Consider the following 52,699-nt stretch of genomic DNA (forward strand, 5'->3'; position numbering starts at 1 on the left):
ATATCAGGCAGACCATTAAAACGTTGCCGTTTTGTAGTTGCCGACAAGGGATATGATAGCCAGTCCCTGCGTCATTATTGTTCCAGCAAGGGAGTCCGTCCCATTATTCCTTATCGTCGAATGCGCAGGACTCCCCGCCCGGGACTGCCATATCAATTTGACAAGCCCCGGTATCGCCAACGTAATGCTGTAGAAAGGTTATTTGGCTGGCTAAAGGAAAAACGCCGAATCAACTCTCGCTTTGACAAATTGGCCAGTAGCTTCAATGCCATGGTGACACTGGCCTGCATTGGGCGCTGTATGCGAGCAGACTTTTCAGACAGAACCTAACATGGCGGTTATAAATCCGGGAATAATCAGCAAAGTAGTACGTTGACCGTTGAAAATAATGGCCGCCATAATGGTCAGGGTGGGCCACAGATAATTTACCATGCCAACTTCGATTGCTTGATGATTATTACTGGCGAATCCAATCGAAAGGCACAGGCACAACTCGTAAGAGACGAACAGTAACGTCCCCCAAATCAAATAACGGCGCGGAAAGCTATTCAATTTAGGGAATCCGATAGTAAATATTAGCAAAAGAGAAGCGATGGTATATACCATTGCGGCCCCGCTGACAGGTCCGATGCTTTGGCTAACTTCTCTGAGCAAGCCCACCATGGAGCTCCACAGGAATATGGCCAACAGCCCAATGGAGGTTGCTTTTCTGCTTTTCATTATCGACATGACGTGTCCATTAAAAAAAGGCCGTCTAAAATCGGGTCCGGCCATGACAAAACCAATTAACATGGCCGGAATTAGTGGGGCATATAAAGTTAGCGATCCGGGATTAACTCAGGCCACCTATCCAGATGGTTTTCAACTCCGTGTATTGATCGTGTGCCCATGCGGACTTGTCGCGCCCGCCAAAGCCGGATTCCTTGTAGCCACCGAAAGGGGTAGTCACATCACCTTCACCGAAGCAATTAATTGTGACCGTGCCTGCTCTAATAGCTCGCGACAGTTTTATCGCATTCCGTAAATTACTGGTGTATATAGACGCTGCCAGACCATAGTTGGAGTCATTGGCTAGCTCAACGGCCTGCTCCAGGGTGCTGAAGGTTGTCACCGCTAGCACTGGCCCGAAAATCTCCTCTCTGAATAAACGACTGTCGGTGCCGACACCATCTACCACAGTAGGATCGACGAACATCTCTTTACTGGCGTTGCCACCACATACGACATCCAGTTGTTCTTCGCTTGCGCGTTTAATGTAGGTGCGCACTTTGTCGAAGTGGGCTTTGCTTACCATTGAACCGAGGTTGTGATTGGGGTCCAGTGGGTCTCCCAATTTCCATTCTTTCAATTGAATGAGAAGGCGCTTCAGCAGTTCGTCCTTGATATCTTCATGCACGAGTAAGCGTGAAGAGGCCGAGCAATTTTCCCCCATATTCCAGAATGCGCCATTGGCAATATGCTCGGCCACTACGTCCAGGTCCTCGGCATCTGGAAGTACGATGGCCGGATTTTTGCCGCCGCACTCAAGTACGATCTGCTTCAGATTCGATTCGGATGCATATTTGAGGAATAAACGCCCTGTCTCGGTCGATCCGGTGAAGCTGACCATCGCAATATCCTGATGACGCCCAATGGCTTCACCCACCTCACGGCCGCCTCCGGGGACAACATTGAAGATGCCATCAGGTACTCCCGCCTGGTGAGCAAGTTCTGCAACCCGCAGCGCCGTCAGTGTCGTTTCCTTGGCAGGTTTGACTACAATCGAGCAGCCTGCTGCCAGCGCTGGACCAATTTTCCAGGCCAGCATAAGGATCGGGAAGTTCCATGGCAGCACTAGTCCTACAACACCGACCGGCTCGCGCACCACTAATGCCAAACTCTCATTACCGACCGGTGCGGTATGGTCGTAGATCTTGTCGATCAGTTCGGCATGCCAACGAATGGTATGGATTGCTTCGGGAATATCAGTAAGCTGGCATTCTCTGACCGGCTTGCCGCTATCAAGGCTCTCCATGACGGATAGCTCATGTGTGTGCTGTTCCAGCAGATCGGCGAAAGCCAGTAATATTTCCTTGCGCTCTGAAGGTGCTAGATGTTGCCAGCGGCCATCCTCAAAGGCACTTTTGGCCTGGGCAACAGCCAGTTCAACATCGTCGGCGTCACAGGCCGCTATATCGGCCAAATGTTCGCCGGTGGCGGGGTTGATACTTTCAAAGGTGTTGCCTGCCGCCGCAGTCTGGAATTTTCCGCCAATAAAAGGCTGGGTTGGGAACTTCATGTCAGCAGCGAGAGCTACGTACTGCTGAGCATCGAGTAACTCTACTGTCATGCTGTTGCCCCCGTAATGCTAGCCACTTCTTTCTTGAGCGTGGTGATGATTCCTTGCAGCATTTTCTTTTTATCGTCTTCCATGGCTTGCAGAGGAGCGCGCACGCCACCGGGATGTAATCCAATCAGCTCGCAGCCATACTTGATTGACTGCACAAACTTGCCCGATTCCTCGAGAAAATCCATCAAGGGCATCATGGCGGACATAATACGGCGTCCCTTGTCGAAATCCTTCTCGACCACACATGCTTGATAGAGTGCGATGTGCTCGCGTGGCAGGAAGTTGGATCCCGCGCATACCCAGCTGCGAGCCCCCCATGCGAAAAATTCCAGTGCTTGATCATCCCAGCCGCATGAGAGCTGAATGCTGGGGAATTCGCGCTGCAATAGATGAAGCTGAGATGTCTGCCCCGAACTTTCCTTGATGCCGATGATATTGCTGCTGCCTTCGGTTACCTGCTGGAAGTATTCGCGTCCCATTGATACGCCCATTCGCGCTGGGTAGTTGTAAAGAATGATGGGTAAGCCTGCCGCCTTGTCGATGGCAAGTGCATGCGCCGCGTTTTCTTGTTCATTTGGCAACGCATAAGGGGGAGAGGTCACCAGGATGGCATCCGCCCCGATTGCTTTGGCTGCCTTGGCATACTCGATGGCATCAGCGGTTCGCATAGCGCCGGTGCCCACTATAAGAGGAATTCGTGAGCCGATAATCCCCTTGGCTTTCTCGGCCAACATGACACGTTCCTCCGGGGTATGCGCGTAATATTCCCCCGTGGATCCAGCGACGATGATGCCGTGTACTCCTGCCTCTATCAGATGCTCCAGCACCTCTTCAAATGCCTGGATGTCGATCTCACCCTCGGAGGTGAGAGGAGTAATGGCTGGGGTATAAATGCCTTCGAGTTTCATGGAAAACGCCTTGTACTGGTTGATAAAAAGTTATGGACTGTGAGGGTTAGCGTGCCAATGAAGCAGCCTCATGTAGCGTCATGGCACGGGTTTCAGGTGCGAGTAACCACGATGCCAGTAGCCCGACCAATGTGACAGCCGCAGCGGCATACATGGTGTTATCAATGCCGATGGTTTGAAGGGATATTGGTACTAACCAGGTACCTACCGCTGCGCCGATACGTGACATGGATGAACCGAAGCCCACGGCGAGTGTACGAAGTTCAGTAGGAAATATTTCGTTGGGGTAAACAAGCTCAAGAATTTGTGCTCCACCAATGGCAATTGCATAAATGCCAAACAGGATGAGCACCGATATTTCGCCGCTGTCTGACATGGCCCCCAGTCCTAATAGCGCTATGCCAGACCATAAAAAACTATGGATGACCAGAGGGCGCCTACCGAGAACATTGACCAGGCTAGTGCCCAGCACACAGCCGACAACAAACAGCATGGTAATGACGATTGATCCCAACGCTTCCCAATCACCGGTTAAATGAAGTGCCTGCATTACTTTGGGAGCGAAGGCATAGACAGCGAAGACCGGAATAACGGCACATGTCCAGAAGATGGTGATAAATATCAGACGAGGCCCATAGCCAGAGCGCAGCAGGCTGACAAGAGACGCACAGGATTCGCTCTGTTGCTCGGGCAGGTTTTTCAGTGAGAAGCCATTTCCATACACTTTGCGGATTACGTTCTCCGCTTCATTGAACCGGCCCTTGCTAACGAGCCAACGCGGTGATTCCGGTGTGCCTAACCGGACAATCAACAGGAAAACTCCAATCACCAGAGGGCTTGCAAGAATCAAGCGCCATGAGCTTTCACCAGCGTATTGTAAAGTCGTGAGTCCGACCAGATAGGCAAGCGCTGCACCCGCGAAGAACAAAATCGTTAAGGCTGCCAAAAAGGGACCACGGTTCTTTTTGGGTAAAAATTCTGCCAGTAACCCTCCGGCCACCGGGTATTCGACTCCTATCCCTATTCCAATGACGAATCGTAGGATGAACAGCGCCATGCCTGATTCCGCCCACAAAGAGCCGAGAGAACATAGTACGAACACGAGCGGGCCCAGGAAATAGAGTTTCTGACGCCCAATATATGATGGTAACCATCCCCCTAAAAATCCGCCGAAAAACATGCCGAACAAGGTCGAGGCAGCGATCATTCCTTGCCAAAAATCACTGAGTTTAAGCTCATTGGCCAGAGGAATCAGAACCACGCCAATGATGCTGAGCACATAGCCATCGAGTAGCCAGGCGCCGCCGGTGCGTACCATTAGCAGGCGGTGGAAGCCATTTAGCGGTACGTCTTCAATCGAGTGTTGCTGTTCGGTCATGATTCTTCTTCCGTAAAGGTGGGAAGGGGAAGTGGCGTCAGATTTCAGCGCCAGCTTTTAATTGCCCCCACCAGAGGGCGGTGTTTATTCCAAATGAAAGAAGTGGCTCGTGGGGTAGCCTGGGGGGAGGCGTTGATCCCATAAGAAAATCAATCAACGTATCCTGTTTGCCTGCCAGCCAATCTGCCAACAGTGCGCCAGTGGCAGTGCCTCTGACCGTGCCTAGTCCATTACAGCCCAATGCACCGTAGACATTGGGTCCAAGCTGGCCGAAGTAGCCTGAGCCATTGCGCGTCATGCCCAGGCAGCCCCCCCAGGTGTATTCGAAATCGACTGTGGAAAGCTGGGGAAAACGCTGCTCGAAGGATCGTCTGTGAACAGCAAGAAAACGTTCGTTATAACCCGATTTGGCGGCTCCGTTAGGATTAAAACTGAAGCTGTTGCGCACCAGAATGCGATGGTCGGGTGTCAGTCTGAGGGTAGTGCCAAAGGGGTCGGCAGGAATAACTCCCCAACTGCTCAAGGCACCGATTTCGCTCTGTTCCGTGGCGCTAAGCGGACGTGTCAAACTGCCATAGGTGAAGAGCGGTACCAGGGTTTTAGGGAGCAGACCAAAATGGGTGCCAAAGGTATTATTCGCGAGAATTAACTGCTTGGCAGTGATCGTGCCATGGGGGTGATGAAGCGTAATATAGGGGCCATATTCCACAGCGGTAATGGGCGTATTTTCGAATAGCTCAACATTATCGGGCAGTGTATCTGCTAACCCTTTAACGAGTGCGGAAGGCTGTACCAACATGGTACCCGGGGTGTACAGCGCTTTCTGATAGTAGTTTGTGCCCAGCAATTGGCCTAGCTCTGCGCCCTCAATCATCTGGCAAGGCTGGCCCAGTCTTTCAAGCCCTCCCTGATAGGCCTTAAGTACAGCATTGCCTTTGGCGCTCGCTGCTGCCTGATATTTACCTGCATGTTGTAACTGGGCATCGGCTAACTGGTGCTCTTCCACCAGTGCTTTCAACATCATTTGCCCTTTCCTGTTCAGCGCCAGCGTATGAGCGGCAATGCGGTGGTCACCAATATAGTCAGGTGCACTGATATCGTGAGGAACATCAATCAGGAAACCCGCATTTCGGCCTGAAGCACCGAAACCTACTTCTTGCGCATCAATCAAAAGGATGCGGTCATCCGGAAAGTTATGTGCCAATTGACGTGCGGCTGACAGACCGGTGAAGCCTGCTCCTAGCACTACCCAAGGGGCTTTCAGGTCTTGCTCGGGCGTTGGCATCGCAATTCGCGTCCGGCTGGTATAGAACCACCCTGGCGTTTTGTCATCCTGGGGAAGAGCGCTGACCCGATGAGAATGACGAGTCGTTGTGGCGTAGTTCAGTGGACGTCCACGCGCATTTTCTGATGTGGGGTCCGCGAGCTTTTTCTTGTCGATAGAGGAGCGAAAGTGTAATACAGACATCGTTGGTGACCCCACATTAGTATTGGGTTGTCCTGGACACATTTGAAGGTATATAGGGCAATAGTATGGTGATGTGATTAAAAGTAATGATTTAACTGGTGTTGTCTTGGTTATTAAATAGATACATATCTACGCTTCGTCTGGTATCACGTATTCCATTAGATGCTGTCGAGATAATTCCCAATGTTCTCGTACCAATTGTTCAACCTTTTGGCTGTCTCGGTTCTCTATCGCTGTGATGATCTGGTCATGATGAGCTATCGCTTTATCCATATCTTCTTTGTGCCCTAGCGCTGATTGAGCTGAATAAAACGTATGAGCGAGCCGTGCATGATCTATCAATAAGCGCTGCAAACTTGCCAGCAGATAGTCGTTATATGACATGACTCCAATCATGTAGTGGAACTGATTGTTATAATAGACGCGAGCGTTAGTATCATTGGATACCATTGACTGCCGAAGATGTTGTTGGATATTTTTCAGCTCCTGAAGCTGTTCTTTTGTTGCATGAGTAGCAGCTAACAGTGATACGGCGGTATAGATAAGTGGGGCTGCCAAAAAGAAACTGTGCAACGCTTGATAGTTCATCGCTGTCACTCTGGCCGGGCGGTTCTGTTCAAGAACGATGTAACCTTCCACTGCTAACGTTCTCATTATTTCCCTCACAGGCGGGCGAGAGAGGCCAAACTCGTGGCCGAGAGACAGTTCATCCACGACAGAGCCAGGTGCGATTTCCATGCTGATGATGCGGCGTCTTAATGTTGCCTCAAGCGATGACTTGCGGCCGAACTCCGCCCCTGTCATCGGCATGGAAACAGACCGTCCTGAGTTGCGTGAATCTCTTTGTCTTTTCATTGTCTATCTTCTGAATACAATTTTTATTCACGGTAATGTTGTCGGATAGTGTGGACAATTCACCTTTCGTCGTTGCGACCAAAGGGTAAAAATAAGCAGGAGCTCGACATATATGGATTATCGACGCCATGAATCAGGAAGAGATGCATGCTGAAGCATGCATTTTTGACCGTAACCACCATATTTTTCATAAAGCAATACGACATCAGTCACTGATTGCAGTGATGATAGAGTGGGCAATCATGGCTGGTCTGGCGCTATGAGTTACATGCCAGAAGAGGGAGTTATAGGGAGCTGGCAGGTGGATAATAATGTGTGTCGCGGCCCTTATGGCGTTATTACGCTACAGGTCGCATGGTGTCCGAACTGTTTAAGAGGCTTCAAACAGCTCAGACAATAGGATGGCTGTTAATCAGGCTTTCTGGGAGGTAACCGTTTTTCGAGTATAACCACGTTGCGCGAGGGCAGCGTCGATTTGCGCCAATACGGTTTCCAGCGGCAGGGTAGAGTCAATATCTACAATGGGCGCGCCCTGGTATTCAAGCTTTGGCGTGATATCTATTTTTCTTTTTAATGCCGCTCGATCATGGTCAAGCTTTCTCGCATAAGCAGTGTCAATATCGACATTAAGCCGAATAACAAGATCAGGACGATGGCTGGTCATCCACTTGAAAGCATTGAGTTCATAATCCGCAAGTTTTGCCACCAATGGGCTGCCTTCACGTGTAGGGGGCATTTTTATCCCATCATAGGCGCGCGGATAAGCCATTTGCGGGTATCGGTCGGTAACGATCGTATTGCCCTTTTCATGCAGTGACAGCATTCGTTTAAAACGCTTGATCCTGCGATGCACGAAGAAGGCATTGACCAGAGCGGGCAATAGCTCAGGGAGCTTGTTGCTCTCCACACGCTGTTTCGACTTCGAGCCTTTTTTCTTGATCTTCTTGCCCAGGAACTGACCCACCAGCGGCCATTGGATTATTTTCCTGAAGATGGTGCCTGACTGTTTACCCAGGTGTACTGCCTCGGTAGGGCCATACTGCCGCAGCCGGTTGACTACGAATTCGCCTACCGTTGACTTGCCTGAGCCGTCGCAGCCAATAATGGCGATAATAGGGGGTGTTGATTGTTCCATTGCGTATCGTCGTTTCCTGGGTTAGAAGCGTATCGAGTCTTGTTGCTCATGGGCAAAGGAGTAAGCTTTGAATGCAACGCGCTTATTGAAGAGAAGCGTTCGATATATCCCGCCACGCAAGCGTTCGCCCATCCTTCCTGTTGGATATTTGCGCTTGAGTTGCTGGCGCGGCGCACAGTAAGTCGCGGGCGCTAATAGCCGATCAGCGATCATCCATACCGGATGTTAAAGAGACCCTGGCGTGAGACGCCTTGACTGCGGATATGGTCGTTGCATTGTTCGTCTTGCTGCACGGATGGTTGCTCTGACTCGCGCCATCCATGCTCTTTACCGTAGAGACATTGCCTTCAATAGTACCATTTTTCCAATAAATATCGGGCAGAATATTTCCATCAACCATGTATGGGCACGATATTGATCGTGACGGGTATTAGGTGATATTCGACGACATTAAAGGAAGTTTAAGTCGAATGTAGCCACCTGTACGAAGACGTTCTGGCCGGATGGTTATGGCGTTGGAAGGCCATTACGCTCGGTGAGCAGGCGCTAGGAGAAAGCGCTCAGAAGCGGCATAAATAACGCCTGACAAGATTCGCCGCCGCCGTATTCGACAACCAGGCCGATCAGGTAGAGAGTAGGGAGATACCGCTGGCCGCTACATTTAACCGCCAGCTGTTTTCCGATCTATACGCAACGCAGGTAATACGATGTCTTTAGCTCCCTTTATTGTCAGGCCCGGCCCTCAGGAATACGAATGTCGCATTGGTGTCATGGATACGCTGCCCGAGCGTTTGCGGGCGCATGGCATCAAGAAGGCCATTCTGGTGCATGGCAATGAATCATGGGCCAATGCCAAGCCCTTCCTTGACGCGCTTTTTGCTAGCGATGTCGAGCTAACGCTACATGCGTTTGTCGGCGAATCGACCTATGCCGAAGTAGCCAGAATTTCCGAACGGGTTCAGCAAACGTCGGCTCAGGCCATTATTGGTGTCGGTAGCGGCAAATTGGTGGATGTGGTCAAACATGTCGCTGAAGATATCGTGCCGCTCTATTCCGTGGTGATTCCTACTCTGGCAAGCAACTGTGCTCCCTGGGCGCCGCTCAGCGTGATGTACAGCGATGAAGGGGTGTTCGAGGACGTGGACTGGCTGAAGAAGCAGGTAGGATTGCTGCTGGTGGACCCGCGTATTATCGTGACCGCGCCTGAAAAATATCTGGTGGCGGGAATTGGTGACACCATCGCCAAATGGTACGAATCCGAACAGATTCTGGCACGCAAAGAGACCCAGGCCAGCGCCTTCCTTCAGGCTGCCCGTGGTCATGCGTATACCTGCAAGCAGGTGATGGTGGAAGAGGGGGCGCAGGCGGTCGCTGACCGTAATACCCAGCGTGTTAGCGACACCTTCGTCAAGGTCGCTGAAACCATTATCGCCCTCAGCGGGCTGGTGGGCGGCTTTGGGGATGCCTACGCGCGAGCGACCATCGCACACGCCATTCATGATGCGATTACTGCGTTTCCTGAGACTCACCACTATCTGCATGGCACCAAGGTGGCCTATGGCGTCATGGTCAATCTGGCCTACGAGCATAACTGGGACGAAATAGAGCGGTTGGTGCCTTTCTATACCGCGCTTGGATTACCCAAATGTCTGGATGATCTCGATATCGGTTATCTAAACGAAGCGCAGCTTCGCAGTATGGCTGACGATGCCCAGGATGATGCGCTACTCAAGGTTTCCATGTACGAAACAACTCCCGCCCTTATCTATCAGGCGGTGAAGGATCTTGAAGCGCACTTTGCAGGAAAATAGGCAAAAAAACCGCGGCCAGATTGCCCCATGAAGGGCAGCCTGGCCGCGAGTCTTGCGAAAGTGCCGAAGCGACTTATTGGGCTGGAGCAGGCGCGTAGGCACCGCTGCTGGCAGGCGGGGTCGCGGATTGGGTCGGCGCTGCGGCACCCTGTGAATTGGCGGGAGCCATTGTCGATTGGTCGGCATCCGCGGGCTGTTGATCTTCTGAGGGGGAGCTGGAGCAGCCAGCCATGGATGCCAACAGTACGCCCGCTGCGATAGTGCCTACAAACTTCTTCATGGAGATCATCCTTCCATTGCCAAACATCAGTATGTCTATGTGCGCTTGTATTAGTAGCAGCTCGTTGTGAAGTGCCTCAAGTAAAATAATGTTTACTCACGCATGGATTCAGTAATCGCTGTCTATATAGTAAGGCTGATGCGGTATGTTATATCCACGCTCTACAGAAGCAGGAAGCAAACCATATAAAACAATACTGTCGGGTTACATCAGTTAACAGTGAGAAAGCGCTGCCAATATAGCGTGTTTATTCGGATAAAGGATCATCAGTCAGGGCATTAAGACCAGGCTGAGAATTCGTTCATTGAAGTAATAAACGGCAGTAGCAAATGATCGCTTTCCGGGATGATGCCAGCACGCTGGTGGTACTGTTCGTCGATAGCATCACGCGGTGCCCTTCTCTTTGTGCTCGTCTCTGACCCATGGCTGCTCCGCCCAATATCAGTCACACTTGTACGCCTATTCGTTGCAAGGAGTTCTCTGATGAGCGAGGCTGCACGTTAATGCGTCGCTATACCATGGTGGTGACATCGTTGCTGCTGGCGCTGCTGTTGGTCAGCGTAGCGGCGCTCTGCATGGGGCGTTACAGCGTGCATTGGCAACAACTGGTGCAGCTACTGGCGGCCCCGCTGGGAGCGCACGGTGAATCTGACCCAGTGACCACTGCTGTTGTGCTGCAATCGCGCTTGCCGCGCCTCGTCGCGGCGATCCTGATCGGTGCAGCGCTTTCCTGCGCGGGCGCCTCCTATCAGGCGGTGTTCCGTAACCCGCTGGTGTCGCCCGATCTGCTCGGTGTGTTGAGTGGTGCTGCGTGCGGTGCCGCGGTAATGATCATTGCTGGTCTTAATCCGCTGCTGGTGCAAACGGGCGCTTTTACCGGCGGCCTGATTGCGGTGGCGGCGGGTATGAGCATTGCGCGGGTTTTCAAGGCGCAAGGGTTGCTCAGTCTGTTGATGGGTGGCCTGATTGCCAATGCGGTATTCACGGCGTCGCTCTCGCTGCTTAAATACCTGGCAGACCCGCTGGATCAACTGCCGGCCATTGTGGACTGGCTGCTCGGCTCGCTGGCGCAGGCCAACTGGCAGATGCTTGAGTGGATCAGCATTCCGATGCTGGTGCTGATTGCGATCATGATGCGTCTGGCGCCGCTGCTGGATATTCTCTCCCTGCCCGATGAAGAAGCCCAAAGCCTCGGCATTGCAGTGAAGCGCCAGCGACTGCTGTTGATCGGCATTGCGACGCTGGCTTCGGCGATGACCATTTCGATGGCGGGCATTATTGGCTGGGTGGGGCTGCTGATTCCCCATGTGGCCCGCATTCTGGTGGGGGCGTCGCACCGGCAGATGATGCCGGTATGTGCGCTGGCAGGGGCGCTGTGCATGGTGCTGTCGGACACGCTGGCGCGTTCGCTGTCGATCAGTGAAATACCGCTGGGGGTGATTACCGAGCTGACCGGCGCGCTCGCCTTCATTTTGGTGCTGTATCGGGTAGGGCGAGCACTCAATGGAGGCAAGGGTTAAATGCACCAGACATCGACCAGCGCCGCGCCACTGCTGACGCTAGAGCGCATCGGTTTCCACTATCGCCGCAAGCGCGCCATTCTGAACGATCTCTCTGTGACGATTGAAGAAGGGGAGTTCGTCGGCATTCTGGGCAAGAATGGGGCGGGCAAAAGCACTCTGCTCAGAATTCTGGCGGGTATCACGCCGCCCACCGCAGGCACGGCGCGCCTGGCCGGTACGCCGATGGCGCACTATTCGCCACGGGCAATAGCGCGCTGGCTGGCGTATGTGCCGCAGCAGCGGCTCGACAGTTTTGGCTACAGTGTCCGGCAAATGGTCGCCATGGGGCGGGTGCCTCATCGCGGCGTGCTGGCGCGTCTTGATAGCGACGATGAGGCGTATATTGATGAGGCCATGGAGCGTATGGGCATCATGGCGCTGGCGGAGCGCTCGGTGGTGGCGTTATCGGGCGGCGAGCGTCAGCGCGTGACCATTGCCCGCGCTCTGGCGCAACGGGCGCGGGCGATTCTGCTGGATGAACCGATGGCAGGACTCGATCCTGGCAGCCAGGCGAGCCTGCTGATGCTGCTCGCTGATCTGGTCAAGGAAGGGCACACGATCGTGATGAATTCGCACGCGCCCGAGGAGCTGTTTGCCTATGCCTCACGCGTGATTATGCTGGAAGGCGGCACGCTGGCGGCTGATGGTAAGCCTGCGCAGGTGATTAATGTTGAGCGCATGTCGCAGTTGTATGGCTTGCCGTTGAGGCAGGTTGACCAGCACGGGCGACGGTTCTTCTATCCTGCTGCTGAAAAAGGGCTGCTGCCATAATGGTGTGGTGGCTGTCCGGCTTCTAACGATGGGCTGTTGCCGTACATTCATCGACTCTCAAGTATCTATAATGAAACGAATACTCTGCTCTCTACTGGCCGCTGCGCTGCTCGGCTCTCTGCCGGTCGGCTCTGTGAGTGCCGCCCCTGCACGCATCGTCGAAGGATGGTATGCCCACAATGCCACGCTGGTAATGCTGGGGGCGCAGGATGCCATTGTCGGTACAGTGGCAAGGCCGTCGATGCTGCCATGGATGTTCACGCTGGTGCCGCAGTTCGAGCAGGCGCAGCAGTTTCCTTCACCGCGTCTTAATGGCGAAGCCGTACTGGCGCTCAAGCCCGATGTCACTTTCGTGCCGCAAGGCAGCCAGATTGCAGCGCCGCTGCGTCGGCTGGGTCTTGTCGTCAAGGAAGAAGGCTTCGACAGCTTTAGCGGTATGCGCGAGAGCTTGAATGACACCGCTAGTGTGATTGATACACCGCTGGCGCACTCACGCAATCAGGCGTACCAGCAGGCGCTGGAAGAAGCGCTGCGCCAGCCGAGCGAGGCGACTTCCCGACCAGCGGTGGTGCATATCGAATCGACCGCGCCGCTGCGGGTAGACGGCAGCCACACGATCATCAATGAATGGATTCGCGCGGCAGGTGGGAAGAACGCAGCCAGTACCGTTACTGGCAATAAGCAGCCGGTAGCGATGGAGCAGTTGTTAGCGTGGCAGCCCGATATCATCATCGTCGGCGGCACTGCCGGTGATATGAAGGCGTTGCAGCAGAATCCGCTCTGGCAGCAGCTCAAAGCAGTGCAGGCGGGCAAGGTCTATCGTAACCCTGCGGGCATTTTCCCTTGGGATCGCTACGGGCCGGAACTGCTGCTGCAAATCAAATGGGCGAAACAGATTGTGCAGCAGGGTAACGTTGATACAGCACGAATGGTCTCTGCCGTTACCGACTTTTATCAGCGCTTTTATGGCATCTCCCTTGATCGCGAGGATGCGAAACTGATGCTGGCAGGGCGACCTCCGGCCACGCCGCGCTGACCAAACGTCTGATTGAACGATAGGCCATCTGCGCTTTCAGTATGGGAAGAGGGCGCGCGAGTATGCTTCACATATGTCAGGCAGGTTTTCCATCAACGGTTTGGAGCAACATCATGCGTATCTTTTCAGGCAAAACGTGGGTCATTGTGGCGGGCCTCACCATGGGGCTTGGTGCTGCTGGCTCAAGTGCAGCGGCAGATTCTCAGGCAGCAACGGGCAATACGGATGCGCTGCCTTACAGCAGCGTTGAGAACAAACAGATAGAAACCTTCACTCTGGAATGCTCCGACAACGCTCAGCAAAACACCCTCGATATCAATGATTGCTTCAGTACCAAACTAGCGCAGATAGAAGCCGTTAATCAGAAATACGTCAGCGCTATTCGCAAGCATCTGGAAGCTTCATTATCCGATGATGATGCTGATCACAATCGTCGCAAGACATTGGAAGCCTTCGAAGCTGAAGACAAGGCGTGGGATACCTTGATCGACAAGGCGAGTACGGCTTCTTACCAGGATGCGATAGGTGGCTCGATTCGCGGCATGGTGGCTGCTTCACGCAAGCTTGCGCTTCTCGAAACGCGGATACATGACCAGTGGGAAAACTGGCTGCAAACCATGAGTTCCAGCGAGCCACCCTTGCTGCCTGAACCGCGCTTCACCAGCCAGTAACGCGCTCCTTCACACTACGATAAAAGGCACGCTTTCGGGCGTGCCTTTGTGTGTTGCGGAGGTGGAAGCAAGCGCTGTCGCGGGAAGGCAGTGCTTGTGTGATTACAGCAGCGACTCGATCGGCAGGAACGACATGAACCAGGCGGCGGTTCGTTTCAGCGCGCCCGCGTTCGGCTCCTTGTCGTAACGTGTTTCGCTGCCGTCGGCGTTACGTTCGATCCAATAGAGCTTGCCTTGCGAGTCCATTTTGACTTCGTAGGCCACATAAGGAACCTGCTGTTCAAACGAGTCATCTATCTGTTCGGCCAGATGTGGGCTATCGACCAAAAAGCCCATTTCTGTATTGATACGTGCCGAACGTGGGTCGAAGTTGAAGGAACCTACGAAAACGCGCTTGCCATCTGCCGTAAAGGTCTTGGCGTGCAGGCTGGAGGTGGATTTTCCGAACGGCCCGGAAAGGCGCGTCTTGTTGTCCGAACCTCCGGCTGGCTTCAGTTCGAACAGATGGGAACCATCCCTGAGCAGCTCAGGACGCCAGCGCGCATAGCCCGAATGCACCGCAGTGACATCGGTGGCTTGTAGCGAGTTGGTCAGAATGGAGACATCAACACCGTTATCGGTTAACTGCTTAAAGGTATCCACGCCGCTCTGGGTGGGCACAAAGTAGGCGGAAACGAGATTTACCTTGTGCTGGGGCGAGCCCATCAGCTTGGGTAGCTGTCCGATCAACAGTTGGCTGTCATCGGCCTTGTCAACGGTCTTGGCGGGGTCGTCGCTCACCAGCGTCATCGGCGCCCAATGGAACTGTAGCTTACCCTCGGTGAGCCTGGAGACGAGCTGGGAGCGCCGCAGGGAATCGACGTAGGTGCTGGATTCCTTGCTGGCAAGCTGTTTATTTAGCTCTTCCCCTATCTTCTCTTCGCCGGATTCATCAACGTCGCGCAATATCCGTTCAGCGGGGTACGCTGATTCACTGGTCCAGTAGAGCTGGAAACTTTGCGAAACAACATTTACGACGCGGCCAACAACGGCGAGATCCAGGTCGGCATAGATAACACCATGGCCGGTGCCGAAGTATTCATCGCCAATATTCCTGCCGCCGACAATCGACACCTGGTTATCAGCGGTAAACGACTTGTTGTGCATACGGTGGTTGAGGCGCGGGAACGCCACTACGTAATTCAGCCATTTGGGAATGCGGATCACGAAGGGGTTATAGAGACGCACTTCCACATTGGGGTGCTTGTTGAGCGCGGCGAGCTGCTGATCCATGCCGGGAATACCGTTGTCATCCACCAGCAAACGCACCCTGACACCACGCTCGGCGGCGCGGTGAACGGCGTCCAGCAACAGAGTGCCGGTAATATCCTTGCTCCAGATATAGTATTGGATATCAAGCGTGCGCTCTGCCGCATCGGCCAGCTTTACGCGGCTGGCAAAGGCTTCCAGCGGATCGGCCAGCGCCACATAGCCGGCTTCTCCCTGGTGCTGTTGAACCTCTTTGCTGACGGCCTTGCCGAGAGAGGTCTGGCTGGTTTCCTGCTGGGAAAGTACGCGCGTTTCGTTACGGTCCTTTAAGCTTGGCAGAGCACAGCCACTCAATAAAAGAGCGCACACGGCGGCCAGACAGGATGATTTGGTTAATGTCACGTATTCCTGGCGCATTGAATCTCGAACAATTTCTACTGGTGTATCAGATAAGCCACTGGGCTATCGCTTACTATCAGAGGCGGCCACTGTCGCGGGCGGTAACCGACGCATCCATCAAGCGTATCGACGGTGCCTGAATAAAAAACTCGCCACCTTGCAAAAACGGGAGCCATAGCGCCCCCGTTTAAGGTCTCTTGCCGGTTGATGCCGCTACTGGGCAGGCGTCTTGAGCTTTTCTCCCGCGCCCAGTTTTGCACGTAGTTTGCTTACTATGATACATGCTCCATATACTCCTTAATCACAACGGCCTGATTATGCTGTTCGTCCTTGGCGCCATAGAGCAGAGTGACCTTGCCCTGGTCCAGATAGCGGCTCAACTCCTGGATCGCCGTGGGGTTGGCCTCCAGCTCGGCGCGATATTTCGCTTTGAACTCCTGCCAATGTTCGGCTTTATGACCGAACCATTTGCGTAACTCCGTGCTCGGAGCAATCTCCTTGAGCCAGGCGGTTAGCTGCTCCTGTTCCTTCGATTTGCCGCGCGGCCACAGGCGATCGACCAGAATACGCTGTCCGTCGCTCTGCTCAGGGACGGTATAGGCACGTTTCAGTTGAATATGCGTCATGGACACTCCTTGAAAGAACAGTCATCTGCTGCAGTGGCGATGTCTGGACCTCAGCCAGGCTGTGATTCAGAACGTGATTTTCGGGTAGGCAGTGCAAGGCCAAGGCGACCCGCCAGTCTCACCAGATTGGCGCGATCCATTGCCAAGGCCCGCGCCGCTGCGGAGATATTGCCGTTGGCTCGCGTGATGGCAAGGCTGATCTGATGGCGCTGGAAGTCATCAACGGCGTCGCGCAGCCCGAGGGTTTCCTGAGGGGCGCTCTCCCGTGATGCTGGTGAATCCACTTCTGCGGACGATTTCAGCAGGCCAAGATCAGGCGGGGTGATGGTAACAACGCCGCTGTCATCGGCGTGGCTGCGTGCCATAAGTGCGGCCCGCGCGATGCTGTGCTCAAGTTCGCGCACGTTGCCGGGCCACGCATACGCCATCAGCGCCTGTTGAGCCTCGGGCGAAAAGCGCAGGGAGCGTAGTGCCATGCGGGAGCGGTTCTCCTCGGCGAAGGTGCCGGCCAAAGGCAGAATATCATCGCAGCGTTCTCGCAGCGCCGGCACATGTAGCGGGAATACGCTCAGCCGGTGATAGAGATCCATGCGGAAACGGCCTGCTTTGACCTCCTCCTCCAGCTCCCGGTTGGTGGCGGCCAGAATGCGCACATCGACACGATGATCACGATCCGAGCCTACCCGCTGTAGCTCGCCCTCTTGCAGCACGCGCAGTAGCTTGGCCTGGGCGCTGAGCGGCAACTCGCCAATTTCATCAAGCAATAACGTACCGTTATTCGCCATTTGGAACTTGCCGGGGCGATCCTGAGTGGCCCCTGAGAAAGCGCCCCGCACATGGCCGAACAGTTCGCTTTCGATCAGGTTTTCGGAAAGCGCAGCACAATTGAGGCTGACCAGCGGTTGATCGGCACGCGCTGAGCGCGCATGTAGCGCGCGTGCGACCAGCTCCTTGCCGACGCCGGATTCACCGGTAATGAGCACCGGCATTTCGCTGGCAGCCACCAGATCAATTTTCTTCTGTAGCTCCCTGAATGCATGGCTTTGACCGTCCAGTACCGGCCCGGCAGCGTCATAGGCTTGCAGCCGATAGGCTTCTGCGCGGCGCTGTTGATCTTCGGCCCGATGCCGAATGGCGTCGAAATGCAGCGCCGTTGAAATCGAAGCCGCCGCCAGTGAAGCGAAGGCTTCCAGCACAGGAAGATCCGAGGCGGAGAAACTCCCGACCGTGAGGGAATCCATCGTCATGGCGCCCCACAGGGTCTCGTCAATATAGATGGCGCAGCCCATACAGTCATGGACCAGCCCCTGATTCATCTCGATAAGCCCATCGTAAGGGTCAGGCAAGGGGCAGTCCGGCGGAAACAGATAGGCACCGTCAGCGCGAATGATATGCTCAAGCCGCGGGTGATGCGCAATCTCGAAGCGCCGCCCTAGCGTATCCTTGCCCAGCCCATCCACCGCGACGGGTTGCAGGGTGCCGCCGTCCAGTTTCAGTAGCGCTGCCGCTTCGCAGGGAATAACCTGCTTGAGCACGTCGAGCAGACGCTGATAGCGCGTGCGCAATGGCATCTCTCTGCTCAGGTCGGTGAACAGCGGAGTGAGCTGGCGCAGCAACTGCTGATGTTGAGTCCTATTGACTGAGATCATATCGAAACAGGTCTTTTTAACATGTCGCTTTGACACGACAGGATTGTTAACGCATTGATTTAAAGTAATTTTTAAATTGGCACGCAAAATGCCTTATCTAGAGTGAATCCACTCATGGAGACGCAATATGTTGACCGAGCAACAGCGTGACATCGTCAAGTCTACGGTTCCTCTACTGGAGAGCGGTGGCGAAACGCTCGCCAGGCATTTTTACCAAATCATGCTGGAGGGCTACCCCGAAGTACGCCCCTTGTTCAATCAAACCAATCAGGCCACAGGTCGCCAGCCTCGCGCGCTGGCCAACTCGGTACTGCAATACGCCAAGAATATTGATCACCTGGATCAGTTGGACGCGCACCTGGTCGGCACCATTGTGAACAAGCATGTGGCACTTCAGGTGCTTCCGGAACACTACCCCATCGTAGGCACCTGCCTGCTTCAGGCCATTCGCGATGTCCTGGGCGAAGAGGTGGCCACCGATGAAGTGATTGAGGCGTGGAAGGCGGCCTATCAGCAGTTGGCAGATATCCTGATCGGACTTGAAGCACAAAAATATGATGCACTAGAGGCCGCTCCCGGTGGCTGGCGAGGCGATCGCGCCTTCCGCGTGGTGCGCAAGGTGCCTGAAAGCGCTGAAATTACCTCGTTTTATCTGGAGCCGGTGGATGGCAAGCCGGTCATCAATTTCCAGCCGGGGCAGTTTATCGGTCTGCGCATCGTGATCGACGGCAAGGAAACCCGCCGCAACTATTCGATCTCCTCGGCGCCCAACGGTGCCAGCCTGCGCGTGAGCATCAAGCGTGAAGGCGAAGGGGCAGTATCCAATTATCTGCATGACCATATTGATGAAGGCGATACCCTTGATCTGTTCCCGCCGGCGGGCGAGTTTGTGTTGAATGAAGATCAACGCCCACTGGTGCTAATCAGCGGTGGCGTTGGTATCACTCCTACACTCAGCATGGCAGAAGCAGAACTGCAACGCGGGCAGCGCAAGGTGGTGTTCATTCACTATGCACGTAATGCCAACGTCGATGCCTTCCGCAGCACGCTTGAAGAGTGGCGTGAGCGCTATGCCAACTTCCAGCTTCATGTTGTGTATGAAGAGAGCCAGCCCAGTGATCTTCCTCAGCCTGACGCGGTTGGCCGCCCCGACAAGGGACAGCTGGAAGCATGGCTGCCGGAAAACCGCGATGTCGATGTCTATTTCCTCGGCCCAGAGCCTTTTATGGCGTTTATCAAAAAAGCGCTCAAAGAACTTGGCGTGCCTGAAGAGCAGACTCAGTACGAATTCTTCGGCCCCGAAGAAGCGCTGAACTAAGCGTTCAATATCCTCCTGCCTGCTACATGCAGGCAGGGCGGCTGTATCGCACTATGTGCCTCAACACTCGCTCTCTTCTCCTGCCAACGGGGGAGAGAGCGAGTGTTGTCGTTAAAACGATACGGACCCCGTGAGCGTTGCGGTACGCGGTGTGCCCAGAAATGCCGTGTAGTTGGAGCTGCTGTTGCCGTAGATCGAACCAGGGAAAATGCCTGCCCAGTAGTTCTCGTTGGTCAGGTTATCGACCATGAAGTTGACGCTTACGCGATGCCCGAGCACATTGGGATTAACGTAGCGAACTCCGGCATCCATCGTGGTGTAGCTGCCCGCCCAGGTAGTGTTGGCAGGATCTCCTGCGCGCTTGCCCACATAGTGCACATTGCCCACCAGCGTTACCCCGCGTAGCCGAGTCAGGTCATATTCGGCCAGCAGATTGGCCTGGTAGCGCGGTACTCCCACCACTCTTTGGTTCTCTGACGCTTTTTCCGCAGCTTCCTGTAGCTCGGCATTCAGGTAGGTGACTCCTCCCATCAAGCGCAGTTGATCGGTCACGTTACCGTTAGCCCATAGCTCCACTCCGTAGTTACGCTGCTTGCCTTGGTTAGCGTAGGTGCCATCATCGCCGACATAGGCCAATGGACGCGTTACTCTGAAAACAGCGCCGTTAAGATCAATGTCGCCTACGTGGCTTTTAATACCAAATTCGAGCTGATGGCTGCGAATGGGCGCCAGCATCTGAAATTCATTGGTTGCTCCAGAAGGCGCGATACCTCCTATTTCCAGCGATGTGCTGTAAGCACTGTAAGCCGTTAGATAATCAGTCGGCTTGTACATGAAAGCAATAGTGCCGCTGTTGCCTTGATCGCTATCGTTGGCAGTACGGTGCCCCTGCTTGTTCCATGACGTGTAATGGAAGAAGTTGCGGCTGCCGTTAAGCATCAGCGAATAGTGACGCCCGAAATCAAGCGTATCGCCGATCATCAGGTTCTGCTGTCTGGCCGTACTCGATTTATAGTGAGGCAGGCTGGGCGTGTCGGGTTTATCAAAGGCTTTCGGAGAGTTGATCGGCGCTGAACCGATCACTGTATTGGCTTGCTGCCCTTCATACCCTCGATCATCACCGTTGTATGTTTTCCAGGTAAAGCCATTGGTGCCGAATGACAAATGATGCTTGATGGGGCCAGTGTCGACGCTGCCATTGAGATTGATCAGGTTGCTGACAACGTCAAACCGCCATGCCTTTGAATTGATGCGTGTATACTTTTGCTGGTAGTGATCCGGTGACGTTAAAACGTTGGTGACATTATTGGTATCACGATGAACGTCCTGATGAAGCACCCCTGCTGTCAGTTTCCAATCCCCCGGAAGATCCTGAAGCACTTTGAAGCTTTGGGTATTGGTGCGGTTATCCGAGCCCGCGTATTTCTGTCCGTAACCGCGTCGCCGTGCATCCATCGCAGAAGGCAATCCATAGGTGGTGTACCCCTGGAAGCCGCCGGGCATCCCCATCCCTTTCCAGTGATAAACGCTATCGTGGAGCTGGATTACCGTGCCGTCACGCGGATGTATATCCAGATCAATGCTGCCCTGGGCGCGTCGAAGGCGCGAATCCTGCGCCGCCCCCTTGCCATCTTCATAGAGCAAATTAACGCGATAACCTATATAGCGGGAAGGCGTACCACTCAGATCCAGGCTATTCATGACGCGCCCATGCTGGGTGATACCGAAGGAGTAGGTATTCCGGTAATCGCGGGTGGGGCGCTTGGTGTAGTAGTTGAAGTTCCCTGCGGGGTTGGCGGCGCCATACTGAGGGCCGGTCAAGCTATTGATTACTTCCAGACGGTCGTACATTTCGGCAGGAATCGGGGTGGTCGCCACGATGTTAAAGCCATCCTGATGGATGTTCTCGACCACTCCGCCCTCAAAACCGCGTGACTGCGGCCTGCCAATGCCGTCGCCGCTACGAATTTCCATCTGCGTCGAAGGGAAGTACTTCAACGCATCGCCAGTGTCATGAACGCCCAGACGAGTGATCAGACTGCTATCCAGCACGTTGACAGAAAACGGCGTCTCCAGCAGGCGCTGCGTGCCCAGAATCCCAAGATCTGCCTGATCAGGATGAAAGGCGCGGTAAAGCGCCTGTTGCTCCTCGTCCATTGTTTTGGCACTGACCACCTGCGTAGGCAGCCGGTAGGCGTTTTCTGCAGCATTGGTATTCTGCGACAGCGTGCCAACGGTAAGGGCACTCAAGCATGCCGTAATGCGAAGAGGCCGCGCCCTGATGCGTTCATTCATTGCTGATGCTGGCCCCGTAATACGGATCGTCTGCCCCGGATGTGGCGAAAGGGAGATAGGCATGGATAGATGGTCATTGGTGGGCGCCGAGTATAAAGACTCAGGCTTGCTCAAGTAAATGACCATATAAAAAACAAGGGAATTGGTGGTTCGCACCAGAGGAACAACGCGATGATGGCATTACAAGAAAGCGTGAAGAAGCTGATCGGAATGGGCGCGCAGGAGCCAGGCCAGCGCCCAACAGCGGGAAGCAAGGCAATCGACGTTGGGGGAGCAATCCGCCAGGAACAAATAAAGCAACTTCACAGGACAACACAGGCCATACCGGCTCGATTCCCTCGGATGGTACTGGGGGGGGAGTACCCCTACCAGATCCGGGGGTTGTCGCTCGCTCCCATGCTGGTCGAGTAGTTGGTAGAGTAGGCACTTCATCAGGGGGCAATGGAGATGCTGACAAACCTGGACGCAGCGCGGTCGAGAGAACAAGGGATGATGGACAGCGATATTCTGAAGGAAGTAGATATCCCTCTTGGTATAGCGTCAAGCCTGCCATACCGGAATTTGGATCAGTAGTACCGCAATTCTAGCATGTGTCGAGATGGTCTACGGTGCTGAGCTGACCGGATGGTAATCGCCTGAATTCCAAATATAGACAATACAACCAATCATGTATTACCCGACAAAAATCACCGCTATGACGCCTTAACGTGCGGTAGCGGTGATTTTTGAAACTAATGAGCCACGTTATCGGTGATTAGCGGGCTGGTGCATGTTGTTGCCGCTCATGACCTTTCAAGGCTGCCAGAAGTTTGTGCGCTTCATCCTTGGAGCCCACCGCTGGCTGTGATCCCTCAAGCGGTTTTCTGGCGCTCTCCTTCACGCTCCATACCGTAACCAATCCAATCAGGCCGGTGGCAATCATATAGAAGGCGGGCACCATGGAATTACCCGTTGCTTCCACCAGCCATGAGTTGATAAGCGGCGTGGTGCCGCCAAATATCGACACCGAGAGGTTAAAGCCGATAGCCAGTGCGCTATAGCGAATATGGGTCGGGAATAGTGCCGGTAGCGCTGAGGGTGTAGTGCCGCTGAAGCAGCTATGGAATATGCCGAGTATGACCAGTCCCAGAAATACCAGCCACATGGCGTTGCTGCTCAGCAGCAGGAAGGCGGGGTAGGCGAGTACCACCAGTCCTAGTGCACCGAATGCCAGTACCGGTCGCCGACCAATACTGTCGGTCAGACGCCCCCACATGACAGTGAGAGGCAGCATCACGAACATCAGCATAATGATCAGCAACAGACTGGCATGGTTGCCCAGCCCCAGTGTCTCCTCCAGATAGCTGGGCATGTAAGCGGTCAGCATGTAGTTGGAAACGTTGAACAGCAGTACCAGGCCAACACATTGCATTAGTGGCCCAAGCTGCTCCTTCAGCAGTATCAGCATATTGGTGGCGGGTTTTTCCCTTTCCAGCTGTTGCTGCTTTTCCAGATGGGCACGGAAGGCGGGTGTCTCTTCCAGCTTCAGTCGTATATAGAGGCCGAAAATGCCGAGCGGCGCCGACACGAAGAAGGGGATACGCCAGCCCCAATCGTGCATCGCCTGTTCAGAGAGCAAAAAGCTCAGCAGACTGACCACCAGCGCTCCCAGCAAGTACCCGGTAATAGTGCCAAGCTCAAGAAAGCTGCCAGCGTAGCCGCGTTTTTTGTCGGTTGAGTATTCCGCAATAAACGTGGCTGCACCGCCATATTCGCCGCCTGTCGAGAATCCCTGAACCAGGCGCACCAGCAATAGCAGCAATGGGGCCGCGACACCGATGCTGGCATAGGAGGGGATCAGGCCAAGGCAAAAGGTGGCGATCGACATCATTATCATGGTCAGCGATAGCACTTTCTGACGGCCAATAACATCGCCCAGTGGCCCGAATACCATGCCGCCGATGGGGCGGACCAAAAAGGCTGCCGCAAAGGTGCCGAATGCGGCAATCAGTTGCAGTGAATGGCTGGCGCCGGAGAAAAATACCTGCCCGATCGTCGCTGCCAGATAGCTGTATACACCGAAATCAAACCACTCCATCACATTGCCAAGTGCCGCAGCGCGTACCGAGCGCCTATGGGTATCGTGTTCAATGATGGTGATGTCATCAAGCGACTGAACAGGAGAGTGAGAGAGCGGTGTCTCTGACTCATGGGCGAAAGAAACCATCGAAATATCCAATCATTCAGTGAAATAAAAACAGGCTCACATCACGCTATATTCAGTAATAACGAGACTGATTCGTACCGCGAGTGGAGGCGCGACGTGTGAAAGTAGCGTAGCGGCGCGCTCCATCTGCAAACGCGCTGGACAATGGAAAAGCGACTTACCGTGTGGAGGCCATTGTGAGCAACGGATGATATGGGCACTGCTCTGGAAAGTGAGCGAGTCGTGCCGTGAGTAGCGGCGCATGGGCTGTCATGCCGCGGCCAGTGTGGCGCGGACAATGGTGATCATTGGCGGTCGCCATGTACCTATAGTGAGATCCTGTACCGCTACACTCACTTCCCCTGCGGTAGGCGCGTCAGTCAGGAAACGGCTTGTTGAGCAGCTTCGCGTTTGACCAGCACAATAATCAGCGCCGCATAGGCCACGGCTGCCAGAGGAATGGCGTGTAATACGCCGTATGCAATCACATTGCCCATGGTCAATACCTTCTGTTGCTGGCCGCATAACAGCGTTGGTTGATACGTGTCTGCGGCGCTGATTATCAAAAAAGATAGCGATGGACACTCTACAAGCGCGTGGTCTAGCATAAAAACGAAGTTTTATGATTAATCCATTATGATTCGTGATAGCAAATGAAGCCTGTGCAGCGTCCTCTGGATCTTATTCTGTTGAATTCCTATGTATCCGTTATTGATAACGAAGGCTTTAGTGCGGCAGGCAATGCATTGAATCTCGCGCAGTCCACCATGAGTGCGCACATAAAGCGTCTGGAAGAGCAGCTGGGGCACGCGTTGCTGATTCGGGGCACACGCATACCGCGCCCTACCCCTGCGGGAGAGCGGCTACTGATGCATGCGCGGCAAATGCTGAAGCAGAGCGCACTGGCATGGCTGGATATTCAAGAGCAGCGCCTGGATGGTGTGATTCGGCTGGGTATTCCCGATGATTATCTTGTTTATCTGCCACGCGTACTGGCACATTTTGAGGCCCGCTTTCCTGATGTCGAGCTGGAAGTGAAGTGCGCACTCAGCGTTGATCTCGTTCAGAAAATCAGCCGCGGCCATCTTGATTTAGCCATCATTACCCGCCAGCCCTTTACGCCCGGGGGCGAAGTGCTGCTGCGTGAAAAAACCATTTGGGTGGGGGCTCAGGGCTTTGCGATCCAGCTGGATAAACCATTGCCGTTAGCACTTGCAGCAGAAGGAACCTGTATTTTTCGAGAGCGTGCCATCGCAGCGTTGGATGCGGCGGGTATAGCGTGGCGTATTGCCTACGAGAGCAGTAGCTTGATCGGACTGACGCGTGCCGTTGCTGCTGGTTTGGCAGTGACGGTGATGACGCCGACCATGCTGGAGCAGGGGTTGAGAGTCGTGGAGGATAATACTGGTGTTACCGGTGGTTTTCCCGCGCTGCCCGATACGGAAATAGCCTTGTTGCGCGCGGAGCACCGCTTGAATGATGCGTGTCGACAACTTGCCAATGAATTACAGCGCCGACTGCAAGTGCCGTTGGGGGGAGTACCGGCGACTGAACAATACAGGGAAGGATGGGGCGACTAACGCGTAGTCGATCCTTCCTGTAATAAAGGGATTTACCAACCGCCAGTGCATTCTTGAAGAGAAAAGGCTGTGTCACCGGCGGCTGGCAGGAAACTACACCTTAATCAGGGCCTTGCCGCTGAAGCCGCGATTTTTCAGCGCTTCAAGATGAGCGGGCAGGTGGGCAAAGTCATCGACCACCAGCGGTTCGGGTTCGATACGTTGCGCGCTAATGTCATTGAACAGTTGCTGACCCGCATCGCTCAAGCGTTTCCAGTCTGCGTCGCTGCCATAGACATGCAGTGCTCCTAGAGCTACTTCATGCATGGAAATACAGCGTCTGAAGGGGGCGCTGGGCCACTCGGGGAGGCGTCCAAGAATGGTGACGATGTGACCGTTGGCACCGAGTGCGTCGGTGAGCGCGAGGGCGTTCTCCGGCGCAACAGTATCCACGACAGCATAGTAGTCACGCTCGCCTTGCCACTGCTCGTGCTTATGCAGTGACTCCAGAGTGGTAGTGGCGCCCTGTTGCTTGAGGCGCTGCCAGTGGCGCGGGTGGCTCAACGTCGTGACAAGATAGCCGCTGGCAGCCGCCATTTGCACCAGATAGCGGCCAACACCTCCGCCGGCTCCGGATATCAGCAGTTTGGCCCCTGTGCGTTTGGGCACTTTGTCGAGGGCGCTCCACGCGGTCAATGCGGGGCAAGGAAGGCTCGCGGCGACATCCAGACCGAGGGTATCGGGTACGGTTATGGTGGCGCGCGCATCAACGGGCGTTAGCGTGGCGAAACTTCCGATCCTGCTGCCTAAACCGGTGTGGTAGGCCACTCGTTGTCCCATCAGGCGGCTGTCTACCTGCTCGCCCACCGCCACAATCGTGCCAGCGCCATCCAGCCCCGGCACCATACCGGTACTAGCGCCAAGGGCCTCAGGCATTTCCAGCACTTTCCAGTCAACGGGGTTAAGCCCGATATATGCGTTTTCCACCAGCACTTGATGGGGTTCCAGCGTTGGCACGTCCAGGGTTTGTAGCGTTAACTCCGCTGGAGTAGTGCCGTGCTGCCAGAGCCAGGCTCGCGTGTGATAGTGAGATGCCATAAGGTCGCCCTTTCATTCAGTCGGAATTTCAGGGATATTCTGGTTGCATGAATGGAAATTCAAGGCGAGAAAATCATAAGAATGCCATCGCCAGATGCCGACAGTGCCCTGCCCATGGCCCTTGCCTATACAACACCTGCTCTTTTCTGATCGTGTGTTTCTGATCGAATGAAGGCCACGAGCCGCATGCCTGACTGACGCTCAATATCGGTCTGTTCAACTCGAACGGTTTGAAACAACTGTTTCTTGAGTGTATATATTGAAACAAAACCAATCATAACAACGCTGATTATCTTCCAGGCTTTGGAGCCCACATCCTATGACACCCGCTGCTGTTACCCCTCCGCACCGACTACTGATGGGCCCTGGCCCCATCAATGCTGATCCTCGTGTATTGCGTGCCATGTCGGCACCGCTTATCGGTCAATATGATCCGGTCATGACCGGCTACATGAATGAGACCATGGCGCTGTATCGCGGTGTTTTCGATACTCGCAACGATGCCACGCTTTTGATTGATGGAACCTCCCGCGCAGGGATCGAAGCGGCGCTGGTGTCGCTGATACGTCCTGGTGACAAGGTACTGGTGCCGATTTTCGGGCGTTTCGGCCACTTGCTGAAGGAGATCGCCGAACGCTGCCAGGCGACGGTGATTACGCGGGAAGTCGAGTGGGGCAGCGTATTTGCTGCCGAGCAGATTGAGGAAGCGATCAAGGAGTGTGAACCTGCCGTGCTTGCTCTTGTGCACGGCGATACCTCCACCACCCTGTGTCAGCCGCTTGAGGATATCGGTGACATTTGCCGTCGCTATGGCGTGCTGTTTTATACCGATGTTACGGCATCGTTGGCAGGCAACACCTTCCCGATGGACAAGTGGCAGGTGGATGTGGCTACCGCTGGCTTGCAGAAATGTCTGGCGGGGCCTGCTGGCAGTTCGCCTATTTCGCTGTCGCCACGCGCTGTGGAAGTCATTCATCAGCGCTCCAGTGTAGAGGCGGGGCTTGCCGGTGCCGGGGATGAACTCAGTGCTGCCGAGCGCATTCGCTCCAATTACTTCGATCTTGCCATGGTGCTCGACTACTGGAGCGAAAAGCGTCTGAATCATCACACCGAAGCCACCAGCATGCTCTATGCCGCTCATGAATGTGCGCGCATTTTGGTCGCTGAAGGCATGGACAATGCCGTGGCGCGTCACCAGCGCTATGGCGGTGCCATGCTGGCCGGTGTGCAGGCGCTGGGGCTGAAGGTCTTCGGAGATACCGCACACCGCATGAATAACGTGGTGGGGGTCTATATTCCTGACGGAGTGAACGGCGAGGAGGTGCGAGCCGCGCTGCTGAATGACTATGCCATCGAGATCGGCACCTCCTTCGGGCCGCTGCACGGCAAGATCTGGCGCATCGGCACCATGGGCTACAACGCACGCCGCGATACGGTGCTAACAACGCTGTCTGCGCTGGAGCAGGTGCTGCGCCGCGCTGGTGTGAAGGTAACTGGCGGCAGCGGTACTGGCGCCGCGCTGGAATTTCTGGAGGCAGGGCAATGAAGAGTGATGCGGTGACTGTACTCGATCGCTGTGACCAGCTAGCGAAACTCTCTTGTTCAGAAGAAGGCATTGAGCGCGTTTATCTCTCTGCCGAACATCGTGCCTGCAATCAGTTGGTAGCCGAGTGGGCGCAGCAAGCGGAGCTGACCTGCTGGGAAGATGCGGCGGGTAATTTCTGTACGCGCCTGGAAGGTGCTGAGCCTGGGCTGCCCGCCGTGGTGCTGGGATCGCATCTGGATACCGTGCCCAACGCAGGCCGTTACGACGGGATATTGGGCGTGATGGTTGCATTGTGCGTGGTGGAGCGCTTCAAGTGTCGTCAGCAGCCGCTGCCCTTTGCGCTGGAAGTGGTCGGGTTCGGTGACGAAGAGGGCACCCGCTTCGGTACGGCGCTGTTCGGCAGCTTCGCGTTTGCCGGTCACTGGGAACCCCAGTGGTGGGAGCTTGAAGACAGCGCTGGCGTGAGCCTGCGTCAGGCATTTTTGGATTATGGCCTCGACCCTGCTGCCATTCAGACGGCTGCTCGCAAGGCCAGCGATCTGCTTGGCTATCTGGAAGTGCATATTGAACAGGGGCCGGTGCTTGAAGCAGAACAGCGCGCGCTGGGAGTAGTGACGGCGATTGCCGGAGCACGACGTTTTCAGCTTGGCGTTAGCGGCCAGGCGGGACATGCGGGCACCACGCCTTATACCTTGCGCCACGATGCGCTGTGCGCTGCCAGCCAGATGGTGCTGGCGGTGGAGGCGTTGGCGCAGCAGGGTGAATGTGTGGCGACCGTTGGGCAGATGGCGGTACGCCCCGGCGCGGTTAATGTGATCCCCGGCGAGGCAACCTTCAGTATTGATATTCGCAGCGAGCGTGATGCTCAGCGCGATGAAGTGTGGGATAGCATCGTGGCGCGTCTTGAGCACATTGCAACGGAACGCGGCGTTACGCTGTCGATTGAGGAAACCCATCGCGCTTCTGCACAGGCGTGCAGTGAAAGCCTTCAGCAGGCAATTGCGGAAGGCATTCGGCGCAGCGGCGATGAGCAGCCGCGCTTTCTGTTCAGCGGGGCGGGCCACGATGCCATGGCAATTGGCAAGCTGACCGATGTCGGCATGATGTTTGTGCGCTGCGAAAAGGGCATCAGCCATCACCCCGCGGAAGCCGTGACCGAAGAGGATGTCAGCATCGCGATTGATGCACTGGAGCACAGTGTGCTGGTGCTGGCCGAGCGGTACGCCGCGCGGACCTGATGCGTTCAGCGCAGCGATGGGGTAGTGTCAGCGCGCGGGGCCATGGGTGGCCTCAACCGTGACTTCCATAGGGTGAGCGAGGATTTAGCCAATGCCCCATATCGGGCAGCGTATCAACCGCTGTTATAGCGAGCTGACTCAGCAGGAGCAGCGGGTCGCTGACATCATTCTGGATCATTTCGATGATCTCGCGGTGTACAACAGTACCGAGCTGGCGAACCTTGCCAATGTCTCCAAGGCGACCGTAACGCGGCTGTTCAAGCAACTGGGCTTTGCCAACGCTCGGGAAGTAAAGGCTCACGCTCGCGAACTGCGCAGCCAAGGGGTGCCGCTGGCTAACGCGGCGGCAGACCAGGATGCGCCGCACGGTTTTGTCGCGCATCTCGCCCGTGAGCAGAAAAACCTGACGCGCTCGCTGCATTCGCTGGCGGATGGCAAGTTTGATGAAGTGGTGCAACTGCTTGAGAACGCGCGCCATATCAAGGTGATTGGCTTTCGCAATAGCTATGCGGTGGCGCTGCACCTGCGCCAGCAGCTTATTCAGTGCCGCCCCAATGTTACTGCGCTGCCTCAGCCGGGGCAGGTGCTCGGCGAAGAGTTATCTGGCCTGGCGGCCGATGATCTCGTTGTTGTTGTGGGCATTCGGCGGCGCCCGGCGTTCTTCGCGCGCCTTATGGCCCAGCTTGAGCAATCCCCCGCTGAGGTACTGTTGCTGGCTGACGGTACGGCGCGTGGCTATGCCGCACGGGTTTCCTGCTTTGTTGAGCTGGCGGTGGATAGCGTGTCGGCATTCGACTCCTATGCGGCTGCGATGAGTGTGGTCAGTGTGGTCGCCAATGGGGTGCTGCACCGCCAGATGCGTGCCGGGCGAACGCGCATTGCGGATATTAACGATATGTATACGTCGTTGGATGAACTGGAAAACAACCATTAAAACGCCAGGAGATGACATGAGCCAGTGGGATAGCGCCGTATGGGCAGCACCTGCCCTGAATATTGAAGGGGCCGCACAGGGGCCGCTTCATTCGCTGCGGGTGGCGGTCAAGGATCTGTTCGATATCGCCGGTGTGGCGACCGGATGCGGCAATCCGGATTGGCGTCGCACTCACGAGGTGCCTACCGAGAGCGCCGCGGCAGTAAAGGCGCTCTTGGCGGCGGGAGCCACGGTGGCAGGTAAAACGCACACCGATGAATTGGCCTACAGCCTGAACGGTGCCAACGTTCACTACGGCACACCGGTCAATCCGCGTGCTCCGCAACGCTTGCCGGGCGGCTCCAGCTCCGGCTCGGCAGTGGCGGTTGCGATGGGTGAATCTGAGATTGGGTTAGGCACCGATACCGGTGGGTCGATTCGTGTGCCGGCCAGCTATTGTGGGCTTTATGGCCTGCGCCCAACCTGGGGAGCCATTTCTCTGGAAGGTGCGGTGGGGCTGGCACCCGGCTTCGATACGGCAGGGCTATTGTGCCCTTCCTTCGAGCTGTTAAAGCGCGCAGCGCAGGTGCTGTTACCGCCGCAGCCGCAGCATGCTTTCAAGAACGCGATCATACTGCTGCCCGAAGGCGTTGATGTGCCGCAACCGCTATTGGAAGGCAAACTTGAGCAATCAGGTCTCACCTGCACCACGCTAAGCCTGAGTACCGTGACCATGGCGCGAGCCAGCGAAGCCTTTCGTGTATTGCAGGGACGGCAGTTGTGGCGCTTGCATGGTGACTGGATCACTCAGACATCGCCACGTTTCGCGGCGGATATCCAGAAACGTTTAGCGTGGAGTTCAACCCTGGATGCGCAGCAGGAAACTGAAGCGCAGGCGCAGGCTGATGAGGTGGTGGCGTGGCTCAATGAGCTGACCAGCGATGCTGAAACGCTGCTGTGTCTGCCCAGCACGCCGGGAGCCTCGCCACTGCTGGAGCTGGCTCCGGCGGAACTGGCGGAGTACCGCGAGAAGCTGATGGGCATGACCGCCCTGGCAGGATTGTGGGGGGCGCCAGCACTGGCGCTGCCGTGGCTCACCCAGCACGCTGCCCCGTGGGGCGTATCGCTGATCGCCCCACCTGGAAATGATCGCTCATTGCTTGAGCTGGATGCCCAGTATTAGTGCATGATGGGCATATTAGCCGCGTGAGAAGGGGTGGTGTTCGATCCAGTGGCGCGCAATATCGGCGCGTTTGCAGACCCACACTCGGTCATGCGCTTCGATATGGTCGAGAAAGCGCTGTAACGCACGAAAGCGCCCGGGGCGACCAATCAGGCGCGGGTGCAGGCCGATCGACATCATTTTGGGCGCTTCGTCACCTTCGGCGTACAGCACGTCGAAGGCATCGCGCAGGTAGCTGAAGAACTGATCGCCGCAGTTAAAGCCGCCGGGGCTGGCAAACTTCATGTCGTTAACATCCAGCGTGTAAGGCACCACCAGATGCGGCACCGTGCTGCCATCGGCTACCGTTACTTCAGTCCATAGCGGCAGATCGTCGCCGTAGTAGTCGCTGTCGTAAAGAAAACTGCCGTTTTCCACCACCAGCCGCCGTGTGTTGGGGCTATCCCTGCCGGTATACCAGCCGAGCGGCGTGCTGCCGGTGATCTCTTTGAAAATGCGCAGCGCCTGTTCCATATGCTGCTGTTCGATATGCGGTTCAACGTGCTGATAGTGCAGCCAGCGATAGCCGTGGCTGACGATTTCGTCGCCGCGCTCGACCAGCGTTTGGGCGATTTCAGGGCAGCGCTCCAGCGCCATCGCGACGGTGAAGGCTGACAGCGGTAGCTGGCGCTTTTCAAATTCTCGAATAATGCGGAAGAAGCCTGCGCGACTGCCATATTCATAGAGCGACTCCATGCTCATATGACGATCTTTATAGGACTCTGCGCCAATAATGTCGGAGAGAAAGGTTTCACTGCCGGCATCGCCGTGAAGCACGTTGTTTTCGCTGCCTTCCTCGACATTCACCACGAACTGTACCGCGATTTTAGCGTTGTTGGGCCACTGTGCATGGGGCGGATGGCCTGCGTAGCCGCGCATGTCACGGGGATATTGGGTAGTGCTCGACGCCATGTGTTTGTCCTTTTGATGAAGGGTAAGGGAAGGAGTCAGGAAGCCTGATCGTAGTTAATGACGGGCAAGATAAGCGTAAGGGCCGCTTAAGGGCTTGGGCGGAGGCGCGGCGCGGTCTGCGCGTTTGGCGGGTTTCAATCCCAGTGCGGCCAGCCCTTCGAGCTGCTGGATGGCAGCGGCCACGCCGTCAATCACGGGAATACCCAGCTCATGGGAAAGCCGCTGATTCAGATCCGCCATGCCCGCGCAGCCCAGTACCAGCGCATCAATATCATCTTCAGCCACGGCGCGCTGGCACTCTTCAAGCAACTGCTGATAGACGGCAGGTTCCATCTGCTCCAGACGGCTCACCTCTACCTCGCAGGCGCGTAGCCGCGCACAGCTATGGTTCAGACCGGTATGGGCGAGAATGGCTTCGGCCATGGGCAGCGTTCTAGCCAGGGTGGTGACCACCGAAAAGCGGCGAGCCAGTGCGGCAGCGGTGCGCATAGCGGCTTCTGCAATGCCGACCACCGGCACATCGGCCAGCTCGCGCGCCGCAGCGACGCCAGGATCACCAAAGCAGGCGATAACGATGCCACTGCTTTCTCCTGTATGGGTAATTTGATCCACCAGTGACAGCATGCCCGGCACGGCGAGCGCTTCTTCAAAATGACTTTCGAGTGACGCGGCGCCATCACTGTTGGTCAGCATCACGATCTCTGTGCGGGTACTGGCATTGCGGGCCGCATGAGCGATCTTCTCGCTCATGGCGACGCTGGTATTGGGGTTAATAACGTGCAGTTTCATTGATTCTGATCAACCTGTAACAAACCTTCGCCAGAGCCTCGGGCATCACCTTCAATATTTATGGCGTCAGCACTGGCGGCGTAATCACTTTTCATGGAAGAGCGTTGGCTAGCCCTGCGAAGGTGAGCGGGAAACGACACCGCACCGATCCTTAAAGCCTGTTCAACCTCTGCTGCGCGTCGGCTCTATTGCGTTAAAAACAGGCCCGAATTGATTATTTGCAGCGCCTCCTCGTCTGTTTTTGACTTGCATAGCGCTAGGCTCGTAAGACGTTGAACGGGCGCTTATAAAAAAGTGCCGTAACGGGACGCATTGATTTTATTAGGCTTCATTCCTTCCCCCCTGTAAAGCGCCTCTCGTCGCGAGGAGGGCGCGTGCTAAAAGTTTGCTCAGATGAGGCGCAATACGCCCTCTTTTGGTGCATTTCGCAGCGACCAAGCGATCTGGATGCGGCGCGTTAATAGCCTGACGTTTGGGGATTAGCATTTTCTTAATGAAGGAAATATGACAGGAACGCACGCTATATCTTTTTCTTCTCTTATTATCGCGGTGGCGCAGACGTTTATATCTATTCAGGCCAGATTATTTGGCACGGCAATTGTATGAGGATCACTACATAACGGCGCTGTTTTCAATAGCGTCCGGCCTGACAAGGAGTGAATTCATGCAAGATGCCCAGCGCAATGGCCCACAAGCGCCGGTGAGTGAAATGGCGGCCCCCGGTGCGATGGCTGCTGCCACCAGCCCAGTGCCCACAGGCTATAGCCGCCGTCTTTATAACCGTGATCTCGCCCCGACCCAGCAGCGCTGGGGAGCATACAATATCGTCGCCTTCTGGATGTCGGATGTGCATAGCGTGGGTGGCTACGTGGTGGCGGCGAGTCTGTTCTCGCTGGGGCTGGCGGGGTGGCAGGTATTGCTGGCGCTGGTGGTGGGCATTTTTATCGTGCAGTATTTTGCCAACCTGATGGCCGTTCCTTCACAGCAGGCGGCGGTGCCATTTCCGGTGATTTGCCGCATCTCCTTCGGCGTACTGGGGGCCAATATTCCTGCGCTGATTCGCGGCGTAATTGCGCTGGTCTGGTTTGGTATCCAGACCTTTCTTGCATCGAGCGCGCTGACCGTGGTGCTGTTGCGTGCATTTCCTTCCATGCAGGAATTGACGTACAGCAGCTGGCTGGGGCTTTCGGCGCTGGGCTGGCTGAGTTTCCTGCTGTTGTGGTCATTTCAGGCGATGGTGTTCTGGAAGGGTATGGAAGGCATTCGTCGCTTTATTGATTGGAGCGGCCCGCTGGTCTATGTGGCCATGTTTGCGCTGGCAGCGTGGCTGTTTGTGCAGGCGGGGCCGTCGCGTATCAGCTTTACGCTGAATGACCAGTCGTTGTCAGTGGGGCAGCAGTATTGGCAAATCCTGGTCGCCATTGCGCTGGTGGTGGGCTATTTCGCAGCTCCGGCGCTCAGTTTCGGTGACTTCGGGCGCTATTGTCGCAGCAAGGAAGCGCTCAAGCGCGGTAATTTCTGGGGTTTGCCGGTCAATTTCATTGTATTTGCGGTGACTTCGGTGATGATGGTGTCAGCCACCTTACCGGTATTCGGCGAGATGGTCTCGGACCCTATCGAAACGGTTTCACGGCTCGATAACACCTATGTGGCGCTGCTGGGGGCGCTTACCTTTGTAACGACCACGATGGGCATCAATATTGTTGCCAACTTTGTCTCGCCCGCCTTCGATTTTTCCAACGTCGCGCCACGCTTGATCTCGTTCAAGACCGGCGGCTTTATTGCGGCGATTGGGTCGGTTTTCCTGATGCCGTGGAAGCTGTTTTCCTCTCCTGAACTGATTCAGGATACGGTCGGCGTGCTGGCTGCGGTAATTGGCCCGATCTACGGCATCATCTTGAGCGACTTCTATCGCATCAAGCGCGGCAAGATTCATATCGACTCCCTTTATCAAATGGGAGAGAAGGGGCACTACTGGTATCGCAATGGCATCAACCCCTGCGCGCTTATTGCGCTGGTGCCCTCGGCGCTGATCTCTCTGATCTTCACCTTTATGCCTGGCGTGCCGCATCTCAATGACTTCTCTATTTTTGCCGGCGCACTGGTAGCAGCGGGAAGTTATCTATTGCTGAGCCGCACCAGTCTCGCGTCCTGCCGTGGCAGCGATGCGTAAAGGCGAGTTGTTTGGTGAAGGAAAATGCCGAGCGCAATCGACATTGAAGATGCTCTCCGCTTTGCTCTGGCAGTCAGCTCTTCATGCCGCATTTTGATGCAGAGTAAAAAGAGTCGGAGATAGAGAAGACTTTGATAGAGAAGGCTTTGACGAGGGGAGAGAAGGAGCAGAATGGCTGCTCGTATTCGCGGGCCATCACACCCAAAAGCCGCCCCTGGAGGCGGCTTTTGAGCGTTTCGAGACGATCAGAAATCGTAACGAAGGCGGATTTTGTTTACATCAGCCTGGTTGTCTGAGGTGTTGGCGAACTGGCGTTCGATCCACAGACTGAACTGGTACGGGAAGCGTGTCACGACACCAATATAGTTGTAGGTCTGGTCGAAGTCGCGCCAGCGCGTCGAGCTGTGGGCCGCGTAAGGCTGAATGGATTTGGCCCAGTCAGTAGGCAGATCGAAGGTGTAGCCCACGAAACCTTCCCAGCTGCGTGCATTGCCCACGAAGTAGTTGGAAGGATTGATGTCAGGATCTACGTTATTGGGCACGTAATCCTTGTAGTAACCGGCAGATGCCGCGAGATACCACTGCCCCGGTGTCCAGTCAACGGAGGCGCCGACCATGTGCTGGTCGAAGTCATGCTGATTGGATTCGCCGTTGCGGTGAACCTTGACGTCCTGATAGGTATAGGCCGCGCCGAGGGTCAGGTCATCAGTAACACTGTACTGCCCCGCCAGGCCTGCGCCGCCACCGCGACGGTAGATGTAGCTGCCTTTCCATACATCGCGGGTCGGGATCATCACTTCAGCCAGCAGCTTGAAGTCACCAAACGTATTGACGTAGTTGATCAGGCCGTCACTACGCTCGCCGTTGTCATAGTTGGAGTTGAAGCCGAAACCTGCTGGCTGACCCTTTTTATCCTGCACCCACTTGTCGAGGGGTTTACTGATGGTTTGGTAGTAAACGCCTTCCTGCTTGCCGTAGGTCAGCTGCCCGTAGGTCTTGCTGGCGACACCGGCATATAGCTGGCGGCGGTCGGTGCCTTTACCGTTTACGTGGCGGTTATCACCGAACCAGTGGGCGACATCGGTGCCCACCTCGTAGTAGGCCAGCAAGCGCCAATCGTCATTGAGGTAGTAATCGGCACGGAAGCGGAAACGTGTTCCATCGTCAACGCCGCGGTGGTTGCGTGAACCATCGTCCTGACCGCCCATCTCGTTGCTATAGGCACCACGAACGCTGCCGCCTACTTCCAGATTCAGGTTACTAAGGTAAGGCGTATCGTTGCCGCGCTGTAGCAGCGTAATTTCGGCATGAGCAGCGCTGGCATAGCATAGCCCCAGGAACGCGCATCCGGTAAAAGCCTTCATCAATTTCATTATGATCCCTCGGCCGGCGGTTTCGTGACCGAAGCACCGGCGGCAAGCAAATTTTCTTTGAAGTTCGGGAGAGAGGGCGGTATCAACCTCATCTGCGGCGCCAGTGTTGAGGAAAAATGTTACTTATTGGTTAACATTTGATTAAGTTTTCGCGTCTGGGGAACTTTGGGCGAGGTCTTTGGGGCATTCTTCAGTGGGATTACAGGGTGGCGCCATGCAGCGTGAAGGTCTTTTTGTCTTTGGAGAATTGCTCTTGGCGAACTGTCTTTGGCGAATGGCTCTTGGCTAATGATCGCCTCATGTTTCTCAGCAGGTCGCTGAGATGCTGCGCCCAGCGGGTCTGGCTGCGGTTGTCGGGGAGCGTCGCGTCGATGTGAAGACAAGGCAGGCCATGCGTTGACCTCGATATCCCCCTTGCCTATGATCTGGCTGAAGGGATGATAGAAATAAGTGAAAGAGCCATCTGCTCCACGCCCTCATTAGGAACGCTTTCAATACCTGGTCGATGCTCGCGGGTTCACACTGAAGCTCGTGTCGGGCGCTACGTTGTGGCAGCGCTCACCCTGTTTCGCCGGGAGGTTGTGCCTGCTTTTTGGGCAAGAAAAGTTCGAAAGCACACAAGGATAAAGAAAAAGGATGTGTGCAGGATGTCGGTAGGGCGTGCAGGGAAACGAACAATTTCAGCCACGGAAGTCGTGGTGCTGGTCATCGTGTCACTGTTGGTGCATGTGGCGATCATTTGGTTTCTGATGAAGGGGCCAAAGCAGCCCCCCGTTGAACTCACCACCTCGCAGGCAGTACCGCCACCGCCTTCCGTAGAAGTTGATCTAACACCGCCCCCCGAGCCTGAGCCAGAGGTGGAAGTACCGGTGATCGACGAGAATTCGGTCAAACCACCGCCGAAGAAAGTCGAATCCACGCCAGCACCTGTACCGAAGCCAATGCCTGTACCCAAGCCCAGGCCGACGCCTAAGCCAGAGCCTCCCAAGCCTGCGCCCAAACCGGCGCCGGCCCCTAAACCTGCGCCGACGCCTTCGACTCAGCCCTCAACGTCTTCCAGCACGGCATCACCAGCGGCGACCGGCAGGTCGAACGCCGATGGTCGCTCCGACAAGCTAACGCCCGCTACGTCAGGTATGCGCTCACTGGGTAATCCGCCGCCGCAATACCCCCGGCAGGCATTGCAACGCCGTATTGAGGGCACCGTGGGGCTGAGGATTCTGGTCACTCCACAGGGGCGGGCAGGGCAGGTGCAGATAACCCGCTCCAGCGGCTCCAGCCTGCTTGATAATGCGGCGGTCAACGCCGTCAGGAACTGGAAGTTCAAACCGGCGCGTCGGGGCGATACACCGATTTCAGGCTGGGCGTCGCAAAGTATCGCTTTCCAGTTACCGCAATAAACATCACGACATCGCACGCCGCCGCATGGGTGGCGTTGATAACAGAGTTCTTCGAGGCGTCGCCAGTAGCGACGCATAGGGAGTCAATATGGCCGACAACGATAACGTCAACAATGGTTGGAATTCAGGCGCAGCCTCCTATGGAGATGGCGGAACTCAGCAGGCAGCCGCTCACGGCGGGGGGCAACAGGGTGCGGCGCACACCGAACAGCCAGCGCTGCCTCCCATGGTGGGAGACAGTTTGCTGCACAGCCCCTTCAGCCATGCCGTAGTACCGGGCGTGCTGTGGGTACTGATCGCCTTCTCGGTGGTGAGCTGGGCGATGCTGTTGATCAAGGGCACTCAGCTCAGTCGTTTCAAGTCCAGCAACAAGCATTTCAGCCGTGAATTCTGGAAATCGAGTGATTTGAGTGAAAGTGCTGAAATTGCTGCTTCAAGCAGTGCGCCGATGGCGCATTTGGCGCGTACCGGCAACGAGGTGGTTCAAGGCACGGATATTCCGGAGCGCTACCGTAATCTGGGCGACAAGATCAATCGCTCCGACCGGCTGGAGCGCAGCCTTAAACGCCAAATCCAGCGTGAACGTCGCTCGCTGGAGAGCGGTTTGGCTATCCTGGCAAGTATCGGGAGTACCGCACCTTTTATCGGCCTGTTCGGTACAGTATGGGGCATTATGGAAGCACTGGTGCGCATTGGCGCAACGGGGCAGGCGGATCTTGGCAGCGTGGCTGGCCCTATCGGGCACGCCCTGATCGCGACGGGCGTCGGTATCTTCGCGGCAGTACCGGCGGTGCTGATCTATAACTTCTTTATTCGCAAATTGAAGCTGGCGGCGAGCGATCTTGAGCTGTTCGCAGAGGACTATTACTGCCTGGCGCAGCAGAGCGGTTTTCAATCTACCGGGCACGCGGCACCTGAAATGAGCGAACCCACGCCCGGCATTGAAACCAGAGTAGGCTCCTAAGAAGCTGTTCAATGTCTCGCGAGCTTGCGCTATGCAAGGCAAAAACAGGCGAGAACGCGGCGTTTATGTGCTGTAAATGAGCAGTCCGAGCCTGTTGTTAACGCAGTAGAACCGCCGCGCAGCAGACGTTGAACAGGTTCCAAGCGACAAAAGCCCGCTCAGGCGATGCACTTCTCTCGTCTGATGAAGGCTGCCGGGGCGGCGTGGTTGGCCCCTTTCAGGAATTCAGGAGTAGGTGATGGCATTTTCAGATAACTCAGATGACGACGACGTTCTCAGCGAAATGAACGTTACTCCTCTGGTTGACGTGATGCTGGTGCTGTTGGTGATCTTTATCGTGACGGCGCCGCTTTTAACCAAGGCGATTCCGTTGAACCTGCCTAAAACAGATGCGGTGGCGCCCGCCGATCAGCCCGATCCCGTCATTGTGAGTATTGATAAAGAGGGCAAGTACTACATTGATCAGGAAGCGCTGAGTCTTGACGCATTGCAGCAGCGCGTAGCGTCCGCTCACGAAGCGAATGAGCGCACCGGCATTCAGTTACGAGCTGATGAAACCACCGAATATGGCCCGATTGCCAAGGCCATGGCGACCATTCAAAAGGCGGGTGTCACCAGAGTGAATGTGATTACCAGCCCGAACTAGCAAGGCCGGCTGCTTATCAGGCGGCGCGCATAAAGGCGTTATCTGGCGCAGGGATAATCAACGGCAGCGTGAATCGCTTCGTTAACGTGGTCGGATGCGTAAATAAGCGCTGATAATGGCGTGGGTGAACGAACCTTATTATGATGGCACCATTGAACGATAACCACGCTTTTGCAAGGGACATAACATGGTAGCAGGAACACTTGCGCGGCTGATCGGCACGGTTGCCATCAGCACGTCACTGATTACGCTGGCAGGCTGTAACGGCAACGATGACGACACGCAGAACGAGGCCCAGCCGACGCCTTCGGTGGATAATTCCCATCTGGACGGCAACTCATCACAAAGCGATGAAAATGTCGCCTCCACGGTCTATAGCGGGCAGTTGCCGTGCGATGACTGCGATGCCATTGACGCGACACTGACACTGCGCACCACCCATGATAATCAGCCCAGCGGCTATACCCTAAGCGAGAAGCATCTCAAGGATGGCAACACCACCAACGTTGAATCCTCGGTAGGGCAATGGACCAAAACGTCAGGCACCGCCGACGATCAGGACGCTGTGGTCTACCAGATCGGCACCCAGGATAATCCGCACCAGCTCTTTCTTGAGCTGAAAGGAAATACGCTGCGTCTACTGGATGATTCTCTGGCGCTCTACAAGAAAGAAGGCGACTCGCGCAGCTATGAGCTGCAAGCCCAGTAAGCCATGGCTGTAAGCTAGCCCCGCAAGGTCTTCACTATTCCTGATACGTTCTCCCACTTCTTGCAAGTTGGGGGAACGTTTGCAAAGGGCGGTGCCGTTTGAGCTGTACGCCGACATTCCCCCTCTGGCTTCAACAATATTCAACAAGAGCCTCGGCTTCTTGCTTCGCGAAGCTCTACCTTCTCTATGATGTGGGAACAGCGTGAATAATCTGTCACTGCGCTATTGCCGGTTTGGTGCGCCCGCGAAGGTGCTGGAACTGGTCACGCTCCCCACGCCTTCTATCGCACCGGGACATATTCGCGTCAGAATGCAGCTCGCCCCCGTTAATGCCTCCGATTTGATCCCCGTCACCGGCGCTTACCGGCACCGCATTTCACTGCCTGCGATTGCCGGATATGAAGGCGTTGGTATCGTGGTCGAGGCGGAAGGAGAGAGCCGCTGGCTGCTGGGGAAACGTGTGCTGCCGTTACGTTCGGAAGGGGTATGGCAGCACTATGTGGATTGCCCCGCCGAGCTGGCTATTGTGGTGCCGGAAGCGATTGAGATGCCGCTGGCCGCACGCGCTTATATCAATCCCGTGGCCGCTTCACTGATGGTGGCGCATTTTCCTCCGCGCGGAAAAACGGTACTCATTACGGCAGCAGGATCGGATTGTGCGCTGCTCCTCGCGCAATGGGCACGCGCTGCCGGCGCTCATCAGGTCGCTGGCATATACCGCTCACCAGCGAGCGCTCAGGTGCTCGAAACACTGGGAATTACTGCCATCCATCACCGCGATACCCAGGCCATTCAGCGCTGGGCTGGCGCGGCTGATATCGTATATGACGCGGTTGGCGGCACGCTGGCAGACTTCATGCTGGACAATATGAGGTCAGGAAGCCGCTTTATTTCCTACGGCCTGCTTTCAGGAAAGGCGTTCAACATGCGGCGCTCTAATCCTGACATCCACTGGTTTCTGATTCGCGACTACCTGCGCCATATGTCAGTAGCAGACTGGCAGGCCATGTTCATTGAACTGTGGCCGAAGCTTCAGCGCAGTTACCTGAATGATAGTGAAGCCTATCCATTGCAACAGTGGCGCGCCGCACTTGCTGCGTATCAGTCAGGGGAGAGCGGCAAAAAGCCCCTGCTCGCGCTGAGTGCAGGAGCCATGTAGCAGACTTCATGCGTAATGAATATGTCGCATCCTCACCTACGCCCAACGCTTGAAAGAGCGGGGCGTGGTGTTTGTGATCCGGCGGGTAGTGTCAGGCGTCCAGGGTAGGGTAGTCGGTGTAGCCTTTGCTACCACCGTCGTAGAAAGTACCGGTATCAGGAGTATTGTAGGGGCCGTGGTGGTGGAGTCGTTCAACCAGATCGGGGTTGGCGATAAACAGCTCACCGAAGGATACAGCGTCAGCTTCGCCACGCTCCAGCAGGGCTTCGGCGTTCTCGCGATCCAACTGTTCGTTGGCAATCAGAGGGCCGTTAAATTTTTGCCTGATTAACGGGGTGACGCTGTCTTTGCCGACAAATTCACGCGTAAAAATAAAGGCGATCTGGCGCTTATCCAACTGCTCAGCCACATAGCCGAAGGTCTGCTCAGGCGTGTCATCCTCAATCGTGTTGAGATCGCCGCGCGGTGCCAGATGCACGCCAACACGGTCTGCGCCCCACACCTCGATACAGGCGTCGGTGACTTCCAGCAGCAGACGAGCACGGTTCTCCACGGAGCCGCCGTAGCGGTCATCGCGCTGATTGGCCGAAGATTGCAGGAACTGGTCGAGCAAATACCCGTTGGCCCCGTGGACTTCCACGCCGTCGAAACCAGCGCGTTTGGCATTTTCAGCGCCCTTGCGATAGTCGGCAATAACACCTGGCAGCTCATCCAGCGCGAGCGCACGTGGGGTAGGGTGTGGCGTCTCAGGGCGTACCCGACGCACGTGCCCGGGGGCAGCGATAGCGCTCGGGGCGACAGGCGTTTCACCATTCAGGAAACTGGAGTGCGAAACACGGCCCACATGCCATAGCTGCATTACGATGCGCCCGCCAGCCGCGTGCACGCTATCGGTAATTCGCTTCCACGCGGCGACCTGCTCATCTGACCAGATACCGGGAGTATTGGCATAACCTACGCCCATCGGCGTTACTGAGGTTGCCTCGCTCAGGATCAGACCTGCACTAGCACGCTGGCGATAATACTCTTCCATCAGGGCACTGGGCACACGGTCATCGTTAGCACGCGAGCGCGTCAGTGGTGCCATGACGATGCGATTGGGAAGTTCAAGCGCTCCGAGCTTTAGTGGATCAAACAGGGTTGTCATGCAGTACCTCAACAAACAAGAAATTTTTGTCAGGGTAGAGTACTGCCACTTCAGTTGCCAGCCATGCAAATGAGGAAGACTCATAGTCATTGGCAATCGCTGCAATTAGTGGCTTTGAAAATAACCATCCGCCCCCATCTTGGTCTTCATCCATGTAGCACTGTCAGATGCAGTGATGCTACTGAGCTGTTTTATCAAGGAAAATTCCGTATGAAAGTGCTGTTGATTGATGGTGGGCAGGCATTTGCCCACTCGGGTGGACGTTTGAATCACACCTTGCACGACGTTGCTCGCTCTACGCTGACATCGCTGGGGCACGAGGTTGAAGAGACCGTTATCGAGAACGGCTATGACATTGCCGAAGAAGTGGAAAAGCAGCTCGGCGCCGAAGTGATTGTCTATCAGATGGCCGGCTGGTGGATGGGCCTGCCGTGGACGGTCAAACGCTATATTGATGAAGTGTTCACTGAAGGGGCGGGGCGTATCTATGCCAATGATGGCCGTACCCGCAGTGATCCGAGCAAGCAGTATGGCAGTGGTGGGCTGATGCAGGGCCGCCGCTACATGGCCTCGCTGACCTGGAATGCCCCGCTTGAAGCCTTCGATGAGCCGGGAAATTTCTTCGATGGTCGTGGCATTGATGAAGTGTATTTGCCCTTCCACAAGTCGCAGCAGTTTGTAGGGCTTAAGGCGCTGCCGACCTTCCTGGCGACGGATGTGATGAAGGTGCCGGAAGTCGAGCGCTTCAAAGCGGAGTATCAGGCGCATCTGACCAAGGTGTTTGGTCAAGCCTGATAATCGCGGTAGATCTTAATAAAACGCGGGCCAGGGAGTGATCTCTCTGGCCCGCGTTTTTGTGCGTTGAAGATCTTCAGTACGCGTGCGGTGCCACTCGTCGAATCAGCGGCGCAGCGCACCACAGCAGTATGGCTGCCAGGGCACCGAATGCCGCCATCCCGAGGAACCAGCTCACTTCCTGCTGCTCGTTATAGTACGACCCCAGCACGCCGCCTCCGGCAAGCCCGAACGCCAGCGATAGATAGAAAAGCGCCAGCATCTGCGATTTGAACGCCTGGGGGGCCAGTTTAATGGCCAGTGACATTCCGATGGGCGCGAGGAATATCTCGGCGCTGGTGAAAATGAAGAGCTGCATGAGCTGCGCGACCAAGGGCATCTGGTGATCACTCTGTCCCAAAAAGGGGTAATAGGCCGTAAAGCTGATAGCGATCAAAAACAGCGCGATCACGAATTTTGCCGTTGAGCTCGGCTGGTGTTTGCCAAGGCGTGACCATAGGGCTGCGAAAGCGCCTGCGAGCACGATGGCCATCAATGATTCCATCGAGTTATACCAACTAACCGGCATGGCCCAGCCGAACAGGGTGCGATCGACACGCTGCTCGAAAAAAGCGATGAATACGCCGAAGGACTGCACGTAGAGCGCCCAGAAGACAGAGCTGGCGAGAAAAATGGGGATGAAGACAATCACCTGCGGTCGTTCAGTGTGGGTCACATTCCTGGAGAGCAGCATCACGATGAAGTAGGTCAGGGCGACCACGGCGGTTACCGTAAACAGCAACGGCCCCAGGCGAGTAGCGGTTAGCGTGCCGGTGACCAATAGCAGCGCGACGATGGCTACGACCCCAAGAGCGGAGAGGCTAAACACTCGCCTTTCCCGCACCGAGAGCGGGGAGGGCGCTCGTCGCTCACTCTCGGGGATGCGGTGGCGTCCGCGCGTGTACACCATAAGGCCAAAGGCCATACCGACCGCAGCAGCGCCAAAGGCGTAATGAAAGCCCGCCTGTTGCTGGAGCAGCCCCGTAATTGCAGGCCCTGCCATGCCGCCCACGTTGATGGCAAGGTAGAAGAGCGAGAAGGCGGAATCACGGCGACCGTGATCGTGCTGATAAAGCGCGCCTACAATGGCGCCGCAGCTTGATTTGACGCCACCACTGCCTACTGCCACCAGCGTCAGCCCCGCTGCCAGACCGCCGGTGCCGGGCAGCACTGCGAGTGAAATATGTCCAAGCATCACGATGATGCCCGAATAGAAGACGGTGCGTTCGCTCCCCAATACGCGATCGGCAAACCAGGCGCCGAGAATGGTCGAGAGATAGACGGCGCTGCCATAAGCACCGAGAAGCCCCAGCGCGGTGGGTTGAGAGAGGCCCAGGCCACCTTCTGCCATCGAGTGATAGAGGTAGATCAGCAGAATGCCTTGGGTGCCATAAAACGAGAAACGTTCCCATAACTCCATGCTGGAGAGGGTCAGGAGTGCACGTGAGTGGCCGAGGAATGAGCGTTCCTGCGCGTGCTTTGATGTCATCAGGGAGTCACTTTTATTAACGGAGTTGGTTATCGTTGTCGTGCTGTTTGAGCGCTGGCGGCCTGTATAGCACTGTAAATCGCACCAGTGGATCGTACTTTCGGCTTAAGAGTAGCCTAATAGTGCCACTATCTTTACTCCCCAAGGAGCGTGTCATGGAACCGCTAACCATCAACTATACCGCGTACCGCAGTACCGCCTTCAACAGTCGTGTGCGCTTCATCGTGCTGCACTACACCGCGATCAATTTCGAAGCCTCAGTACAGGCACTCTCGGGTAGGGCCAGCGCGCACTATCTGGTGCCTCGTCTTGATGATGAAAGTTACCAGGCGTCAGGGCACAGCGGCATGCAGGTGTTCAATCTGGTGGATGAAAGCGAGCGAGCCTGGCACGCCGGTGTGAGTTACTGGGCGGGGCGGGAAAATCTTAACGACACGTCGATCGGGATCGAGGTGGTGAATCTCGCCAGCGACGATAACGGCGTGTTTACCTTCCCCGCTTATGAAGAGGCGCAGATAGAAGCGTTGATTCAGCTCATCGCTAATCTGTTGGCGCGCTACCCTGATGTTTCCCCCCAAAATGTGGTCGCGCACTCTGATATTGCGCCCACGCGCAAATCCGATCCGGGGCCGGCGTTCCCGTGGCAACGCCTGGCAGCGGCGGGCATCGGTGCCTGGTACGACGAGGAGGCGAAAGCGCGTTTCGAGCATCAATTCACCACTCAAGGCGTACCGCAGCAGAGCGAGATGCTGGCTGCCCTGCAAGCCTATGGCTACGGCATCGCGTCAGTCGCGACCGCTGATGAATACAAGGCGCTGATCCGAGCGTTTCAGATGCACTTCCGTCCTGCTGATTATTCGGGGGAGCTGGATGCAGAAACCGCCGCAGTGCTTTATGCGTTGAACGAGAAATATGGCGGCTGAGCGTGCCGCCTAATAGTGCGTCAATAGAGGCAAACAGCGGTCAAATGGTCGCTGGTCGATGACAAGTATTAGCGTTTGCTTAGCGTTTTGTGGTTTCATCTCCGCTCCTTGGTCGTGGCGCCATAATCGAATGATGTTATTCCCTTCCTCATGATCGTTGTCGGCTGGGCGTTGCCGTGTTGGCGTGCTGACATTAATGCGGCGGTATCACTGGCATTGATGTTGTATCGCAGTGTTCAGCAGCCACGACTGATTTGAACGACCCTATTGCCATCAAGGAGAATCGCGATGTCCTCAGACCCTTCTCATCAAACGAAGGCTGACGATAAGCGAGCTTGGCTCGATTCCCACGAGACTGGCTACAGTAAATCCCTCAGTAACCGACAAATTCAGATGATCGCCATTGGCGGTGCCATCGGGACTGGCCTGTTTTTGGGCACCGGTGGTCGCTTACAGGTTGCCGGACCTTCCCTGGCGCTGGTGTATCTGGTGTGCGGTCTCTTCTCGTTTTTGATCTTGCGTGCGCTGGGTGAGCTGGTGATGCACCGTCCCAGCAGCGGCAGCTTCGTCTCGTATGCGCGCGAGTTTTTAGGCGAACGCGCCTCTTTCGTGGCCGGCTGGATGTATTTCCTCAACTGGGCCATGACCGGCATCATTGATATCACTGCCGTGGCACTGTACATGCACTACTGGGACGCCTTCGCGGATCTGCCTCAGTGGGTAACGGCACTGGTGGCGCTGATCGTGGTGGGGTCGATGAACCTGGTGGGGGTGAAATGGTTTGGCGAAATGGAGTTCTGGTTCGCCATGATAAAGGTGGTCGCCATTGTCTCCTTCCTGATAGTGGCTGCGGTGGTGGTTGGCGGCGGCTTCCATGTGTTGGGGCACGCGCCTGGCCTGCACCTGATTAATGAAAATGGCGGCTTCTTCCCTAACGGCATTTTGCCCGCGCTGGTGCTGGTGCAAGGCGTTATTTTTGCGTTTGCCGCTATCGAGATGGTGGGTATCACGTCAGGGGAAGCAGAGAATCCGAAGGAAGTGCTGCCGCGTGCAATCAATAGTGTCGTGTGGCGTATCGCATTCTTCTACATCGGTGCGGTGGTGCTGCTGGTGCTGGTGCTGCCCTGGACGGCCTATAGCAGCGGCGAAAGTCCGTTCGTAACTTTCTTCTCGGCACTGGGTGTGCCCTATATCGGTTCGGCAATGAATATCGTGGTCATGACCGCAGCGCTGTCGAGCCTTAACTCGGGGCTGTACACCACGGGGCGTGTCTTGCGTGCGCTGGCGCAGGGCGGTTCAGCGCCGCCGGCATTGGCGAAGATGAACTCGCGCGCTATTCCTTATGTGGGCATCTCGATGACACTGGGGATTTACGCGATTGGCGTGGTGCTCAACTATTTTGTGCCCTCGTCAGTATTCGAGCTGGTACTTAACATCGCTTCACTCGGCATCCTGAGCACCTGGGCATTTATCGTGGTGTGCCAAATGGCGTTCCGCCGCGCCGTTGCACGGGGTGAAGTTGCGGGAGTCGATTTCAAGATGCCGGGTGCGCCGGTCACCTCCTGGTTAACGCTGCTGTTCCTGGCTGCCGTACTGGTCATGATGGCCTTCGATTATCCCAATGGCACCTTTACCGTGGGCGCACTGCCCTTTATTGGGCTACTGCTGGCCATTGGCTGGCGCTGGACGCGCAAGCATCGTGAAATGCAAATGCCCACGACTATTCCTTCGGTATATCTGACCGATCGAGTGCTGGGTGACAAGAAGCGCGATAAGCACTAGAGAAGTCGCGGTAGAGTTTGGGCAAGGCACAAAAAGGGCCTGTGGATACGTTAGGTTGTCCACAGGCCCTTCTCTTTACTGCGTGAAGAGAAACCTGATGTTAACCGTCGCTGCGCACCTGCGCGTGGCTAATCAGGGCGAAGATGAAAATACCGCCAATCATGTTGCCCAGCAGTACCGGAAAGAAGAATACGAAGATGGCATCGTACCAGCCCACCATACCGTTCATCATCAGAAACAGCACTTCCACGACACCGACGATGATGTGGGTGAAATTGCCCAGTGCAATCACGTAGGTGATCAGGAATATCATCACAATCTGGCCGCTCTTCAGGCTGCTAAGAATCCAGACCAGGGTGGCAATCAGCCAGCCGGCCAGTAGCCCCTTGGCAAACATTTCGCTCGGCGTATTCTCCATCATATGCATGCCGATGCCCTTGATCGACTCAATGACAGGAGGCTCAAAGATGGGCAGCCAGGTGATGATGGCCGCCGCCACTGCCGCGCCTACCAGATTGCCAAAGAGTACCGCGAACCAGATGCGCAGCAGACGACCGAGGCCGCTGAGGGACGGGTTGCTCATAAAGGGCAGTACGGGCGTTACGGTATTTTCGGTAAAAAGCTGCTGGTTGGCGGTAATGACCAGAATAAAGCCGACCGTATAGCCCATGGCATCAATTAAAAAGCCCATGTCACTATCGGGCAGGTAGGTGTGCAGCAGCGCACGCGCAATCAGCGACGTGCTCATGGTGATGCCACCGGCCACGGCGGACCACCATAGCGCCATGAAATCGCGGCCCAGCTCCTTCTCGCCGCTCTGGCGAATCTTCTCGTGTACTGCCGCCGCCTTCGACGGCATGTTGGCATCTTCTATGGCCATAAAACGGTTTCCAGTGTGGGAATAACAAGCCCGGGCGCTATGAGAAGCGCGGGCACAGTCGGGAAGGTGATGCTTTAGACTCTGTTTGAAAATGCGTATACGAGAGAACCGTGGCGGTACATGGTGCTGGCAAGCCTCATGTTATCCCCGGATGGTCGAGCATAGCCCTCTCCCGATCATCGACCTTTCTGACAGTGTCTTGCTGCTATTACATGCCGTTTCAGGGGGCACGAAATTTTTAAGCGGCGGAGATTACCAGCGTTGAAGAGCGCCGTATACTGCCAAAGCCAGCCTTTGTTGCCGTATTAAGTGTAGTTCCACTGCATGACAGTGTAGGCGTCAAATGTAGGGAGCGTGAATAATTCACGCCAATGTGCATGCGCGTGGGTGTTTTTCCCTCTGTCGGCTTGCTTAGGTACGCTGTTTTAGCGCCCATAACCCGTCACTGAATCAAATGCTTAGGTTGATAAATGACGCCGTGACAGGGTGAATTCCATTCGACAAACAAGGCGCAAGGGCGAAGAATAAGACAACGATTCAGCATTCAGAAACGAGGAGATCCTTATGCATCCCGGTGTTTTTACCATCATCATGTTGTGTGTCGATGTATTGCTCATTGTGGGCGTATTGATTGAAGGTCTGGTGGAACCGCGCAAAGGTAACAAGATACTGGCGGGGGCGTTTGTAGTGACATTTTTGGCGATGTTGCTTGATACCTCGCTGTACTCTTAGGCCGTGCGTCAAGCGCCCGTCACGCGCTCTCATAGATGAAATGCCCTTTTTACCCCTTTGATGGAAGTCTCGACTGTTATGACAGATGGTTCCCAGCCCACCGATTTTCCCGCGCTCTCGGCCTTTGCTCAGCAGCACTCGCTTGAAGGGAAGCAGGCGCAGCATGCGTTTTTCGTGAGCTATCGCTCGGCGGCGCTTGATGGTGCAGGCAAGGCTGAAAAACTGGTACCGAAGATCATGTGGTCGCCCAAGGCGCTGGCCGCGTTGAGTGGCCCATTGAGCCAGCCGCTTAATGGTCTGCGTGGTGCGTTGAAGGCGTTCGACCAGAGCTATGGCAAGCGTGGCACTGACCAGCTTCCAGAAGCGGAGCCGCAGCGTAGTCAGGCGCTGCACGAACTGTACGATATCGTGGTGCGTTCACGCGATGCAGCAGAAGCGCTCAATCAGGCCATTGAGGAGCACTATGCTGAAAAGGGCGGCAAGCCGGACGTATTCAACAAGGTTCAGGCGACCCTCCGTGAGGTGAATGCCCAGCTTCAGGAAGGTGCAATTCCACTGAAGCAGTAACGCTGGATCAGGGCGATAAGTCTGTGAGTGGGGCATATCAACAACATCCAGTGTGAGAGTCGCGATGCACGTTGTGGGTGCGGAAGTTCTCATGCAGCCAGGCGATTATGATGCTTGCAGGCCCGGCATACATTGCTCAAACGCTTCACGCGGGACAATGGTCTGAAAGCGGCACTTTAACAATGGCGGCACTTTCTTCGGCTGCCATTTGTTTAGTACACTGCCGCTATTCGTAAGCGTTAACGTCATCCAACGCACACCTTTCCACAGCATTGTGCTGGGGCTGGTCGTGCTTATGACGCGTGCTTCCTCCGCTGCTGTGGTTTTATCCATACGAAGGAGAAGCCCCGTGTCACCTACCTCTCTTCCCGATGATCGCACCTTCAAGCGACGCTTGATGGGCATCGCTATCACGCTGTTTCTCACCTATCTGACCGTTGCACTGCCGCTGCCTATTCTGACGGTCTTTGTTACCCAGCATCTTGGGCTGAGCAATAGTCTGGGCGGTTTAAGCGTAGGTATCGCCTTTTTATCCACGATTTTCACACGCCCGTATTTTGGCTCTTTTGCCGACAAGCATGGCGCCCGATACACCCTGGGGTGGGGCATGCTGCTGTATGTGTCGGGTTGCCTGGTGTGCTTGATGGCCGTGGTGCCGAGCCTGTCGTCGCTGCAAGCATACAGTGTGCTGCTGGCGGGGCGGCTGATTATTGGTGTGGGTGAAAGCATGGCAATGGTGGGAGGTGTCGCCTGGGGGCTTGCCATGGCTGGCCCTCAACGCAGTGGCCGCGTGCTGGGATGGGTGGGCATGGCGCTGTATGGCGCCTTCGCCGTTGGCTCCCCGCTAGGTGTATGGATTGACGGGCAGGCCGGGTTTGCCGGCGTGATGCTGGTCAGTGCAGTGATGCCAGTGGTTGGGTTTATTCTGACGCGCTTTATTCGCAAGGACGTGCCGGTGCCGCACAGTGAACGTCCCTCGCTCTTCGCGGTATTGCCCTCGATCTGGAAGCCCGGCACCGCGGTGATGTTGCAAGGGATCGGCTTCGCCGCCATCGGCGCCTTTATCGCACCGCTATTTATCGCCAATCATTGGCAGCATGTGGGGCTGGGGCTGAGCGTTTTCGGAATAGGGTTTGTGATCAGCAGGCTTCTCTTCTCGCATTTGCCGGATCGCATCGGCGGCTTCAAGGTAGCTTATATATCGCTGATGGTTGAAGCCCTTGGGCAGTACGTGCTTTGGGCTGCCAGTAATCAGTGGCTGGCGCTGGTGGGCGCGCTTCTTACCGGACTAGGCTGCTCAATGATTTTTCCCTCCATGGGCCTCGAAGTGGTCAAACGTGTACCCGCACACCTTCGCGGCACGGCGATGGGCGGCTTTTCAGCCTTCCAGGATTTGGCATACGGACTCACAGGCCCACTGATCGGCCTCGTGGTCGGCGGCTTCGGCTACTCCTTCTCGTTCCTGATAGGAGGAATAGCGGCCACGCTTGGCCTGGCCATGGTGTTAGCGGCTGCCAAAGAACCCGAAAGGGGGAAGGTGAAGAGTGCAGGAAAAGCGGGTTAATAGGGGGCAGGGAGGAAGGGAGGCTAGGATGAGAGCGGTGTTCTATTTTCTGGAGGGCACGGCTCTGGATGCTGACCAAATCATGTCTTTCTGATCAATAAATGATCAATCCTGAAAAATATCCGAAAATTCATTAATTAATTGATTTTAATGAAGAAAAAGGCCATGAACGTTGCCGTTCAGGGCCTTTGAATTGGTGGAGGCAAGACTCTAAGAGTAACCCTTTTAAGTGACCGCTCCGGAAGCTCTTTTCTATGGTACTGGGTTATATTCTCTAATCTCTGAAGCATCTTCCTTATCAGGATGAAGTAGTTTTCTGTGAGCGATCATAATCTTCAATGATGCTCATATACCTTTCTCTGATATGCTGGCCCAGCCCTTCTAGTAGAGTCAGACCAGTTTCTGCCTTTCTAGACAGCTCCATTAATTCTGGCACACTCGCATTTCGTGGAGAGTTGTTTATAGCGTTATGAGCATTCTCGGCAGATGTCGTTATTGACTCGCAAAGTCTGGCTATATCGTCCAATTTAGGCTCTAGCCTAGCGGCTAGTATGGGGCGAGAGCTGAGTTTTTCCTTAATTAGCTGAGTAGTTTGTTGGCATACCCTACCTGCAATAAGCACTCGGGTAGTTTTTTCGAGCACTCGTTGATAAATTTCGTCTCGCCGGATTTGCTTATTTTTTACTGCTACCCTAAATGAAAGCCCAAAAGCACACGCTGCCAAAATGGTAGTTGCTACTTGGGTCCAGTGATCTATGTCCATTGTAGCTTCCATGTCTAATAAATGCTTCATTTGCACTATGTGGGGGTACGGATCAATCATTGTCTGAGACGGATACGTTGCAGGTAGGTAGGGGGCTTAGGTTCTGTCTGAAAAGTCTGCTCGCATACAGCGCCCAATGCAGGCCAGTGTCACCATGGCATTGAAGCTACTGGCCAATTTGTCAAAGCGAGAGTTGATTCGGCGTTTTTCCTTCAGCCAGCCAAATAACCTTTCTACAGCATTACGTTGGCGATACCGGAGCTTGTCAAATTGATATGGCAGTCCCGGGCGGGGAGTCCTGCGCATTCGACGATAAGGAATAATGGGACGGACTCCCTTGCTGGAACAATAATGACGCAGGGACTGGCTATCATATCCCTTGTCGGCAACAAC

The 52,699-nt window shown here is 55.5% G+C and carries 48 protein-coding genes; 26 read left to right on the forward strand and 22 right to left on the reverse strand.

Going from position 1 to position 52,699, the window contains the following annotated elements:
• Positions 1-330: transposase (locus L881_RS13495; RefSeq protein ID WP_169730589.1), on the forward strand; the 330-nt coding region annotated here is incomplete at its 5' end.
• On the opposite strand, the gene L881_RS0100320 is transcribed toward L881_RS13495, so the two are convergent.
• The 6 genes from L881_RS0100320 to L881_RS0100345 all read right to left on the reverse strand — a co-directional run bounded on the left by L881_RS0100320 (position 316) and on the right by L881_RS0100345 (position 6,893).
• Entirely contained in the window at positions 316-729 is a 414-nt protein-coding gene (locus L881_RS0100320; protein WP_281172160.1) for a drug/metabolite transporter permease, read from the reverse strand. The two genes, L881_RS13495 and L881_RS0100320, sit on opposite strands and share 15 nt — an antisense overlap.
• 103 nt (positions 730-832) lie before the next feature.
• A complete protein-coding gene (locus tag L881_RS0100325; RefSeq protein ID WP_245587904.1) occupies positions 833-2,278 on the reverse strand; it encodes an aldehyde dehydrogenase in 1,446 nt (481 codons plus the stop codon).
• A 47-nt stretch (positions 2,279-2,325) separates the two neighbouring features.
• Entirely contained in the window at positions 2,326-3,237 is a 912-nt protein-coding gene (locus tag L881_RS0100330; protein WP_025731747.1) for a dihydrodipicolinate synthase family protein, read from the reverse strand.
• A 46-nt stretch (positions 3,238-3,283) separates the two neighbouring features.
• Positions 3,284-4,615, reverse strand: a complete 1,332-nt coding sequence (locus L881_RS0100335) for an MFS transporter (protein WP_025731748.1) — start codon at positions 4,613-4,615, stop codon at positions 3,284-3,286.
• Between the two features lie 37 nt (positions 4,616-4,652).
• Positions 4,653-6,083: an NAD(P)/FAD-dependent oxidoreductase gene (locus L881_RS0100340; RefSeq protein ID WP_025731749.1), complete on the reverse strand. Its 1,431-nt coding sequence runs from the start codon at positions 6,081-6,083 to the stop codon at positions 4,653-4,655.
• 129 nt (positions 6,084-6,212) lie between these two features.
• Positions 6,213-6,893, reverse strand: a complete 681-nt coding sequence (locus L881_RS0100345) for a GntR family transcriptional regulator (protein ID WP_034577993.1) — start codon at positions 6,891-6,893, stop codon at positions 6,213-6,215.
• Between the two features lie 173 nt (positions 6,894-7,066).
• Between L881_RS0100345 and L881_RS14010 the strand changes: the two genes are divergently transcribed.
• A complete protein-coding gene (locus tag L881_RS14010; RefSeq protein WP_281172161.1) occupies positions 7,067-7,201 on the forward strand; it encodes a hypothetical protein in 135 nt (44 codons plus the stop codon).
• A 149-nt stretch (positions 7,202-7,350) separates the two neighbouring features.
• Here the strand turns inward: L881_RS14010 and L881_RS0100355 are convergent, their stop codons facing one another.
• A complete protein-coding gene (locus L881_RS0100355; protein WP_025731751.1) occupies positions 7,351-8,073 on the reverse strand; it encodes a nucleoside/nucleotide kinase family protein in 723 nt (240 codons plus the stop codon).
• Positions 8,074-8,780: 707 nt separating this feature from the next.
• Here L881_RS0100355 and L881_RS0100365 point away from each other — a divergent pair.
• Entirely contained in the window at positions 8,781-9,884 is a 1,104-nt protein-coding gene (locus L881_RS0100365; RefSeq protein WP_025731752.1) for an iron-containing alcohol dehydrogenase family protein, read from the forward strand.
• 73 nt (positions 9,885-9,957) lie between these two features.
• On the opposite strand, the gene L881_RS0100370 is transcribed toward L881_RS0100365, so the two are convergent.
• Complete coding sequence (locus L881_RS0100370) at positions 9,958-10,164, reverse strand: hypothetical protein (RefSeq protein ID WP_025731753.1); 207 nt, start codon at positions 10,162-10,164, stop codon at positions 9,958-9,960.
• A gap of 503 nt (positions 10,165-10,667) precedes the next feature.
• Between L881_RS0100370 and L881_RS0100375 the strand changes: the two genes are divergently transcribed.
• From L881_RS0100375 to L881_RS12555, 4 genes are all read left to right on the forward strand, one after another.
• Positions 10,668-11,684 carry a FecCD family ABC transporter permease gene (locus L881_RS0100375; RefSeq protein ID WP_025731754.1) on the forward strand — a complete coding sequence of 339 codons (1,017 nt, stop codon included), beginning with the start codon at positions 10,668-10,670 and terminating at the stop codon, positions 11,682-11,684.
• Complete coding sequence (locus L881_RS0100380; protein ID WP_025731755.1) at positions 11,685-12,497, forward strand: ABC transporter ATP-binding protein; 813 nt, start codon at positions 11,685-11,687, stop codon at positions 12,495-12,497.
• Between the two features lie 70 nt (positions 12,498-12,567).
• The gene (locus L881_RS0100385) at positions 12,568-13,533 is read left to right on the forward strand and encodes an ABC transporter substrate-binding protein (RefSeq protein WP_025731756.1); all 966 of its coding nucleotides are present in this window, start codon (positions 12,568-12,570) and stop codon (positions 13,531-13,533) included.
• A gap of 113 nt (positions 13,534-13,646) precedes the next feature.
• Positions 13,647-14,204, forward strand: a complete 558-nt coding sequence (locus L881_RS12555; RefSeq protein WP_025731757.1) for a lysozyme inhibitor LprI family protein — start codon at positions 13,647-13,649, stop codon at positions 14,202-14,204.
• Positions 14,205-14,306: 102 nt separating this feature from the next.
• Here the strand turns inward: L881_RS12555 and L881_RS0100395 are convergent, their stop codons facing one another.
• Positions 14,307-15,854, reverse strand: coding sequence for a phospholipase D family protein (locus tag L881_RS0100395; RefSeq protein WP_245587905.1), 1,548 nt, complete (start codon positions 15,852-15,854; stop codon positions 14,307-14,309).
• On the opposite strand from L881_RS0100395, the gene L881_RS13665 reads away from it, so the two are divergent.
• A complete protein-coding gene (locus tag L881_RS13665) occupies positions 15,848-15,991 on the forward strand; it encodes a hypothetical protein (RefSeq protein WP_156926454.1) in 144 nt (47 codons plus the stop codon). The genes L881_RS0100395 and L881_RS13665 overlap by 7 nt on opposite strands.
• Before the next feature lie 132 nt (positions 15,992-16,123).
• Here L881_RS13665 and L881_RS0100400 read toward each other — a convergent pair whose 3' ends face one another.
• Both L881_RS0100400 and norR read right to left on the reverse strand, forming a co-directional pair.
• Entirely contained in the window at positions 16,124-16,477 is a 354-nt protein-coding gene (locus L881_RS0100400; RefSeq protein WP_034577995.1) for a DUF488 domain-containing protein, read from the reverse strand.
• A 50-nt stretch (positions 16,478-16,527) separates the two neighbouring features.
• On the reverse strand, positions 16,528-18,126 hold the full coding sequence (norR, locus tag L881_RS0100405) for a nitric oxide reductase transcriptional regulator NorR (protein ID WP_025731760.1): 1,599 nt from the start codon (positions 18,124-18,126) through the stop codon (positions 16,528-16,530).
• Between the two features lie 127 nt (positions 18,127-18,253).
• Here norR and hmpA point away from each other — a divergent pair, with 127 nt between their 5' ends.
• Positions 18,254-19,444: an NO-inducible flavohemoprotein gene (gene hmpA, locus L881_RS0100410; RefSeq protein ID WP_025731761.1), complete on the forward strand. Its 1,191-nt coding sequence runs from the start codon at positions 18,254-18,256 to the stop codon at positions 19,442-19,444.
• Positions 19,445-19,555: 111 nt separating this feature from the next.
• Here hmpA and L881_RS0100415 read toward each other — a convergent pair whose 3' ends face one another.
• Positions 19,556-21,802, reverse strand: a complete 2,247-nt coding sequence (locus L881_RS0100415) for a TonB-dependent receptor (protein ID WP_169730590.1) — start codon at positions 21,800-21,802, stop codon at positions 19,556-19,558.
• A 691-nt stretch (positions 21,803-22,493) separates the two neighbouring features.
• The gene (proP, locus tag L881_RS0100430; protein WP_156926455.1) at positions 22,494-23,945 is read right to left on the reverse strand and encodes a glycine betaine/L-proline transporter ProP; all 1,452 of its coding nucleotides are present in this window, start codon (positions 23,943-23,945) and stop codon (positions 22,494-22,496) included.
• A gap of 632 nt (positions 23,946-24,577) precedes the next feature.
• Between proP and L881_RS0100440 the strand changes: the two genes are divergently transcribed.
• Positions 24,578-25,504, forward strand: a complete 927-nt coding sequence (locus L881_RS0100440; protein WP_051464748.1) for a LysR substrate-binding domain-containing protein — start codon at positions 24,578-24,580, stop codon at positions 25,502-25,504.
• A 93-nt stretch (positions 25,505-25,597) separates the two neighbouring features.
• Here the strand turns inward: L881_RS0100440 and L881_RS0100445 are convergent, their stop codons facing one another.
• Entirely contained in the window at positions 25,598-26,581 is a 984-nt protein-coding gene (locus L881_RS0100445; protein WP_025731766.1) for an alcohol dehydrogenase catalytic domain-containing protein, read from the reverse strand.
• Positions 26,582-26,900: 319 nt separating this feature from the next.
• Between L881_RS0100445 and L881_RS0100450 the strand changes: the two genes are divergently transcribed.
• The 4 genes from L881_RS0100450 (at position 26,901) to L881_RS0100465 (ending at position 31,461) form a co-directional block, all read left to right on the forward strand.
• Positions 26,901-28,127 carry a pyridoxal-phosphate-dependent aminotransferase family protein gene (locus L881_RS0100450; protein WP_025731767.1) on the forward strand — a complete coding sequence of 409 codons (1,227 nt, stop codon included), beginning with the start codon at positions 26,901-26,903 and terminating at the stop codon, positions 28,125-28,127.
• On the forward strand, positions 28,124-29,365 hold the full coding sequence (locus L881_RS0100455; protein ID WP_025731768.1) for an allantoate amidohydrolase: 1,242 nt from the start codon (positions 28,124-28,126) through the stop codon (positions 29,363-29,365). The genes L881_RS0100450 and L881_RS0100455 overlap by 4 nt, the downstream gene beginning before the upstream one ends.
• A 91-nt stretch (positions 29,366-29,456) precedes the next feature.
• A complete protein-coding gene (locus tag L881_RS0100460) occupies positions 29,457-30,299 on the forward strand; it encodes a MurR/RpiR family transcriptional regulator (protein WP_025731769.1) in 843 nt (280 codons plus the stop codon).
• 16 nt (positions 30,300-30,315) lie between these two features.
• Positions 30,316-31,461, forward strand: coding sequence for an amidase (locus tag L881_RS0100465; protein ID WP_025731770.1), 1,146 nt, complete (start codon positions 30,316-30,318; stop codon positions 31,459-31,461).
• Positions 31,462-31,476: 15 nt separating this feature from the next.
• Here L881_RS0100465 and puuE read toward each other — a convergent pair whose 3' ends face one another.
• Both puuE and L881_RS0100475 read right to left on the reverse strand, forming a co-directional pair.
• A complete protein-coding gene (gene puuE, locus L881_RS0100470) occupies positions 31,477-32,412 on the reverse strand; it encodes an allantoinase PuuE (RefSeq protein ID WP_025731771.1) in 936 nt (311 codons plus the stop codon).
• A 54-nt stretch (positions 32,413-32,466) separates the two neighbouring features.
• Positions 32,467-33,201, reverse strand: a complete 735-nt coding sequence (locus tag L881_RS0100475; RefSeq protein ID WP_025731772.1) for an aspartate/glutamate racemase family protein — start codon at positions 33,199-33,201, stop codon at positions 32,467-32,469.
• Between the two features lie 664 nt (positions 33,202-33,865).
• Here L881_RS0100475 and L881_RS0100485 point away from each other — a divergent pair.
• Entirely contained in the window at positions 33,866-35,374 is a 1,509-nt protein-coding gene (locus L881_RS0100485; RefSeq protein WP_025731773.1) for an NCS1 family nucleobase:cation symporter-1, read from the forward strand.
• Positions 35,375-35,619: 245 nt separating this feature from the next.
• Here L881_RS0100485 and L881_RS0100490 read toward each other — a convergent pair whose 3' ends face one another.
• Positions 35,620-36,747 (reverse strand): porin, encoded by a 1,128-nt coding sequence (locus L881_RS0100490; protein WP_025731774.1) that lies wholly within the window; start codon positions 36,745-36,747, stop codon positions 35,620-35,622.
• Positions 36,748-37,394: 647 nt separating this feature from the next.
• Here L881_RS0100490 and L881_RS0100495 point away from each other — a divergent pair.
• The 5 genes from L881_RS0100495 to L881_RS0100515 all read left to right on the forward strand — a co-directional run bounded on the left by L881_RS0100495 (position 37,395) and on the right by L881_RS0100515 (position 41,625).
• Positions 37,395-38,147 (forward strand): energy transducer TonB, encoded by a 753-nt coding sequence (locus L881_RS0100495; RefSeq protein ID WP_025731775.1) that lies wholly within the window; start codon positions 37,395-37,397, stop codon positions 38,145-38,147.
• 88 nt (positions 38,148-38,235) lie between these two features.
• Positions 38,236-39,111, forward strand: coding sequence for a MotA/TolQ/ExbB proton channel family protein (locus L881_RS0100500; protein WP_211238867.1), 876 nt, complete (start codon positions 38,236-38,238; stop codon positions 39,109-39,111).
• Positions 39,112-39,349: 238 nt separating this feature from the next.
• The gene (locus L881_RS0100505; RefSeq protein WP_025731777.1) at positions 39,350-39,757 is read left to right on the forward strand and encodes an ExbD/TolR family protein; all 408 of its coding nucleotides are present in this window, start codon (positions 39,350-39,352) and stop codon (positions 39,755-39,757) included.
• A gap of 187 nt (positions 39,758-39,944) precedes the next feature.
• Positions 39,945-40,466 (forward strand): copper resistance protein NlpE N-terminal domain-containing protein, encoded by a 522-nt coding sequence (locus L881_RS0100510; protein ID WP_025731778.1) that lies wholly within the window; start codon positions 39,945-39,947, stop codon positions 40,464-40,466.
• 202 nt (positions 40,467-40,668) lie between these two features.
• Entirely contained in the window at positions 40,669-41,625 is a 957-nt protein-coding gene (locus L881_RS0100515) for a zinc-dependent alcohol dehydrogenase family protein (protein ID WP_025731779.1), read from the forward strand.
• Positions 41,626-41,716: 91 nt separating this feature from the next.
• Here L881_RS0100515 and L881_RS0100520 read toward each other — a convergent pair whose 3' ends face one another.
• Positions 41,717-42,772 (reverse strand): alkene reductase, encoded by a 1,056-nt coding sequence (locus L881_RS0100520; protein ID WP_025731780.1) that lies wholly within the window; start codon positions 42,770-42,772, stop codon positions 41,717-41,719.
• Positions 42,756-42,926: a hypothetical protein gene (locus L881_RS13670; protein ID WP_156926456.1), complete on the reverse strand. Its 171-nt coding sequence runs from the start codon at positions 42,924-42,926 to the stop codon at positions 42,756-42,758. Before L881_RS13670 ends, L881_RS0100520 begins: the two co-directional genes overlap by 17 nt.
• A 56-nt stretch (positions 42,927-42,982) precedes the next feature.
• Between L881_RS13670 and L881_RS0100530 the strand changes: the two genes are divergently transcribed.
• On the forward strand, positions 42,983-43,567 hold the full coding sequence (locus tag L881_RS0100530) for an NAD(P)H-dependent oxidoreductase (protein ID WP_025731781.1): 585 nt from the start codon (positions 42,983-42,985) through the stop codon (positions 43,565-43,567).
• A 76-nt stretch (positions 43,568-43,643) separates the two neighbouring features.
• Here L881_RS0100530 and L881_RS0100535 read toward each other — a convergent pair whose 3' ends face one another.
• Positions 43,644-45,095, reverse strand: a complete 1,452-nt coding sequence (locus L881_RS0100535; protein WP_051464749.1) for a peptide MFS transporter — start codon at positions 45,093-45,095, stop codon at positions 43,644-43,646.
• Between the two features lie 155 nt (positions 45,096-45,250).
• On the opposite strand from L881_RS0100535, the gene L881_RS0100540 reads away from it, so the two are divergent.
• Both L881_RS0100540 and ansP read left to right on the forward strand, forming a co-directional pair.
• Positions 45,251-46,018 carry an N-acetylmuramoyl-L-alanine amidase gene (locus L881_RS0100540; RefSeq protein WP_025731783.1) on the forward strand — a complete coding sequence of 256 codons (768 nt, stop codon included), beginning with the start codon at positions 45,251-45,253 and terminating at the stop codon, positions 46,016-46,018.
• A gap of 288 nt (positions 46,019-46,306) precedes the next feature.
• Entirely contained in the window at positions 46,307-47,800 is a 1,494-nt protein-coding gene (ansP, locus tag L881_RS0100545; protein ID WP_025731784.1) for an L-asparagine permease, read from the forward strand.
• Between the two features lie 100 nt (positions 47,801-47,900).
• Here ansP and L881_RS12560 read toward each other — a convergent pair whose 3' ends face one another.
• Positions 47,901-48,680: a formate/nitrite transporter family protein gene (locus tag L881_RS12560; RefSeq protein WP_051464750.1), complete on the reverse strand. Its 780-nt coding sequence runs from the start codon at positions 48,678-48,680 to the stop codon at positions 47,901-47,903.
• Between the two features lie 564 nt (positions 48,681-49,244).
• Here L881_RS12560 and L881_RS13675 point away from each other — a divergent pair.
• The 3 genes from L881_RS13675 to L881_RS0100565 all read left to right on the forward strand — a co-directional run bounded on the left by L881_RS13675 (position 49,245) and on the right by L881_RS0100565 (position 51,543).
• Positions 49,245-49,412, forward strand: a complete 168-nt coding sequence (locus L881_RS13675) for a hypothetical protein (RefSeq protein ID WP_156926457.1) — start codon at positions 49,245-49,247, stop codon at positions 49,410-49,412.
• A gap of 78 nt (positions 49,413-49,490) precedes the next feature.
• Positions 49,491-49,979: a hypothetical protein gene (locus L881_RS0100560; RefSeq protein WP_025731785.1), complete on the forward strand. Its 489-nt coding sequence runs from the start codon at positions 49,491-49,493 to the stop codon at positions 49,977-49,979.
• Between the two features lie 349 nt (positions 49,980-50,328).
• On the forward strand, positions 50,329-51,543 hold the full coding sequence (locus L881_RS0100565) for an arabinose transporter (protein WP_025731786.1): 1,215 nt from the start codon (positions 50,329-50,331) through the stop codon (positions 51,541-51,543).
• A gap of 859 nt (positions 51,544-52,402) precedes the next feature.
• Here L881_RS0100565 and L881_RS13500 read toward each other — a convergent pair.
• Positions 52,403-52,699: transposase (locus L881_RS13500; RefSeq protein WP_156926458.1), on the reverse strand; the 297-nt coding region annotated here is incomplete at its 5' end.

This window comes from Carnimonas nigrificans ATCC BAA-78 (assembly GCF_000526695.1).
GTDB lineage: Bacteria > Pseudomonadota > Gammaproteobacteria > Pseudomonadales > Halomonadaceae > Carnimonas > Carnimonas nigrificans.

Bases quoted from the DNA above. Each gene is read 5' to 3' on its own strand.
- L881_RS0100475 (WP_025731772.1), bottom strand. From the start codon at position 33,201: ATGAAACTGCACGTTATTAACCCCAATACCAGCGTCGCCATGAGCGAG.
- L881_RS13670 (WP_156926456.1), bottom strand. From the start codon at position 42,926: ATGGATGAAGACCAAGATGGGGGCGGATGGTTATTTTCAAAGCCACTA.
- L881_RS0100560 (WP_025731785.1), top strand. From the start codon at position 49,491: ATGACAGATGGTTCCCAGCCCACCGATTTTCCCGCGCTCTCGGCCTTT.
- L881_RS0100330 (WP_025731747.1), bottom strand. From the start codon at position 3,237: ATGAAACTCGAAGGCATTTATACCCCAGCCATTACTCCTCTCACCTCC.
- L881_RS0100400 (WP_034577995.1), bottom strand. From the start codon at position 16,477: ATGACGCATATTCAACTGAAACGTGCCTATACCGTCCCTGAGCAGAGC.
- L881_RS14010 (WP_281172161.1), top strand. From the start codon at position 7,067: ATGAATCAGGAAGAGATGCATGCTGAAGCATGCATTTTTGACCGTAAC.
- L881_RS0100495 (WP_025731775.1), top strand. From the start codon at position 37,395: ATGTCGGTAGGGCGTGCAGGGAAACGAACAATTTCAGCCACGGAAGTC.
- L881_RS0100345 (WP_034577993.1), bottom strand. From the start codon at position 6,893: ATGCCGATGACAGGGGCGGAGTTCGGCCGCAAGTCATCGCTTGAGGCA.
- L881_RS0100375 (WP_025731754.1), top strand. From the start codon at position 10,668: ATGCGTCGCTATACCATGGTGGTGACATCGTTGCTGCTGGCGCTGCTG.
- L881_RS0100505 (WP_025731777.1), top strand. From the start codon at position 39,350: ATGGCATTTTCAGATAACTCAGATGACGACGACGTTCTCAGCGAAATG.
- L881_RS0100530 (WP_025731781.1), top strand. From the start codon at position 42,983: ATGAAAGTGCTGTTGATTGATGGTGGGCAGGCATTTGCCCACTCGGGT.
- hmpA (WP_025731761.1), top strand. From the start codon at position 18,254: ATGTTGACCGAGCAACAGCGTGACATCGTCAAGTCTACGGTTCCTCTA.
- L881_RS0100440 (WP_051464748.1), top strand. From the start codon at position 24,578: ATGAAGCCTGTGCAGCGTCCTCTGGATCTTATTCTGTTGAATTCCTAT.
- L881_RS0100335 (WP_025731748.1), bottom strand. From the start codon at position 4,615: ATGACCGAACAGCAACACTCGATTGAAGACGTACCGCTAAATGGCTTC.
- L881_RS0100325 (WP_245587904.1), bottom strand. From the start codon at position 2,278: ATGAAGTTCCCAACCCAGCCTTTTATTGGCGGAAAATTCCAGACTGCG.
- L881_RS0100455 (WP_025731768.1), top strand. From the start codon at position 28,124: ATGAAGAGTGATGCGGTGACTGTACTCGATCGCTGTGACCAGCTAGCG.
- L881_RS0100415 (WP_169730590.1), bottom strand. From the start codon at position 21,802: ATGCCTATCTCCCTTTCGCCACATCCGGGGCAGACGATCCGTATTACG.
- L881_RS0100510 (WP_025731778.1), top strand. From the start codon at position 39,945: ATGGTAGCAGGAACACTTGCGCGGCTGATCGGCACGGTTGCCATCAGC.
- L881_RS0100535 (WP_051464749.1), bottom strand. From the start codon at position 45,095: ATGACATCAAAGCACGCGCAGGAACGCTCATTCCTCGGCCACTCACGT.
- L881_RS0100370 (WP_025731753.1), bottom strand. From the start codon at position 10,164: ATGAAGAAGTTTGTAGGCACTATCGCAGCGGGCGTACTGTTGGCATCC.
- L881_RS0100380 (WP_025731755.1), top strand. From the start codon at position 11,685: ATGCACCAGACATCGACCAGCGCCGCGCCACTGCTGACGCTAGAGCGC.
- puuE (WP_025731771.1), bottom strand. From the start codon at position 32,412: ATGGCGTCGAGCACTACCCAATATCCCCGTGACATGCGCGGCTACGCA.
- L881_RS0100385 (WP_025731756.1), top strand. From the start codon at position 12,568: ATGAAACGAATACTCTGCTCTCTACTGGCCGCTGCGCTGCTCGGCTCT.
- proP (WP_156926455.1), bottom strand. From the start codon at position 23,945: ATGGTTTCTTTCGCCCATGAGTCAGAGACACCGCTCTCTCACTCTCCT.
- L881_RS12555 (WP_025731757.1), top strand. From the start codon at position 13,647: ATGCGTATCTTTTCAGGCAAAACGTGGGTCATTGTGGCGGGCCTCACC.
- L881_RS0100340 (WP_025731749.1), bottom strand. From the start codon at position 6,083: ATGTCTGTATTACACTTTCGCTCCTCTATCGACAAGAAAAAGCTCGCG.
- L881_RS0100520 (WP_025731780.1), bottom strand. From the start codon at position 42,772: ATGACAACCCTGTTTGATCCACTAAAGCTCGGAGCGCTTGAACTTCCC.
- L881_RS0100320 (WP_281172160.1), bottom strand. From the start codon at position 729: ATGTCGATAATGAAAAGCAGAAAAGCAACCTCCATTGGGCTGTTGGCC.
- L881_RS0100485 (WP_025731773.1), top strand. From the start codon at position 33,866: ATGCAAGATGCCCAGCGCAATGGCCCACAAGCGCCGGTGAGTGAAATG.
- L881_RS0100500 (WP_211238867.1), top strand. From the start codon at position 38,236: ATGGCCGACAACGATAACGTCAACAATGGTTGGAATTCAGGCGCAGCC.
- L881_RS0100540 (WP_025731783.1), top strand. From the start codon at position 45,251: ATGGAACCGCTAACCATCAACTATACCGCGTACCGCAGTACCGCCTTC.
- L881_RS13675 (WP_156926457.1), top strand. From the start codon at position 49,245: ATGCATCCCGGTGTTTTTACCATCATCATGTTGTGTGTCGATGTATTG.
- L881_RS0100450 (WP_025731767.1), top strand. From the start codon at position 26,901: ATGACACCCGCTGCTGTTACCCCTCCGCACCGACTACTGATGGGCCCT.
- L881_RS0100460 (WP_025731769.1), top strand. From the start codon at position 29,457: ATGCCCCATATCGGGCAGCGTATCAACCGCTGTTATAGCGAGCTGACT.
- L881_RS12560 (WP_051464750.1), bottom strand. From the start codon at position 48,680: ATGGCCATAGAAGATGCCAACATGCCGTCGAAGGCGGCGGCAGTACAC.
- L881_RS0100365 (WP_025731752.1), top strand. From the start codon at position 8,781: ATGTCTTTAGCTCCCTTTATTGTCAGGCCCGGCCCTCAGGAATACGAA.
- L881_RS13665 (WP_156926454.1), top strand. From the start codon at position 15,848: ATGTCACGTATTCCTGGCGCATTGAATCTCGAACAATTTCTACTGGTG.
- L881_RS0100465 (WP_025731770.1), top strand. From the start codon at position 30,316: ATGAGCCAGTGGGATAGCGCCGTATGGGCAGCACCTGCCCTGAATATT.
- norR (WP_025731760.1), bottom strand. From the start codon at position 18,126: ATGATCTCAGTCAATAGGACTCAACATCAGCAGTTGCTGCGCCAGCTC.
- L881_RS0100445 (WP_025731766.1), bottom strand. From the start codon at position 26,581: ATGGCATCTCACTATCACACGCGAGCCTGGCTCTGGCAGCACGGCACT.
- ansP (WP_025731784.1), top strand. From the start codon at position 46,307: ATGTCCTCAGACCCTTCTCATCAAACGAAGGCTGACGATAAGCGAGCT.
- L881_RS0100355 (WP_025731751.1), bottom strand. From the start codon at position 8,073: ATGGAACAATCAACACCCCCTATTATCGCCATTATTGGCTGCGACGGC.
- L881_RS0100490 (WP_025731774.1), bottom strand. From the start codon at position 36,747: ATGAAATTGATGAAGGCTTTTACCGGATGCGCGTTCCTGGGGCTATGC.